This window comes from Nonomuraea sp. KM90, assembly GCF_052246675.1.
GTDB lineage: Bacteria > Actinomycetota > Actinomycetes > Streptosporangiales > Streptosporangiaceae > Nonomuraea.
Genome location: NZ_JBQQCB010000007.1, coordinates 56,173 through 112,719 on the forward strand (window position 1 = coordinate 56,173; position 56,547 = coordinate 112,719).

General features: G+C 72.2%; 48 protein-coding genes (1 of these 48 only partly in view). 21 read left to right on the plus strand and 27 right to left on the minus strand.

The window, feature by feature from the left end; genetic code table 11:
* A protein-coding gene (locus ACTWPW_RS10680) for an MFS transporter (protein ID WP_375116885.1) crosses the window boundary here: on the minus strand, nt 1–1,076 show its 5' portion. It extends 181 nt beyond the left edge of the window; only the first 1,076 of its 1,257 coding nucleotides appear in the window; the start codon lies at nt 1,074–1,076; the stop codon falls past the left edge of the window.
* Between the two features lie 186 nt (nt 1,077–1,262).
* Here ACTWPW_RS10680 and ACTWPW_RS10685 point away from each other — a divergent pair, with 186 nt between their 5' ends.
* From ACTWPW_RS10685 to ACTWPW_RS10705, 5 genes are read left to right on the plus strand one after another with little or no spacing between them, the layout of a single operon-like run.
* Nucleotides 1,263–2,957, plus strand: a complete 1,695-nt coding sequence (locus tag ACTWPW_RS10685) for a fatty acyl-AMP ligase (protein ID WP_443168577.1) — start codon at nt 1,263–1,265, stop codon at nt 2,955–2,957.
* Nucleotides 2,950–5,625 carry an MMPL family transporter gene (locus ACTWPW_RS10690; RefSeq protein WP_443168578.1) on the plus strand — a complete coding sequence of 892 codons (2,676 nt, stop codon included), beginning with the start codon at nt 2,950–2,952 and terminating at the stop codon, nt 5,623–5,625. Before ACTWPW_RS10685 ends, ACTWPW_RS10690 begins: the two co-directional genes overlap by 8 nt.
* On the plus strand, nt 5,622–6,983 hold the full coding sequence (locus ACTWPW_RS10695) for an MFS transporter (protein ID WP_375116882.1): 1,362 nt from the start codon (nt 5,622–5,624) through the stop codon (nt 6,981–6,983). The genes ACTWPW_RS10690 and ACTWPW_RS10695 overlap by 4 nt, the downstream gene beginning before the upstream one ends.
* A gap of 37 nt (nt 6,984–7,020) precedes the next feature.
* On the plus strand, nt 7,021–8,247 hold the full coding sequence (locus tag ACTWPW_RS10700) for a glycosyltransferase (protein WP_443168579.1): 1,227 nt from the start codon (nt 7,021–7,023) through the stop codon (nt 8,245–8,247).
* A gap of 53 nt (nt 8,248–8,300) precedes the next feature.
* Nucleotides 8,301–9,593 (plus strand): hypothetical protein, encoded by a 1,293-nt coding sequence (locus ACTWPW_RS10705; protein ID WP_364116932.1) that lies wholly within the window; start codon nt 8,301–8,303, stop codon nt 9,591–9,593.
* A gap of 89 nt (nt 9,594–9,682) precedes the next feature.
* Here ACTWPW_RS10705 and ACTWPW_RS10710 read toward each other — a convergent pair whose 3' ends face one another.
* From ACTWPW_RS10710 to ACTWPW_RS10725, 4 genes are read right to left on the minus strand one after another with little or no spacing between them, the layout of a single operon-like run.
* Nucleotides 9,683–11,026 (minus strand): ABC transporter substrate-binding protein, encoded by a 1,344-nt coding sequence (locus tag ACTWPW_RS10710; protein WP_443168580.1) that lies wholly within the window; start codon nt 11,024–11,026, stop codon nt 9,683–9,685.
* A gap of 33 nt (nt 11,027–11,059) precedes the next feature.
* Nucleotides 11,060–11,938, minus strand: coding sequence for a carbohydrate ABC transporter permease (locus ACTWPW_RS10715; protein ID WP_375116878.1), 879 nt, complete (start codon nt 11,936–11,938; stop codon nt 11,060–11,062).
* Nucleotides 11,938–12,888, minus strand: a complete 951-nt coding sequence (locus tag ACTWPW_RS10720; RefSeq protein ID WP_375116877.1) for a carbohydrate ABC transporter permease — start codon at nt 12,886–12,888, stop codon at nt 11,938–11,940. Before ACTWPW_RS10720 ends, ACTWPW_RS10715 begins: the two co-directional genes overlap by 1 nt.
* 29 nt (nt 12,889–12,917) lie before the next feature.
* On the minus strand, nt 12,918–14,069 hold the full coding sequence (locus ACTWPW_RS10725) for an ROK family protein (protein WP_375116876.1): 1,152 nt from the start codon (nt 14,067–14,069) through the stop codon (nt 12,918–12,920).
* 155 nt (nt 14,070–14,224) lie between these two features.
* On the opposite strand from ACTWPW_RS10725, the gene ACTWPW_RS10730 reads away from it, so the two are divergent.
* Nucleotides 14,225–16,348 carry an alpha-galactosidase gene (locus ACTWPW_RS10730; RefSeq protein WP_375116875.1) on the plus strand — a complete coding sequence of 708 codons (2,124 nt, stop codon included), beginning with the start codon at nt 14,225–14,227 and terminating at the stop codon, nt 16,346–16,348.
* A gap of 8 nt (nt 16,349–16,356) precedes the next feature.
* Nucleotides 16,357–16,689 carry a hypothetical protein gene (locus ACTWPW_RS10735; protein WP_443168581.1) on the plus strand — a complete coding sequence of 111 codons (333 nt, stop codon included), beginning with the start codon at nt 16,357–16,359 and terminating at the stop codon, nt 16,687–16,689.
* 7 nt (nt 16,690–16,696) lie between these two features.
* On the opposite strand, the gene ACTWPW_RS10740 is transcribed toward ACTWPW_RS10735, so the two are convergent.
* Complete coding sequence (locus tag ACTWPW_RS10740; RefSeq protein WP_443168582.1) at nt 16,697–17,764, minus strand: alpha/beta hydrolase; 1,068 nt, start codon at nt 17,762–17,764, stop codon at nt 16,697–16,699.
* 219 nt (nt 17,765–17,983) lie between these two features.
* Between ACTWPW_RS10740 and ACTWPW_RS10745 the strand changes: the two genes are divergently transcribed.
* The 4 genes from ACTWPW_RS10745 (at nt 17,984) to ACTWPW_RS10760 (ending at nt 27,962) form a co-directional block, all read left to right on the plus strand.
* Nucleotides 17,984–23,893: a beta-ketoacyl synthase N-terminal-like domain-containing protein gene (locus ACTWPW_RS10745; RefSeq protein ID WP_443168583.1), complete on the plus strand. Its 5,910-nt coding sequence runs from the start codon at nt 17,984–17,986 to the stop codon at nt 23,891–23,893.
* A complete protein-coding gene (gene ccrA, locus ACTWPW_RS10750; RefSeq protein ID WP_443168584.1) occupies nt 23,890–25,188 on the plus strand; it encodes a crotonyl-CoA carboxylase/reductase in 1,299 nt (432 codons plus the stop codon). Before ACTWPW_RS10745 ends, ccrA begins: the two co-directional genes overlap by 4 nt.
* Nucleotides 25,189–25,305: 117 nt before the next feature.
* The gene (locus tag ACTWPW_RS10755) at nt 25,306–26,778 is read left to right on the plus strand and encodes an AAA family ATPase (protein WP_443168585.1); all 1,473 of its coding nucleotides are present in this window, start codon (nt 25,306–25,308) and stop codon (nt 26,776–26,778) included.
* Nucleotides 26,775–27,962, plus strand: a complete 1,188-nt coding sequence (locus ACTWPW_RS10760; RefSeq protein ID WP_375116869.1) for a tetratricopeptide repeat protein — start codon at nt 26,775–26,777, stop codon at nt 27,960–27,962. Before ACTWPW_RS10755 ends, ACTWPW_RS10760 begins: the two co-directional genes overlap by 4 nt.
* A gap of 29 nt (nt 27,963–27,991) precedes the next feature.
* Here ACTWPW_RS10760 and ACTWPW_RS10765 read toward each other — a convergent pair whose 3' ends face one another.
* Complete coding sequence (locus ACTWPW_RS10765) at nt 27,992–28,972, minus strand: aldo/keto reductase (RefSeq protein ID WP_375116868.1); 981 nt, start codon at nt 28,970–28,972, stop codon at nt 27,992–27,994.
* A gap of 62 nt (nt 28,973–29,034) precedes the next feature.
* Between ACTWPW_RS10765 and ACTWPW_RS10770 the strand changes: the two genes are divergently transcribed.
* The 3 genes from ACTWPW_RS10770 to ACTWPW_RS10780 all read left to right on the plus strand — a co-directional run bounded on the left by ACTWPW_RS10770 (nt 29,035) and on the right by ACTWPW_RS10780 (nt 31,391).
* Nucleotides 29,035–29,913, plus strand: coding sequence for a LysR family transcriptional regulator (locus tag ACTWPW_RS10770; RefSeq protein WP_443168586.1), 879 nt, complete (start codon nt 29,035–29,037; stop codon nt 29,911–29,913).
* A gap of 31 nt (nt 29,914–29,944) precedes the next feature.
* Nucleotides 29,945–30,145: an EF-hand domain-containing protein gene (locus tag ACTWPW_RS10775; RefSeq protein WP_364116914.1), complete on the plus strand. Its 201-nt coding sequence runs from the start codon at nt 29,945–29,947 to the stop codon at nt 30,143–30,145.
* Nucleotides 30,146–30,209: 64 nt separating this feature from the next.
* Nucleotides 30,210–31,391 carry a helix-turn-helix domain-containing protein gene (locus tag ACTWPW_RS10780; protein ID WP_375116866.1) on the plus strand — a complete coding sequence of 394 codons (1,182 nt, stop codon included), beginning with the start codon at nt 30,210–30,212 and terminating at the stop codon, nt 31,389–31,391.
* On the opposite strand, the gene ACTWPW_RS10785 is transcribed toward ACTWPW_RS10780, so the two are convergent.
* Complete coding sequence (locus tag ACTWPW_RS10785; protein ID WP_443168587.1) at nt 31,375–31,803, minus strand: PPOX class F420-dependent oxidoreductase; 429 nt, start codon at nt 31,801–31,803, stop codon at nt 31,375–31,377. The two genes, ACTWPW_RS10780 and ACTWPW_RS10785, sit on opposite strands and share 17 nt — an antisense overlap.
* Before the next feature lie 89 nt (nt 31,804–31,892).
* Here ACTWPW_RS10785 and ACTWPW_RS10790 point away from each other — a divergent pair, with 89 nt between their 5' ends.
* From ACTWPW_RS10790 to ACTWPW_RS10800, 3 genes are all read left to right on the plus strand, one after another.
* Entirely contained in the window at nt 31,893–32,825 is a 933-nt protein-coding gene (locus ACTWPW_RS10790; protein ID WP_443168588.1) for a nucleoside hydrolase, read from the plus strand.
* Nucleotides 32,826–32,853: 28 nt separating this feature from the next.
* Complete coding sequence (locus tag ACTWPW_RS10795; RefSeq protein WP_375116863.1) at nt 32,854–34,515, plus strand: alpha-amylase family protein; 1,662 nt, start codon at nt 32,854–32,856, stop codon at nt 34,513–34,515.
* A gap of 182 nt (nt 34,516–34,697) precedes the next feature.
* Nucleotides 34,698–36,452 (plus strand): bifunctional metallophosphatase/5'-nucleotidase, encoded by a 1,755-nt coding sequence (locus ACTWPW_RS10800; RefSeq protein ID WP_443168589.1) that lies wholly within the window; start codon nt 34,698–34,700, stop codon nt 36,450–36,452.
* On the opposite strand, the gene ACTWPW_RS10805 is transcribed toward ACTWPW_RS10800, so the two are convergent.
* From ACTWPW_RS10805 to ACTWPW_RS10820, 4 genes are all read right to left on the minus strand, one after another.
* On the minus strand, nt 36,453–37,193 hold the full coding sequence (locus tag ACTWPW_RS10805) for a cytochrome d ubiquinol oxidase subunit II (protein ID WP_375116861.1): 741 nt from the start codon (nt 37,191–37,193) through the stop codon (nt 36,453–36,455).
* 12 nt (nt 37,194–37,205) lie between these two features.
* On the minus strand, nt 37,206–38,456 hold the full coding sequence (locus ACTWPW_RS10810) for a cytochrome ubiquinol oxidase subunit I (RefSeq protein WP_443168590.1): 1,251 nt from the start codon (nt 38,454–38,456) through the stop codon (nt 37,206–37,208).
* A 97-nt stretch (nt 38,457–38,553) separates the two neighbouring features.
* Entirely contained in the window at nt 38,554–39,222 is a 669-nt protein-coding gene (locus ACTWPW_RS10815; RefSeq protein WP_364116896.1) for a response regulator transcription factor, read from the minus strand.
* A complete protein-coding gene (locus ACTWPW_RS10820; protein ID WP_443168591.1) occupies nt 39,219–40,355 on the minus strand; it encodes a sensor histidine kinase in 1,137 nt (378 codons plus the stop codon). Before ACTWPW_RS10820 ends, ACTWPW_RS10815 begins: the two co-directional genes overlap by 4 nt.
* Nucleotides 40,356–40,424: 69 nt before the next feature.
* Between ACTWPW_RS10820 and ACTWPW_RS10825 the strand changes: the two genes are divergently transcribed.
* Nucleotides 40,425–40,646 (plus strand): hypothetical protein, encoded by a 222-nt coding sequence (locus ACTWPW_RS10825; protein ID WP_364116892.1) that lies wholly within the window; start codon nt 40,425–40,427, stop codon nt 40,644–40,646.
* Between the two features lie 79 nt (nt 40,647–40,725).
* Here the strand turns inward: ACTWPW_RS10825 and ACTWPW_RS10830 are convergent, their stop codons facing one another.
* Together ACTWPW_RS10830 and ACTWPW_RS10835 are read right to left on the minus strand one after the other, a co-directional pair.
* Nucleotides 40,726–41,631 (minus strand): fatty acid desaturase family protein, encoded by a 906-nt coding sequence (locus tag ACTWPW_RS10830; protein WP_375116858.1) that lies wholly within the window; start codon nt 41,629–41,631, stop codon nt 40,726–40,728.
* 442 nt (nt 41,632–42,073) lie between these two features.
* Nucleotides 42,074–42,970, minus strand: a complete 897-nt coding sequence (locus ACTWPW_RS10835; RefSeq protein WP_443168592.1) for a hypothetical protein — start codon at nt 42,968–42,970, stop codon at nt 42,074–42,076.
* 60 nt (nt 42,971–43,030) lie between these two features.
* Between ACTWPW_RS10835 and ACTWPW_RS10840 the strand changes: the two genes are divergently transcribed.
* On the plus strand, nt 43,031–44,086 hold the full coding sequence (locus ACTWPW_RS10840) for an NAD-dependent epimerase/dehydratase family protein (protein ID WP_443168593.1): 1,056 nt from the start codon (nt 43,031–43,033) through the stop codon (nt 44,084–44,086).
* Between the two features lie 184 nt (nt 44,087–44,270).
* The gene (locus ACTWPW_RS10845) at nt 44,271–44,951 is read left to right on the plus strand and encodes a glycosyltransferase family 2 protein (RefSeq protein ID WP_375116855.1); all 681 of its coding nucleotides are present in this window, start codon (nt 44,271–44,273) and stop codon (nt 44,949–44,951) included.
* Here the strand turns inward: ACTWPW_RS10845 and ACTWPW_RS10850 are convergent.
* Nucleotides 44,921–45,859 carry a beta-ketoacyl-ACP synthase III gene (locus ACTWPW_RS10850; protein ID WP_375116854.1) on the minus strand — a complete coding sequence of 313 codons (939 nt, stop codon included), beginning with the start codon at nt 45,857–45,859 and terminating at the stop codon, nt 44,921–44,923. The genes ACTWPW_RS10845 and ACTWPW_RS10850 overlap by 31 nt on opposite strands.
* A gap of 78 nt (nt 45,860–45,937) precedes the next feature.
* On the opposite strand from ACTWPW_RS10850, the gene ACTWPW_RS10855 reads away from it, so the two are divergent.
* The gene (locus tag ACTWPW_RS10855) at nt 45,938–46,546 is read left to right on the plus strand and encodes a TetR/AcrR family transcriptional regulator (RefSeq protein ID WP_375116853.1); all 609 of its coding nucleotides are present in this window, start codon (nt 45,938–45,940) and stop codon (nt 46,544–46,546) included.
* A 29-nt stretch (nt 46,547–46,575) separates the two neighbouring features.
* Here the strand turns inward: ACTWPW_RS10855 and ACTWPW_RS10860 are convergent, their stop codons facing one another.
* The 12 genes from ACTWPW_RS10860 to ACTWPW_RS10915 form a co-directional block, all read right to left on the minus strand.
* Complete coding sequence (locus ACTWPW_RS10860) at nt 46,576–46,788, minus strand: hypothetical protein (protein WP_364116879.1); 213 nt, start codon at nt 46,786–46,788, stop codon at nt 46,576–46,578.
* A 37-nt stretch (nt 46,789–46,825) separates the two neighbouring features.
* Entirely contained in the window at nt 46,826–47,176 is a 351-nt protein-coding gene (locus ACTWPW_RS10865; RefSeq protein ID WP_375116852.1) for a nuclear transport factor 2 family protein, read from the minus strand.
* Between the two features lie 4 nt (nt 47,177–47,180).
* A complete protein-coding gene (locus ACTWPW_RS10870; RefSeq protein ID WP_364116875.1) occupies nt 47,181–47,498 on the minus strand; it encodes a DUF3140 domain-containing protein in 318 nt (105 codons plus the stop codon).
* 45 nt (nt 47,499–47,543) lie between these two features.
* On the minus strand, nt 47,544–47,990 hold the full coding sequence (locus ACTWPW_RS10875; RefSeq protein WP_443168594.1) for a YdeI/OmpD-associated family protein: 447 nt from the start codon (nt 47,988–47,990) through the stop codon (nt 47,544–47,546).
* A gap of 354 nt (nt 47,991–48,344) precedes the next feature.
* Nucleotides 48,345–49,361: a LacI family DNA-binding transcriptional regulator gene (locus tag ACTWPW_RS10880; protein ID WP_375116850.1), complete on the minus strand. Its 1,017-nt coding sequence runs from the start codon at nt 49,359–49,361 to the stop codon at nt 48,345–48,347.
* Nucleotides 49,362–49,378: 17 nt separating this feature from the next.
* Nucleotides 49,379–49,648, minus strand: a complete 270-nt coding sequence (locus ACTWPW_RS10885) for a sulfurtransferase TusA family protein (protein ID WP_443168595.1) — start codon at nt 49,646–49,648, stop codon at nt 49,379–49,381.
* Nucleotides 49,649–49,660: 12 nt separating this feature from the next.
* Nucleotides 49,661–50,485 (minus strand): carbohydrate ABC transporter permease, encoded by an 825-nt coding sequence (locus tag ACTWPW_RS10890; protein ID WP_375116848.1) that lies wholly within the window; start codon nt 50,483–50,485, stop codon nt 49,661–49,663.
* The gene (locus tag ACTWPW_RS10895) at nt 50,475–51,413 is read right to left on the minus strand and encodes a carbohydrate ABC transporter permease (RefSeq protein WP_443168678.1); all 939 of its coding nucleotides are present in this window, start codon (nt 51,411–51,413) and stop codon (nt 50,475–50,477) included. The genes ACTWPW_RS10890 and ACTWPW_RS10895 overlap by 11 nt, the downstream gene beginning before the upstream one ends.
* A complete protein-coding gene (locus tag ACTWPW_RS10900) occupies nt 51,413–52,651 on the minus strand; it encodes an ABC transporter substrate-binding protein (protein WP_443168596.1) in 1,239 nt (412 codons plus the stop codon). Before ACTWPW_RS10900 ends, ACTWPW_RS10895 begins: the two co-directional genes overlap by 1 nt.
* 20 nt (nt 52,652–52,671) lie before the next feature.
* A complete protein-coding gene (locus tag ACTWPW_RS10905; RefSeq protein ID WP_443168597.1) occupies nt 52,672–54,279 on the minus strand; it encodes an FAD-dependent oxidoreductase in 1,608 nt (535 codons plus the stop codon).
* Between the two features lie 11 nt (nt 54,280–54,290).
* On the minus strand, nt 54,291–55,307 hold the full coding sequence (locus tag ACTWPW_RS10910; protein WP_375116844.1) for a LacI family DNA-binding transcriptional regulator: 1,017 nt from the start codon (nt 55,305–55,307) through the stop codon (nt 54,291–54,293).
* A gap of 157 nt (nt 55,308–55,464) precedes the next feature.
* Entirely contained in the window at nt 55,465–56,478 is a 1,014-nt protein-coding gene (locus ACTWPW_RS10915; protein WP_375116843.1) for a LacI family DNA-binding transcriptional regulator, read from the minus strand.
* Between the last annotated feature and the right edge of the window lie 69 nt (nt 56,479–56,547).

The following is a 56,547-nucleotide window of genomic DNA, read 5'->3' on the forward strand; positions in this document are numbered from 1 at the left end:
ATGAGCGACCCGAGCACGTCGTACGAGCTGACCCGCGACAGCGACTCGGCCGGGACCTCGCGCTGCATCGTCGTCTGCCACAGCACGCCGAACACGTCGAAGCACACGCCGAGCACGAAGGCCCCGGCCACGATCGCCCAGAGCGGCGAGTCGAGCCCGAGCAGCACGTACGGCAGCGCGGTCGGCAGGCAGAGCAGCACCGCCACCAGGATCGGCCGGCGCGGGCGCAGCCGCAGCGCCACCAGCACGCCGGCGATCGTCCCGACGGCCTCGCCCACCAGGAACGCCGACCAGGCCATCGGGCCGCCCAGCGACTCCTTCGCCAGCAGCGGGCCGAGCACGCCGTGCCCGGCCTGGATGGCCATGACCATCAGCGAGAACTGCGCGACCACCACCCAGATCCACTGCCGCGAGCTGAACTCCCGCCAGCCGTCCCGCAGGTCGCCCAGCACCGAGTGGGCCTCGCCACGGGGGCGCTCGCCCGGCTGCAGGCGCAACCGCGCGATCAGCACGCCCGCCACGGCGAACATCGCGCCGCTCACGACCAGCGCCCAGCCCCCGCCGAACAGCACCACCGTGCCGCCGCCCAGCACCGCGCCCGCCACGCGCGAGGCGTTGGCACCTAGGCCGAGCAGCGCGTTGCCGGTCTGCAGCCGCTCGGCGGGGACCACCTCGGGGATGATCCCGGTGAGCGCCGGGAACGTGATCGCCGTGGCCACCCCGGCCAGCGCCGCCGCCGCGACCAGCGCGGGCAGCGGGGTCCAGCCGCTGAGCAGCATCGCCGCCAGCGCGAAGAACGCGGCCGCCATGAGGAACTCGCCGGTCATCATCACCCGCTGGCGCGGCAGCCGGTCCGCGATCACCCCGCCGACCAGCATGAACAGGATCATGGGCAGCGACTCGGCGGTGAGCACCACGGACAGCGTCGAGGCGGTGGCCCCGGGCATGTCGAGGATGGCGAACGCCAGCGCCACGGGGGCGAACGCGCTGCCCAGCATGGAGATCGTCCGTGCTGACAGCAGGAGTGCGAAGCGCCGGTCCCGGAGCAGCTCGAGATCGCTGACAAAACTATGCACCGGCGCAAACCCCCTGAAAAACGGCCAAACCCCACCATCCTGCCGTAATGTGCGGCCGTTGTCGTGTGCTTATTTATTGTCACGCGGCCAACAAGACCGATCGCGGAATGTGCCGGTGTTTGGCAAGAATCGCGACTGCTTCTCCCGTAATTTGCTAGGTCCCTGCTGACGGCGAGGGGACCAGGCATGCGCGACATGTTGATCGCCCGGGTGGCCCGGTGGGCACGGGAGATCCCGGAAGCGCCCGCGTACACGTTCGTCGACCACCTCGGGGACGGCTCCCGCCGGACGCTCACCTGGGGCGGCGCGGACCTCAGGGCCAGGGCTCTGGCCGTGCGGCTGCGCGAGCTGGCCGGGCCCGGCGACCGGGCGGCGGTGCTCGCGCCGCAGGGGCTCGACTACGTCGTGGCGATGCTCGGTGTGATGTACGCGCGGCTGGTCGCGGTGCCGCTGTTCGCCCCCGGGCTGCCGGGGCACGCCGAGCGGCTGGCCGGGGCGTACGCCGACGCCGGCCCCCTTGTCGTGCTGACCACCACGGCCGCGCTGCCCGGCGTCACCGACTTCCTGGCCACCGCCCCGGCGCCGAAGCACGTGCTCTGCGTGGACACCGTCTCCGACCTGCTCGCCGACGAGTGGGAGGGCGAGCCGGCCGGGCCCGGCGACCTGGCCTACCTGCAGTACACCTCCGGCTCGACCCGCGCGCCGGCCGGGGTCGAGATCACCCACGCGAACCTCACGGCCAACGCCACCCAGCTCTGGGAGGTGTTCCGGGCGCGGCCCAGGACCTCCGTGGCGGCGCTGTGGCTGCCGCTCTTCCACGACATGGGGCTGGTCGCCACCGTGGCGATGCCGATGATGGGCGGGAACCAGGCGGCGTTCATGGATCCGGTGGCGTTCGTCATGCGGCCGGTGCGCTGGCTGCGGCTGCTGTCGGAGTTCGGCGACGTGTTCACCGGCGGGCCCAACTTCGCCTACGAGTACACCGCCGCCCGCGTCAGCCCCCAGGAGAAGGAGGGGCTGGACCTGTCCGGGGTACGGGTCATGCTGAACGGGGCGGAGCCGGTGCGGCCGGGCGCTATCGAGGCGTTCGACACGGCGTTCGCCGGGTGCGGGCTGCGGCCGGAGGCGCACACGCCCGCGTACGGGCTGGCCGAGGCGACCGTCTTCGTGACTGCGACCGGACGGGACGAGCGGCCCGTGGTGACCGCGTTCGACCGGGACGCGCTGCGCGACGGGCGGGCGGTGCCTTCCTCGGGCCCGGGGCCGCGCACCATGCTCGTCTCCTGCGGCCGTCCCCACGGCCAGGTGGTACGCGTCGTCGGCCCGGACGGGCGGGCGCGGCCCGACGGGGAGGTGGGCGAGGTTTGGGTGCAGGGGCCGAACGTGGCCCGCGCCTACTGGCGGGATCCCGGCCGCAGCGCGGAGGTGTTCGGGGCGGTGCTGGAGGACGCGGACGGGACCTGGCTGCGCACCGGCGACCTCGGCGTGCTGCACGACGGCCGGCTGTACGTCACCGGCCGGATCAAGGACCTGGTCATCGTGGACGGGCGCAACCACTATCCCCAGGACATCGAGGCCACGGTGCAGGAGGCGCACCCGGCGGTGCGGCGGGACCGGGTCGCGGCCTTCGCGGTGTCCGGGGAGCCGCCCGGAGAGCCGCCCGGGGAGCGGCTGGTGGTGGTGGCCGAGCGGTCGCGGCTCGGGCTGGACGCGGACGCCGGTGAGGTGGGCCGGGCGGTGCGCGCGGCGGTCTGGAAATATCACGAACTATCGGTGCATGACTTCGTGCTGACCGGCGCCGGGGCCGTGCCGAGGACGTCCAGCGGGAAGATCGCCCGGCGGGCGTGCCTGCGGGCGTACCTGGAGGGCGCCCTTGTTTGAGCGGGCCGGTCGCCTGGTCTACCGCGGCAGGTGGACGCTGCTGGTGCTGACGCTGGCGGCGGCCCTCCTGGTGGCGCCGCTGGGGCTGGAGCTGTTCGGGCGGATGGCGGACGGCGGCTTCGAGGACCCGCGCGCCGACTCCACGACCGCCGCGCGCTGGAACGACCAGTGGTACGGCGGTCACGCCCCCGACGTGGTCGTCCTCTACCGGCACCCCTCGGTCGAGGTGCGCGACCCCCGGTACAAGCGGGCCGTGCACGACTCGCTGCGCCGGTTGCCGGCCGAGCACGTGCGCCGGATGGTCACGTACTGGACGACCGGGGCGAAGGAGATGGTGTCCCGGGACGGGCATTCGACGTACGCGCTGGTCACGCTGAAGGGGGACGAGCAGCGCGCGTACGCGGCCATAGCCGCGCGGCTCAGGACCGTCGAGAACCTGTACGTGTCCGTCGGCGGCGCGGTGCCGCTGCTGAAGGAGCTCAACGACCAGACCGCCGCCGACCTCGCCCGCGCCGAGGCCATCTCCATGCCGGTGCTGCTCGTGCTGCTCGTCGTGGTGTTCGGCAGCCTGGTGGCGGCCGGGCTGCCGCTGCTCGTGGGGCTGCTCGCGGTGCTCGGCGCCCTGGTGCTGTTACGGCTGCTCACCGAGGTCACCGAGGTCTCCGTCTTCTCCCTGAACGTCGTCACCATGCTCGGGCTCGGCCTGGCCATCGACTACTCGCTGTTCGTGCTCAAGGCGTTCAGGGAGGAGATCGGGCGCGGGGCCTCGAACGAGCAGGCCGTGGTGCGCACGATGGCCACCGCCGGGCGCACCGTGGCCTTCTCCGGGCTGACGGTGGCCACGGCGCTGCTGGGGCTGCTGCTGTTCCCGCAGATGTTCCTGCGCTCGATCGGGCTCGGGGCGGCGGCCGTGGTGCTGGTCACGATGGGCGCCGCGCTGGTCGTGCTGCCCGCCGTCCTGGGGATACTCGGGCCGCGCGTGAACGCCCTGCGCCTGACGCCCGACTTCGGGCGGCGGGAGGGCGGCGGGGTGTGGCACGCCGTCGCCTCCAGCGTGATGCGGCGGCCGCTGCTGTACCTCGTGGTGGTGACCGTGGTGCTGGTCTCGCTGGCGGTGCCCTTCCTGCACGTCAAGTTCGGGAACGTGGACCACCGGGTGCTGCCCGCCGCCTCCGAGGGCCGCCGGGTGGCCGAGACGCTCGATCGGGACTTCGCCAGGAACGCCATGTCGCCGATCGACGTACACGTCCTGGTCGAACGCACCTTCACCGGCGAGCCCGCCGTCCCCGGGCCGCTCGGGCAGGGCCACACGCCGATCAGCGCCGTCACGCCGGTGAGCCCCGTGGACGTCCGGCCCCTGGTGACCCGGCTGAAGCGGCTGCCCCACGTCACGGGGGTCGACGTGGCCGGGCTCGCGCAGGACGGCGGCGCGGTGCGGCTGTCCGTGCGCTACGACCGGGATCCCATGTCGGACGAGGCCCGCTCGCTCGTACGGTCGATCCGGGCGATGACGCCGGAGCCGAACGTGCGCCGGGTGGTGGTCGGCGGGGCCACCGCCGCGCAGCTGGACCTCCAGGACAGCCTGCTCGCGACCCTGCCGTGGATGGCGCTGGTGGTGTGCGCGGTGACGTGGGTGCTGCTGTTCGCCGCGTTCGGGTCGCTGGTGCTGCCCGTGAAGGCGCTGCTGATGAACGTCCTGTCGATCGGCGCCTCGTTCGGGGTGATCGTGTGGGCCTTCCAGGACGGTCACCTGGCCTCCGCGCTCCGGTTCACCTCCACCGGGTCCATCGAGGCGACCGTGACCGTGCTCATCCTGGCCGTGGTGTTCGGGCTGTCGATGGACTACGAGCTGTTCCTGCTGTCGCGGGTGCGGGCGGAGTGGCTGCGCACCGGGGACAACACGGCGGCCGTGGCGGCGGGGCTGCAGCAGACGGGCGGGGTGATCACCAGCGCGGCGTTGCTGCTGCTGGTGGTGATCGGTGCGTTCTCCACGGCGGGGATCACGATCGTGAAGCTGCTGGGGGTGGGGATGTTCGTGGCGATCGTGGTGGACGCCACGCTGGTGCGGGGGCTGCTGGTGCCGGCGTCGATGCGGTTGCTGGGCGGGGCGAACTGGTGGCTGCCCCGATCGTGGCGCCGCCTCCACCACCACATCGACCTCCACCCCCCGTCCCACCCCCCGTCCCACTCCCCGTCCGGGCACCCGCCCTCGCCACCACGCGCGGCGCTGCCTGCGCCGGGGCCGCCTGGCGCCACCGCATCGCGGAGCGCGGCGTCGCGTGCAAGCGCCCCGCCCCAGGACGGTCCGCCGCCTGCGTCGGTGCCGCTTTCGTCGGTGCCGCTTTCGTCCGAGGCGCGGTCAGGGCCCGGGCAGTCCCGTCCCGACCGGTTGCCGCGCCCCGCTCGGCCGCAGGGCCCGGCGCCGTCTGAGGGGGCGGTGCCGGGTGCTGCCGGGTTGCCGGGTGGGGCGTCGCCGGTGGTGACCTTCAAGGGGCGGCCGGCCGTCTTCGGGGCGGACACCGATCCCGTACCCCTGCCCACCGATCCACGGGAGGCCGTCGAGCCGGCCGGGGAGCGGCCCGGGTGGGTGCGGGTGGGGCGGGGGCGTACGAGGGTGGTGCGGGCCCGGCCCGGTGGCGGGTGGACCTGGGCGGAGGTGGACGAGTGAGCCTGGCCGTCACCCGGGTGCGGCGGCCCGCCGGGGTCTGGCCGCTGTTCGTCGTCACCGGCCTGGCCGGGTTCATGACGACGCTGGACAACACGGTCGTCACCGTCGCGCTCCCCAGCATCCAGCGCGACCTCGGCGCCCGGCTGACCGCCCTGGAGTGGGTCGCCACCGGGTACATCCTGACCTTCGCGGGCCTCATGCTCGCCGGCGGGAGGCTGGCCGACGTCCACGGGCATCGGCGGGTCCTGCTGGCGGGGCTGGGCACGTTCACGGTGGCCTCGCTCGGCGCGGGGCTCGCCGGGTCGATCCAGGTGCTGATCGCCGCCCGCCTCGTCCAGGGGGCCGGGGCGGCGCTGGTCCTGCCGGCGACGCTGGCCATGCTGGCCGGGCGGGAGGAGCGGCAGCGGTCCATGGGGGTGGCCGTGTGGATGGCCTCCGGGGCGGCGGCGCTGGCGCTGGGGCCCGTGGTGGGCGGGCTGCTCAGCCAGCACGTGCACTGGAGCTGGGTGTTCCTGGTCAACGTGCCGATGGGGGCGGTGGTCATGGGGCTGGCCACCGTGGCTGTTCCGGCGGGGGCGGGTGGTCCCGAGGCGGGCCGGGGGGTGGATCGGGCCGGGACGGCGGGGTCGGTGGCGTTCCTGGCGGCGGGGACGTTCGTGTTGATCCACGGCGGTGAGTACGGGTGGGGGTCGCCGGTCGTCGTGGGCGGGCTGGTCGCCTGTGCGGGGGGCGGGGTGGTGTTCGCGGTGGCCGAGCGGCGGGCCCGCGAGCCGATGGTGGATCTGGGGCTGTTCGCGGTGCGGAGTTTCGCCGGCGGGGTGGTCGCCCAGGTGCTCTGGGGGCTCGGCGTGAACGGGGTGTTCTTCTACACCGCGATCTTCCTGCAGGGCGTGCTGGGGTTCACGCCCACGGCCTCCGGGATGGCGTTCGTGCCGCTGGCGCTGCTGGTGGTGCTGGTCACGCCGCTGGCGCCGGCGGTGGAGCGGCGGCTGGGGGCCGGGCGGACGGTGGCGGCCGGGCTGGTGCTCGTGGCCTTGGGCATGGCCCTGGCCGCCACGCTGCAGGCCGGGGACGGGTGGGGGCGGCTGCTGCCCGCCGTGTGCGCGATCGGGGTCGGGTCGGCGCTGACCATGCCGCTGGGGTCGGCGGTCCTGGGTGCCGTGCCGGAGTCGAGGGCCGGGGTGGCGGGCGGCATCTTCTCGGTGAGTCGTGAAATTTCGGGACTGTTCGGGATTGCTGCGGTCGGGGTGGTCGTGCAGGCCGGGGGCGGGTTCGCCGCCGGGTACACGGCCGGGCTGCTGGTGGCGGCCGGGTTGGTGCTGGTCGGGGCGTTGGTCAGCCTGGTGGCCCTGCCATGAGGGGTGCCGTGGCCCTTCCCGTGAGGCCGGTGGCGCCGTGAGGGTCGCCGTGCTCGGCATCGGGTCGCGGGGGGACGTGCAGCCTTGCGCGGCGCTGGCCCGGGGGCTGGCGGGGCGGGGGCATGAGGTGACGCTCGTCGCCGCCGGGCGGTACGCGGGGCTGGCCGGGCCCGGTGTGACGTTCGCCCCCATGAGCGTGGATCCCCTGGCGGTGACGGAGAGCGAGGCGGGGCGGCGGTGGCTGGCGAGCGGCCCCCTGGGATTCGTACGGGGCTTCCGGACGGTCGTCGAACCGCTGGCCGTCATCCTGGTCAAGGAGGTGGACGCCGCCTGCGCCGATGCGGACCTGGTCCTCGCCCCCGCCCTGGGCGCCTTCGGCAGGCATCTCCACGAACGGTACGGAATGCCGTACCGGATCCTGCATTTCCAGCCCAGCGAGCCGACCCGCGAGTTCCCGAACCCCCTGGTGCCCCGGGCGAGCCTGGGCCCGCTGGGGAACCGGGCCAGCTACGCCCTGGTCGAGCGGCTCGGCTGGATGGTGCTCGGCCGCATGGTGAACCGGTTGCGGGCGGGCGTTCTGGGGCTGGGGCCGATGCGCGGCAGCCCGTTCGCGGCCGACCGGCGGGCGCGGGTGCCGGTGTTGTGCGGGGTCAGCCCTCTGGTGGTGCCCCGGCCCGCCGACTGGCCCCGGCACGTGCACATGACCGGTTACTGGCGTCTGAGCGGCCGGGCCACGGCTACCGGTGGGCCGGGGTGGCTCGGTGGGATCGAGGATTTTCTGGAGGCGGGGCCGCCGCCCGTGTTCGTCGGGTTCGGGAGCATGGTGCCAGGGGAGCCCGAGCGGGTGGCCGATGAGGTGGTGGCCGCCCTGCGGAAGGCGCGGATGCGGGGGGTCGTCCAGGGGCTGCCCGTGACGGAGAACGATGACGTCCGGGTGGTGGGTGAGGTGGCGCACGATCTTTTGTTCGCCGAAATGGCGGCCGTTGTTCATCATGGCGGCGCGGGGACCACTGGAACAGGGCTTGCATCGGGTGTGCCCAACATTGTTTGCCCGTTCTTCTCCGATCAGCCGTTCTGGGGGCGCAGGGTGGCGGCGCTCGGGGCGGGGCCGGCGCCGTTGCCGATCAGGGCGCTGAGCAGGGACGGGCTGGCCGCGCGGCTGCTGGCCGTGTCGAAATATCAAGAAAATTCGGCTCAACTGGGGCGGCTACTTCGCGTCGAGGACGGCGTGAAGAGCGCCATGGATCTCATTGAACGTTGTTGATCGTCCAGATATTGTGCGATATGCCCGCGATCACCCCCTGGAAGTAAGGTGCCATGAGACGGCGGCTACGGCAGGTCTTCATCATCGGACTCACCCTCTCGCTCCTCGGCATCGGCGTTCCCGCCTGGTCGGAGGACGACGACAGGAGCTGCAACGACCTGATGTCGGCCGACACCCCGGCGTACGTCGTCTGCCGCTGGATGGCCACGCCCGAAGAGGCCCTGGACATCGCCAAGTTCTGGCTCGAGAACGACGGCCAGCACATGATCGAGGCCGGCCCGCAGAACCCGATCACGGTGGACTGCAGCGAGCCGGGCAACGAGTGCCCCACCGACTCCGAGGGTGACGGCGAGATGCACGACGTCGGCGAGCCCGACGTGCCCGGCGCCGAGGACGGCGGCACGCCGGAGTGCCAGAACGGCGAGCAGTGCTACGTCGACCCGAGCGAGATCACCGCCGCCGAGAAGACCGCGGCCAAGGAGACGCCGGCCGGCCAGGCCGCGCAGGCCGTCGCCCAGACGACCATGCGCGTCTGGATCGAGACCGAGCTCGCCGACGACTACAAGGACGGCAAGCTCGCCGAGGCCGCCAAGAAGATCGCCGCGCTGGCCGCCGCGCAGCCCGGCGTCGTGGGCGTTAGGTTCACCTCGCAGCTCGGCTACAACCAGACCTTCGCCACGGCCGAGGAGCTGGAGAAGTTCGTCGTCGAGACCACGACCGCGCTGCGCGCGCTGCTGCCGGGCAAGAAGTTGTCCGCGCACACGGTGGTGCCGCTGCTCGGCTGTGGTGCGAATGACGCCTGCAAGGCCGAGATGACCAAGAAGTACCCGCTGCTCGACCCCGAGCGCATCGGCGCCTGGCTGAACAAGGGGTACATCGACCAGCTCGCGCTCGACAACGGCCACCTGGCCACCGAGTACGCCACCTGGAAGATCGACGCCGCCGAGGCGCAGCGCAACCAGTGGATCCAGGTCCGCGCCCGCTCCTGGGACGCCTACGCGCAGATCGCCGCCGAGGACGCCTCCTTCGCCGCCACCGGGGCCGCCAAGCTCAACGAGGAGCAGGCCACCAAGGCGATCACCGAGCGCATCGCCACCCCGCTGCAGAACGACGCCGCCGAGACGGTCACGCTGTGGAGCCGCTGGCAGACCGACCAGGGGCAGGTCAACCGGGTGTACGGCGAGAAGTGGGCGGCGAACGTCACCTGGGACCAGCTCAAGAAGCTCGGCTCGATCCGTGCGCGCCTGGCCACCATCTACGACCCGGCCAACCCCGAGGTGGACATGGCCACTGACCTGAAGAACCTGTCAGAGGTGTTCGGCCAGGTCTACCTGCACACCTCCTGAACCCGGACTGCCCGGAAGGGGCCGGATACCGCTTGAGCGGCGGTGTCCGGCCCCTTTCGCGTGTCCCGCCGTACCCCGGCGCGGGCGGGTCAGCCGAAGAGGCCGTTGACGGTGGCGTTGGCCTGGTCGAGGGCGTTGACGTCGCTCTTGAAGGAGAAGATCGAGTCCATGGTCTCCGTCATGGTGGCCGTGACGTCGGCCCAGTGGTCGGCGATCGGCGCCAGGTGCGTGGTGCCTTCCTGGACGTGCATGGTGAACGGCTTGACGTCGATGCCCGCGGCGGCGAACGCCTGCTCGGCCTTGGCCGTAGCGGTCTTGATGGCCGGGAACACGGTCGCCTCCTTGGCCACGATCTCCTCCTGGCAGGCCGGTGAGCCGAGGAACTTGACCCACGCCCACGCCGCCTCGGGGTTGTCCGTGGTCGCCGAGATGTTGTCGGCCAGGCCGTTGAACAGGCTCGCCCGCTTACCGATGGGCCCGACCGGGGTCGGGGCGAGGGCCGACTTCACGTCCTTGAGCGCCCAGTAGCTCTTGGTGTTCCAGCTGCCCTCGGTGACCATCGCGTACTTGCCCGCCCCGTACGCGTCGATCTGCCCGACGCCCGAGTTGACGATGTCCATGCTGGGCATGTAGCCCTTCTCGATGAGCGAGGTGAACCACTTGATGGTCTCCTTGAACTTCGGGTCGGAGTAGTTGAACCGGGTGGGCCACGGGTTCTGGTCGGCGTACTGCCAGCCGTTGCTCATCGTGTACATGCTCCACTCGGTCTGCCCGAAGCCGGCGCCGCTGCCGTTGGAGCCGATGCCGTAGGTGGCCACGTTCTTCTTGTCGAAGCCGGGCTCGTCGCCGCGCTTGCCGTTCTTGTCCACGGTGAGGCGGGCGATGGCCTTCTCGTACGTGCCGCCGTCCCGGGGGTTCCAGGTCAGCTCCGCCATCTCCTCCGGCTTGAGCCCGGCCTCCTTGACCTTCTCGGTGTTGTAGATCACCGCCACGGTGTCGAAGTCCTTCGGCAGCCCGTAGCGCTGCCCGTCCTTGGTCACCCACAGGTCGGCCAGGCCGTCCTGGTAGATCGACAGGTCCACCTTGTCCTTCGCGACCTGCTCGTTGATCGGCAGGAGCTGGCCCTGGGCGGCGAACTGCGGGTAGCGCGACAGGTGGCTGATGAAGACGTCGGGGGCGGTGCCGGAGACGAACGCGGTCGTCAGCGTCGTCCAGTAGTCGTCCCAGCCGTACTGGGTGATCTTCACGGTGTACTGGGGGTTCGCCTTGTGGAAGGCGTCGGCGCAGGCCTGGTACTGGGGCTGCTGGGCGACGTCCCAGAGCCAGTAGTCGATCGTGGCGGGACCGCCGGCGGCGGCGCCGCCCTCGGGCTCGGCGGCGCAGCCGGTCAGCAGCAGCACCGCCGCGCCGGCGACGGCAAGACAACGCTTCACAACATCAACCTTCCGTGGTGGGGGGAACGGCGCTCACTTGACGCCGGTGTAGCCGATGGAGTCGATGACGCGGCGGCCGAGCACGGCGAACAGCACCATGATCGGAAGTGCCGCGAAGAGGGTGGCGGCCATGAGCCCGGCCCAGTCGGGGCTGCCCTGCGGGGTCTGGGAGCGGAAGATGCCCAGGGCGACCGTGAGCACCCGTACGTTCTCCGCCTTGCCGACCAGCAGCGGCCAGAAGTAGTCGTTCCAGCTCGTGATGTAGGTGAGGATGGCCAGCGTGGCGATCGGGGCCCGGCTCATGGGCAGGACGATGCGGAAGAACGTGCGTACGTGCCCGGCCCCGTCGATGCGCGCGGCCTCCTCCACGCTGGCGTTGATCCCGAGGAAGAACTGCCGCAGGAAGAACACCGCGAACGGCGTCATGAGCAGGTGCGGCAGGATGATCCCGAGATAGGTGTTGAGCAGCCCCAGATCCTTGATCAGCACGAAGTTGGGCAGCGTGGTGAAGATCGGCGGCACCATGAGCGCGGTGACGAAGAGCGTGAAGACGGCGTTCCTGCCGGGCCAGCGCATCCGCGCGAAGGCGTAGGCGGCCATCGAGCCGAAGAAGACCTGCCCGGCCGTGGTCGTGGTGGACACGACGATCGAGTTGCGCAGGTAGAGCCAGAAGTTCACGGTGCCGCTCGACCCGCCCTCGGCCACCGCCTCCGCCGTGGTCGACAGGCCCAGCACGCGGCGGTAGGCGCCGAGCGTGAAGTCCACGGGCAGTAGGTCCGTGGCTCCGCCGGCCAGCGCGCGGGTGCTGGAGAAGGACGTACGCAACATCCAGTAGAACGGGAACAGCGTCACCGCCATGACCACGACGAGCACGGCCCAGCCCGCCACCCGTCCCCAGCGGATCGAGGCCATCACGACCCCCTCAGATCGGACTCGCCGGCCCGGGACAGGCGCATCTGCAGGTACGCGACCCCGGCGAGCAGCACGAACAGCACGGACGACAGCGCGGCGGCGTAGCCGAAGTTGAACCGGTTGAACGCCAGGTCGTAGATGTAGAAGTAGATGACCCGGGTGGCGTTGATGGGCCCGCCGGCCGTGGTGACGGCGATGGTGTCGAACACCTGGAACGACCCGATGACGCTCAGCACCATGACCAGCGCCATGACGGGGCGCAGCAGCGGCAGCGTGACCCGCCAGAACGTCCGCCACTCCGAGGCGCCGTCGATGGCGGCGGCCTCGTACACGCTGGGCGGGATCATCTGCAGCCCGGCGAAGATGAGCAGCGCGGTGTAGCCCATGTGCCGCCAGGTGTTGATGCCCGCGATGGTGGGGATGGCCCAGTCCGAGCCGAAGAACGCCACCCGGTCGAAGCCCAGCCACTCGATCAGGTTGTTGACCACGCCGAGCTGGAAGTCGAGCATCCAGAACCACACGAGGGCCACGACCACGTTGGCGACGAGATAGGGCAGCAGCACGATCCCGCGCACGATCATCGACCTGGTCAGCCGGTACATCAGGACGGCCAGCAGCATGGAGACCACGGTCTGGGTGCCGATGTTGATCACCACGTACTCGGCGGTGACCTTCAGCGCGTTCCAGAACAGGCGGTCGCCGAACAGCCGCTCGTAGTTCTCCAGGCCGATGAAGCGGGGCGGGGTGAGGACGTTGTACCTGGTCAGGCTCAGATACACGCCGCGGATGGCGGGCCAGAGGTAGAAGAGGGCGAAGCCGACGGCCGCCGGGAGGACGAACAGGACCGCGACCGGCAGGTCGCCCAGGCGGCGTCGGAGGGGAGGGGGAGGGGGTTTGGGCACTGTCCCGGGCGTGAGGCGGGGGGCGGCGCGGACGGTATCACTGGTCATCAGACCTCCTAGTGCCCGCCGGCGGTTGATCAGCGGTGCAACAGCAGATGCTGGAGAGCGGTGACGGCCGCTCCCCTGGCCCACTCGTTGAAGGCGAAGGGCTTGACGGCCACCCGTACGGGGGTGGCCGTCCAGTGCGTGTGACGGGCGAGCGCGGTGTGGAACGCCTGCCCGCACACGTCGTACATGTGGACCGACTCGCCGGACAGGACGACGAGCTCGGGCCCGGTGATGTTGGCGACGGTGGCGACCACCTGGCCCAGGGCGGCCCCGGCCTCGTCCAGCACGCGGCGCGCGACGGGGTGGCCGTCGGCGGCCAGGGCCAGGCAGTCGTCGAAGGTGAGCTCGGGCCGGTCGAGCGTGGTGGCGATCGAGCGGCGGATGGCGGGGGAGGTGGCGTACGCGCGGGCGCAGCCGCGGTGGCCCCGCTCGCACACGGGGCCGCGGTCGTCGATCTGCAGGTGGCCGACGAGCCCGGTGGCGCCCGACTGCCCGGTGACCAGGCGGTCGCCGATGACGAGCCCGCAGCCGAGCCCGGCCCCGACCGTGACCAGCGCGAACGACGAGTGCCCGACGCCCTCGCCGAACCACTGCTGCACGGCCGTCAGCGCCCGTACGTCGTTGTCCAGCACCGTGGGCACCGACACGGCCTCCTCGACCAGGTCCGCCAGCGGTAGCTGGCTCCAGCCGAGGAAGGGCGAGGTGTGCACGACGGGATCGCCCGGCGTGGCCGTGCCGGCCAGGCTGATGCCCACGGCCGACAGGGGCCGGCCCGGCACGGTCAGCTCCTCGACCGCCTCGACGATCCGGCCGAGCACGTGGTCGATCGCGTGGTCCGCGAGCGGCCTGGAGGTCTCCATCCGGACGGTGGCCGCCAGGTCGGTGCGTACGGCGAACAGCTCGTCGGCGGTGAGCTTGATCCCGGCGAACGACATGCGCGAGGCGTCCACCTGCAGGGGTTGCGAGGGACGCCCGACGGTCGCCGGACCATCGCCGGCCGCTTCCAGCAGATAGCCCGACTCGATGAACGGTCTGGTCAGCTTGGTCAGCGCGGACGGCGACAGGGCGAGCCGCCGGGCCACCTCGGCCCTGGACAGGGGGCCGTGCACGAGCAGCTCGACGAACACCGAACGCATGGCGTCCGTGAGCCGCACATTTCCGGTGGCGGTGTGTGAGAACACGGGCCAATGGTTGAGCCCGTTTGTTCATGTTGTCAAGTAATCCCGTGGTGTGGATCACAAGCAGCGGTATCCGGGTGCGGTCTTTCATTGACCTGGTGCACTAAAGCCGGTTAGTCTCCAGCCGCCTGATCGATCCAGCAGCTCGGGGGACGCCGATGCCTGTAATCCCGCTAGACGATCGCTACTGGGCGATCACCACCCCCGCCTCCACGTACGTCATAGGCGTGGAGACGGACCCGCTCACCGGGGAGGCCGCGCCGCGGCAGACCTACTGGGGCCCGCGGCTCACGCCGGAGGCCGCCCGCCAGGTCACCGGCCTGCCCCGGCGGCACGTCTCCAGCTTCTCCACGCCCTCCGAGATCGAGGAACTGCTGCCGGTCGACGGTGGCACGCGGTGGGGCGCGCCCTCACTGCAGGTCACGTTCGGTCACGAGCGCTCGGTGGAGCTGCGGTTCACCGGGTCGGAGATCCACGACGAGGGCGGCGGCGCGCAGCGGCTGGACCTCGTGCTGGCCGACGCGCACCACCCGTTCGAGGTGGTCCTGTCCGTACGCGTGCGCGAGGACACCGACGTCATCGAGCGCTGGACCACCGTCAGGGCCGGCGCGGAAGCCGCGGTCACCCGGCTCGACTCCGGCAACTGGTTCATCCCCGACGCCGCGGCCTACCGCTACAGCGGCGTCTTCGGCGCGTGGGCCGAGGAGCTGCAGCTCCAGCGCGGGCCGTTGCCGGTCGGCGAGCTGGTCTTCACCAGCCGCCAGGGCATCACCAGCCACACGGCGAACCCGTGGGTGATGATCGACGCGGGCGCGGCCACCGAGGAGCACGGCGAGGTCTGGGGCGTCGCCCTGGCCTGGAGCGGGAGCTGGCGCCTGACCACCACGCAGCGGCCGGAAGGCGGGGTCTGCGTCTCCGGCGGCTTCGGCCACGACGGGGTGCGCTGGACGCTCGCGCCGGGCGAGGAGCTCGTCGCGCCGTCCGCGCTGGGGCTCTACTCCGGCGGCGGGTTCGGCGCCGCCAGCCGGGCCTGGCACGAGTACGCCCGCCGGCACGTGCTGCCCACGCCCTTCGAGGAGCGGCCGGTGCTGTACAACTCGTGGGAGGCGACCACGTTCGCCGTCACCGAGGCGCAGCAGCTGGAGCTGGCCAAGACGGCCGCCGCCATCGGCGTCGAGCTGTACGTGATCGACGACGGCTGGTTCGGCCGGCGCGACGACGACACCACGTCGCTGGGCGACTGGTGGCCGCACCGCGAGCGCTTCCCCGAGGGGCTGCGCGGCATGCTCGACGGGATCCGCGACCTGGGGATGAGCGTCGGGCTGTGGGTGGAGCCCGAGGGGCTCAGCAAGGAGAGCGAGCTCTACCGCGAGCATCCGGACTGGGCCCTGCACCTGGAGCACCGGCGGCGCGACGAGAAGCGCGGCCAGCTCGTGCTCAACTTCGCCCGCGACGACGTACGCGAGTGGGCGCTCGGCTGGCTCGACCGGCTGGTCACCGACCTCGGCCTCGACTACCTCAAGTGGGACATGAACCGCCCCTTCACCCAGGCGGGCTGGCCGGAACAGGGCGCGGCGCAGGACCGGGTGTGGATCGAGCACACGCGCGGCGTCTACCGGGTGATGGAGCTGCTCCGCGAGCGCCACCCCGGGCTGCGGATCGAGTCCTGCGCGGGCGGCGGCGGCCGGATCGACCTCGGGATCATGCGCTACACCGACGAGGTCTGGCCGTCGGACAACACCGACGCGCGCGACCGGCAGACCGTGCAGCACGGGTTCTCCCAGCTCTACCCCGCCAGTGCCATGTCGGCCTGGGTCACCGACTCGCCCAACCCGACCACCAGGCGCGCGATGCCGCTGCGCTACCGCTTCCACGTGGCCATGGCGGGCGTGCTGGGGATCGGCGGCGACCTGTCGGAGTGGACCTCCGGCGAGCTGGATGCGGCGGCCGAGCTGATCGCCCAGTACAAGCGGGTGCGGGCGACCGTGCAGCACGGGCGGCAGTACCGCCTGGCGGGCACGCCGGGGCAGGAGCGCTCGGCGGTGCAGTACGTGCTCGGCGACCAGGTCGTGGTGCTCGTGTACAACCCGCTCGGCAACGCCAAGCGCGGCCCGCGCCGGCTGCGGCTGGCCGGTCTCGACCCAGAGGCGCTGTACGAGCTGGAAGGCGACGGCGCCCGCTGGTACGGTGCCACCCTCATGGCGAGCGGTCTGCGGCCCGCCGCCTGGGAGCCGATCGGCGCGGACCATCGCAGCGAGCTGCTGGTGCTCAGGAAGGTCTGATCGTCACCATGTCAGAAGACTCCACCCACCCACCGCCGCCCTCCTCCGTGCGGCCGGTCGACTTCGAGGAGGCGCGGGTCGTCCCCGGTGTCGCGCCCGACTCGTTCATCCTGATCGTCAGCGGGACCAAGCCCTACCTCAACATGAAGGTGGAGCTGTCCCCGCTGGTCTACGTCAGGCAGCCGGAACACTGGGGGATCGAGGTCACCGGCTCGCTGCCGGGCGTCGGTCTCCCGGCCACGGCCCCCTACACGGTGTCGCTGCCGCTCGACGGCGTCCTCGGCACCGAGGGGATCGAGGTCATCGGGGCGCGGAACCGCAGGACGTTCGACGTCCCGTAGGTCGCGCTCAGACCCGCAGGGCCTCGCGGATCATCGGATACGAGTTCTTGAACTCGCGGATCCAGTACGGCCAGGTGTGCGTGCCGTTGCCGTACAGGTGCAGCGTGTGCGGGATGCCGAGCTGCTTGAGCCGCTTGCTCAGGGCCTTTCCCGTGTACGCCGAGACGGGCTCGCCCAGGTGCGCCGGATGCCACGGCGACCCGGGCGGGTCCAGCGGCCCGTTGAAGCTGTTGGTCCCGCTGGAGAGGTAGAGGCGCACGCCCTTCAGGTTCGCGGCGAGGGCGATGGGGTCGTTCGCGGCCCAGACGCGTTTGTCGCGCTTGGGGTGGCCCCACAGCGCCAGCGGGTCCTGCTTCTCGCCGGCCTGCGCGTTCATGATGATCGCCGGGATGCCGGGCAGCCGGGTGGCCAGGATGCCGCTGTACGCGCCGGCGAAGCGGAACATGCCGGGGTTGCGGGCGGCGTACTTGACGGCCCCGTACGCGCCCATCGACAGGCCCGCGATCGCGCGGCGGGTTCCGGCGCGGTAGCCGATCTCCAGCAGGCGGCGCACCTCGTAGGTGTGGAACGTGGCCCAGGCCGGCGGGCCGCCCCTGCCGCCGTTGTGCCAGTCCGAGTAGTTGCCGGCGCGGCCGGCCTCCGGCATGACGACGATGGCGTCCAGGTCCTTGGTGAAGGTGGATATGTCGGTCATGCGGGTCCACGAGGTGTAGTCGTCCGCGCCGCCGTGCAGCAGGTAGAGGACCGGCCACGTCCGCTTGGCGGTCTTCGACCAGCCCCGGGGGAGGAGCAGGCGGACCGGGAGCAGGCGGCCGACCGACGGCGAGGAGACGAGCACGTCCAGCGTACGGGCGTCGAGGCGGCGCTCGCGCACCACGCGGGCGGTCCCGGGCAGCGCCTTCTGCCAGGGGAGGTGGCCGGTGTCCCGGGCGGGCGGCGAGGCCGCCGGCGGTCCCGTGGGGGACGGCTCCCCGTCGGGGACGATGGACCAGTCGGGGTCGGCTCGGGCGGGGGAGACCCCGGGGCCGGACAGGACGAGCAGCAGCGTCGTCGCCAGTGCCAGCAAGCCACGCATGGTCGGATGCCCTTCGCTGTGGGTGCAGGCGAGGGTAGGCGGTGCGGCGGCGGGCGGGCTATGAGCTCCGGCAACGAAACCCGGCGCTTGTTGCGCGCTGCCGGATAAATCATCACGCCGGTGACAAAACCCGGCCGAGGAATGTTCCGTTCGGGCCTGCCTCTCGCCCCGGACGGGTGGGTAGGTTGGCCGATCACCCCGGATGCATGGGAGTGATCCATGGACGTACCCGGCGCGGACGAGATCCGTCGCTTCCTCGTGGAGCGGCTCGGCGAGCACGTGGATCCCGATCGGCCGCTGGGCGAGTACGGGCTCTCCTCGCGCGAGGCGGTGGCGGTGGCCGGCGAGCTGGCCGGGCTGCTGGGCAGGGAGCTGAGCCCGACGCTCCTGTGGGAGCACCCGACGATCAACCGCCTGGCCCGGGTGCTGGCCCCCGAGGATCCCCCGGCACCGGCCGCTCCCGCTCCCGGCGAGCCCGTCGCCGTGGTCGGACTCGGCTGCCGGTTCCCCGGCGCGCACGGGCCCCGGGCGTACTGGGAGCTGCTGATCGAGGGGCGCGACGCGGTCGGCGAGGTGCCGGCGGGGCGGTGGGAGGCGTTCGACGACGGGTCTGCGCGCACCGGGGCGGTGCTGGCGGGCACCACCAGGCACGGAGGGTTCCTGGACGACGTGGCCGGGTTCGACGCGGAGTTCTTCGGCATCGCGCCGGGCGAGGCGGCGGCCATGGACCCGCAGCAGCGGCTGCTCCTGGAGACGGCCTGGGAGGCGCTCGAACACGGCGGCATCGCGCCCAGGTCGCTGGCCGGGACGCGTACCGGGGTGTTCACCGGCATCTCCGGCAACGAGTACGCGTACCTGACCGCCTCCGACCTGGCCTCCGTGGACGCCTGGACGGCCACCGGCGCCTCCCCCGGCATCGCCCCGAACCGCCTGTCCTACCTCCTCGACCTGCGCGGCCCCTCCCTGGCCGTGGACACCGCCTGCTCCTCCTCGCTCGTCGCCACCCACCTGGCCGCATCGAGCCTGCGGGCCGGCGAATGCGACCTGGCGCTGGCCGCCGGGGTGAACCTGCTGCTGTCGCCCGTGGTCACGGTGGCCTTCGACCGGGGCGGCGGCACGGCCCCGGACGGGCGTTGCAAGGCGTTCGACGCCTCGGCCGACGGCATGGTGCGGGCCGAGGGGTGCGGGGTGGTGGTGCTCAAGCGGCTGGCGGACGCCGTCCGCGACGGGGACCGGGTGCTGGCGCTGCTCGGCGCGACCGCCGTCAACCAGGACGGTCGCTCCAACGGCCTCGTCGCGCCCAACCCCGAGGCGCAGGAGGCGCTACTCAGGCAGGTGTACGCGGATCGTGGGCCGGACTACGTCGAGGCCCACGGGACCGGCACGTTCCTCGGCGACCCGATCGAGGCCCGCGCCATCGCCGCCGCCGTCCGCACGCCGGTGCTGCTCGGCTCGGCGAAGACGAACCTCGGCCACCTGGAGGCCGCCGCCGGGATCGCCGGACTCATCAAGACCGTGCTCGCCCTGCACCACGGGGTGATCCCGCCCAGCCTGCACTTCCGCCGCCCGAACCCGCACATCCCGTGGGACACGCTCCAGGTCGTCACCGAGCCGACGCCCTGGCCCAGGCCCGACGCGCGGGCGGGGGTGTCGGCGTTCGGGTTCGGCGGCACGAACGCGCACGTGGTCGCGTACGGCCTGCCCGTCGCCGCACCGAGCCCCGGCGCCGTCACTGCCACAGCCGCTGTCACAGCCACTGCCACAGCCACCGCCAAGCACGTCTTCCTGCTCACCGACACCACCGAGGCCAGGGTCCGCCACCATGCCCGCGTGCTCGCGGACGCCACCGAGGCCGGGGCCCGCGCGCTCGGCGGCCGGCCTCCCGGGGCGAGCCTCCGGGATGTCGCGCACACCCTGGCCAGGCGGGCGGGACGGGGCCGGGTGGCCGCCGCCGTGGTGGCCGCGAGCCCGGAGGAGCTGGCCGAGCGGCTGCGCGACCTCCGGCCCGGGCTACGGCCCTTGGAGGGGGTGGCGAAGGGCCCGGTATGGGTGTTCGGCGGCTACAGCCCCCGCCCGCCCGCATTCGACCTCTACGACACCGAGCCCGCCTACCGGCGCACGATCGACACCCTGGCACCGCTGCTGGCGGCCGAGTCCGGGACGGACCTCCACGACCCGGCCCCCGAGGGCGTCGCCGCGATCCAGCCGATCACCTTCGCCGCGCAGCTCGCCCTGGCGAACCTGTGGCGGGCCTACGGCTTCGAGCCGGCCGCCGTGATCGGGCACTCCATGGGAGAGGTGGCGGCGGCCGTGGTGGCGGGCGGGCTCCCGCTGCGGGACGCGGTCAAGGTCATCTGCACGCGGGCCCGCCTCCTCGGCGGCCTGGGCGGGGGCGGCGCGATGGCCGTGGTGGCGGTGGGGGCGGACGAGGTGCCCGCCGACCTGCACGTGGCCGTGTACTCGGCGCCGCGCCAGAGCGTGGTCACGGGGGATCCGGGGCGGGTGGCGGAGTTCGCGGCGGAGGTGGCGGGGCGGGGGCTGTTCGCCAGGACGCTCACCGCCGAGGGCGCGGGGCACTCGCCGCAGGTCAGGCCGCTGCTGCCGGTGCTCAGGGAGGAGCTGGCCACGGTCGCCGGGGAGAAGCCCGGCCTGCCGTACTATTCGACGGTCTTCGAGGATCCCCGGGAGGCGCCGGCGTTCGAGGCCGCGTACTGGGCCGCCGGGGTGCGCCGCCCCGTACGCCTGATGCAGGCCGTGCGCGCGGCGGCCGAGGACGGTTTCACGCTCTTCACCGAGCTGAGCCCCCGCCCCCTGCTGACCGGCGCGCTCCGCGAGACCCTCCCCCCGGCCGCGCTGCTCACCACGGGCGACTTCCACACCCAGGTGGCGACCGCCGCCACCGCCGTCCCGCCGCGTACCAGCGGGCGCGTCGTGGACGTGCCGCACTCGCCCTGGCACCACGTACGCCACTGGGCGGCCGCCGCTCCCCGTCGCCGGCACGTGGAGACACCGACCGGCCACGCCTGGACGACCACCGTCGAGGGCGGGCCGCTGCTCCGGGTCGAGGCGCTGGCCGGGCTCCTCCACTCGCTGGCCGGGGAGGTGCGCGAGGAGGCGGAGCTGCACGACGTCACGCTGCACGCGCTGCTCCCGCTCCCCGCCCAGGTGACGATCACCCTGACGGGTACGGCCCTCTCGCTCTCGGCGAAGAACGCGGCCGGGGTCTGGCACGTGTACGGCACGGCCGGGCTCACCCCTGCCGCCGCCCCCGGCCCCGCCGGGCTGGAGCGGATCCGGCACGTGGCCGTGAGCGGGGCCTTCTCAGGTGCCGAGACCGCGAACTTGCCCCAGGCCGCGGTCCCGGCCACGCTGGACGCCAAGCTGGTCGTACGCGCCTGGGCTCCGCAGCCACCCCGGGGGGCGGGCTCGTCCCGCGCATGGCTCATCCTGGCCGATGAGGGGGATGCGCGGGCGGCCCGCCTCCACTCCCTGCTCACCGTCCGGCCCGGAGCGGAGTCGGTGCTCGTGCTGCCTCCCCGGGGCCTCGACCCGGCCGGGGCGCGGCGGGTGCTGCTGGAGGTCGCCCGGCTGGTCGCCCGGGGTGCGCGGGTCACGATCGCGACCGAGCGGGCGCAGGCCGTGCTGGAGGGGGAGCGGCCCGATCCCGGTCCGGCGGCGCTGCGCGGGCTGGTCAGGGTCCTCGCCCTGGAACGTCCCGAGGCCCGCGTCACGCTCGTGGACTTCGACGACCTCACCGACCTGGCGGCGGAGCTGTCCCGCGACACCTCGGGCGGCACAGGGGGCGGCACAGGGGGCGGCACAGCGGGCGGTACAGGGGACGGCGCGGCGGGCGGCACAGCGGGCGGTACAGGGGACGGCGCGGCGGGCGACGAGGTGGCCTGGCGTGGCGGGCTCCGCTACTCGGCCCGCCTGCGCCGCGCCCCGCTCCCACCTGCCCGCCCGGACCCGGTCGTCGGCCCGGGAGCGTACGTGATCACCGGCGGGACCGGTCACCTCGGCCGGCTCGCCGCCCGCTGGCTGGCCGGACGCGGCGCCACCCGCGTCATCCTGAACGCCCGCTCCGGCTCGCCCGCCGACGGGGTCATGCGGGTGGTGACGGGTGATCTCGCCCGGCCCGGTACGGCGGAGCGGCTGGTGGTGGCGGCGACGGCCGGAGGGGTACGGCTGCGCGGCGTGATCCACGCGGCCGGGGTCCTGGACGATCGGCTGATCGACGACCTGGATCCGGAGAGCCTCCACCGTGTGTGGGCCGCCAAGGTCGACGGCGGCCGGCGGCTGCACGAGGCCACCAGGGAGCTGGACCTGGACTGGTGGGTGGCGTTCTCGTCGGCGGCCGGGCTGCTCGGGTCCCCGGGGCAGGCGGCGTACGCGGCGGCGAACGCCTGGCTGGACGGGCTGTGCGAGCTGCGCAGGGCCGAAGGGTTGCCGGGGATCAGCATCGCGTGGGGGCCGTGGGCGGGGACGGCGGCCGGGGCGCTGCCCGCCGTGGCGCCGCTGACGGCGGAGGAGGGGATCGAGGCGCTGGAGGCGCTGATCCAGCGGGGGTTGTCGGCGGGGGTGGTGAAGGTCGATGCGGGGCAGGCGGCTGCCGTCTTTCCCGAAATATCCCGCATACCGTATTTCTCCGACTTCACCGCCGCAGCCGAGGAGCCCGGGAAGTCCGGCCGCGCCCGGGGTCTCGCCCCTGCCCGGGGTCTCGCCCCTGCCCGGAATCTCGTCTCTGCCCGGGGTCTCGCGGCGCCGGCTCCCGGGGAGGTGCCGGCCGCCGTCAAGGAGCGGGTGGCGGTCGTGCTGGGGGTGGCGGCGGAGCGGCTGGGCGAGGAGACGGTGCTGACCGACCTGGGCCTGGACTCCCTGGCCGCGACCCGGTTGCGCGGCATGATCGAGCACGACCTCGGCGTCACCGTGCCGACCGCGCCGCTGCTCACGGGCGCCACCGTGGGCACCCTCGTGCGAACGGTCGAGACCGGCCTGAAACCGGCGGTGCCGGGCCGGGAGGGTGCCGCGACGGCGGCGGATGCGCCGGCTCGGAACGGCGGCGGGACGGCCCCGGACGGGGTGCCGGACGTCCGGGCGGCGGACGTCCGGGCGGTGGGCGTCGGGGCGAGGGACGCGGCGGAGCGGCAGGTGGTGCGGGTGCTGGCCGGGCTCCTCGGGCGCGAGCCGTCCGTCACGGAGCCCGTCGCGCCCGGCGTCGTGACCCGGGCTCTCGACCACCTGGGCCGCGAGCTGGGCAGGCCGATCCCGCCGCCCGAGCCGGGTCCGGTCAGCGCGGCGGGGCTCGCGGACGTCGTACGGGCTCTCGACGAGGCGGAGGCCGGGCGGGAGAGCCCGCGCCCCCTGAACGCGGTCACCACCGGACGGCCGCTCTTCCTCGCCCACCCCGCCGGCGGCACCACCGGTGTGTACGCGCTGCTCGCCGACCGGCTCCCCGTCCCGGTCCTCGGCCTCGAACGCCTGGACGGCGCCGGTGACATCCACGAGCGCGCGGACCGCTACGTGGCGGCGATCAGCGGCACGGGGCCGGGACCGTACCGGGTCGGCGGGTGGTCGTTCGGCGGCGTCCTGGCGTTCGAGATCGCCGGCCGGCTGGGCGACGAGGTCGAGCTGGTGGCCATGATCGACGCGGGGCTGCCGGAGCCGGTGCCGGAGGCGGCCAGGCGCGGGATCGAGGCCCGGCGTTACGCGGACTTCGCGGCCTACCTCCGCAAGACGTACGGCGTGGCCGTGCACCTCGACCCGGCCGAGCTCGCGGACCTGGACGAGCCGGCCCGGACGGACCTCGTCCGCGCCAGGCTGTCGGCGGCCCTCGACGTGCTGCCCGCGCCCATCCTCCGCCACCAGCTCACCTCCCACGAGGACACCAGGGCCCTCGAACGCCACCGCCCGGCCCCGTACGACGGCCGGGTCGTCCTCTACCGCTCCACGGAGCCCACCCCTTGGGCCGTACGGGACCCCCGCTACGCCCACGACGGCGACCCGGCCAGGGGCTTCGCCCCGTACAGCGCGAACCTGGAGATCATCGAGGTCCCCGGGTCGCACCACCTCGACCTGCTCGATCCCCCGCACATCGAGGTCATCGCCGAGCACCTGAGAGGACTGCTATGACGCTGGCAGAGGCAGTGGTCGCGGGCGCGGCGCCCGCCGAGCTGGAGCGCCTGGACGTGCCCACGACCTACCGGGCGGCGCACCTGCGCAAGGACGAGGTGGGCATGTTCGAGCAGGGCGCCACCGACAAGGACGTGCGCAGGACGTTGCACGTCGGCGAGGTGCCCATGCCGGAGCTGGCCGCGGACGAGGTCCTGGTGGCGGTGATGGCCGGCGCGATCAACTTCAACACCGTGTGGTCGGCGATGTTCGAGCCGATCCCGACCTTCGCGTTCCTGGAGCGGCTGGGGCGCACGGACCCGAGGCACGACCTGCCGACGCACGTGCTCGGCTCGGACGCGGCGGGCGTGATCGTCCGGACCGGCGCGGCGGTACGCAGGTGGCGCCCCGGCGACCGGGTGGTCACCAGCCCCGCCTACGTGGACCCCGAGGATCCGGTCGTCCAGCACGACGGCATGCTGGCGGCCGACCTGCGGGCCTGGGGCTTCGAGACGAACTTCGGCGGCCTGGCCGACTTCGCCGTGGTCAAGGCCACCCAGCTGCTCGCCAAGCCCCGGCACCTGAGCTGGGAGGAGGCGGCCTGCAACATGTTGTGCGCCTCGACGGCGTACCGGATGCTGGTCGGCGAGCGCGGCGCGCGGATGAAGCAGGGCGACGTGGTGCTGCTGTGGGGCGCGACGGGCGGCCTCGGCGGGTACGGCGTGCAGCTCGTCCGCAACGGCGGCGGCATCCCCGTCGGAGTCGTGAGCTCGCCGGAGAAGGCCGAGCTGCTGCGCCGGATGGGCTGCCCGCACGTCGTGGACCGCTCGCAGTTCGAGGACCTGGGCGACGAGAAGGCGTGGCGGCGGCTGGGAGCCGAGGTCAGGCGGCTGGTGGGGGAGGACCCGGCCATCGTGTTCGAGCACACGGGCCGGGAGACGTTCGGCGCCTCGGTCTATGTCGCCCGGAGGGGCGGCGCGGTGGTGACGTGCGGGTCGTCCACCGGGTACGCCCACGAGTACGACAACCGCCACCTGTGGATGAAGCTCAAGCGGATCATCGGCTCCCACGGAGCGAACTACCAGGAGTGCCACGAGGTCAACCGGCTCATCTCGCTCGGCCTGGTCCACCCCACGCTCTCCACCGTCTACCCGCTGACCGAGGCGGCGGACGCGACCCGCGCCGTGCAGCTCAACCGGCACGTGGGCAAGGTCGGCGTGCTGGCCCTGGCCCCGGAGGAGGGCCTCGGCATCGAGGACCACGAGCTGCGCGCGCGGATCGGCGAGGACCGCCTGCGGCTGTTCCGGACCGGCTGAAAACCCGCCGGACTTGTGTCGGAGCGGAATGCTCCATTACGCCCGACACGAGCATCGCCAATTTCGGTATCTTGCGTAGTTCGAGATGACCGAAACTGCGACAGAAGGGAACGGCACGTGTCAGACGATGCCGGCCTTCAGGCGCTCCGCGAGGCGGCGCGTCTATCTCCGGACAACCTCCCCCTGCGCCAGCACCTCGCCGGCCTGCTCCTGGCCAAGGGCTACCTGGCCGACGCCGAGGCCGAGTTCCGCGCCGCACTCGTGCTCGCGCCCAAGAACCCGGACCTCACGGCCGGGCTGGCGGAGGCGTTCGTCCGGCAGAGCGCCTACGGACCGGCGCTGGCGGCGCTCGAACCGCTGCTGGCCGAGCCCGGCTACCCGCCCCGGCTCGGCATCCTGGCGGCCAGGGCGCTGATCGGCGAGGGCGACATGGGCCGGGCGGCCTACCGGTACTTCGAGGCGATCAACCGGGACGCCTCCCTGGTCGACGCCGAGCTGGCCACCCGGCTGACCCCGGGCGGGCCCGCCTCTCCGTGGCCGACCCCTGCGGCACCTCCTGCGGCCTCCCCGCCCCCGGCCGCCCCGCCACCCCCTTCCGCGCCGCCCCCTGCGGCACCTCCTGCGCCACCACCTGCGGCACCTCCGCTGTACGCGGCGCCCGCGATGGCCGGGCAGCAGCCCGTCGCGGGCGGGCCCGCCACGCGTGAGAGCACCAGCGAGGTGGAGCGCGCCGGGCTGACGTTCGCCGACGTGGCGGGCATGGAGGCGGTCAAGGAGGCGCTGCGGATGAAGCTGCTGCTGCCCATCCAGCAGCCGGACCTGTTCGCCGCGTACGGCAAGCGGGCCGGCGGCGGCGTGCTCCTCTACGGCCCGCCGGGAGCGGGCAAGACCCACCTGGCCAGGGCCGCCGCCGGCGAGCTCGGCGCGGCGTTCGTCAACGTGGGCCTGGCCGACATCCTGGACATGTACGTCGGCTCCAGCGAGCGCAACCTGCACGCCACCTTCGACCTGGCCCGCCGCAACCGCCCCTGCGTGCTGTTCTTCGACGAGGTCGACGCGCTGGCCGGGCGCCGCTCGGACATGCGCCAGGCGCACACCCGGCAGCTCGTCAACCAGTTCCTGGCCGAGCTCGACGGCGTCGACCAGAGCGCCAACGAGGGCGTGCTGGTGCTGGCCGCCACGAACGCCCCCTGGTACGTGGACGGCGCCTTCCGCCGCCCCGGCCGCCTCGACCAGCCGGTGTTCGTGCCGCCGCCGGACCAGGCGGCGCGCGCGGCCATCCTGCGCATCCTGTGCCGCGACAAGCCCCTGGCGGAGATGGACTTCGACGCGGTGGCGCGGGTGACCGAGCACTTCGTCGGCGCCGACCTCAAGGGCGTCGTGGACCGGGCGGTGGAGGCCAAGCTCCAGCAGTCGATCAGCGCGGGCCGCCCCATCCCGCTGGCCACGCCCGACCTGCTGGCGGCCGCCCGCACCGTACGGCCCACGGCGGTCAGGGAGTGGATGGCCACCGCGCGCAACTACGTGATGCACGCCAACGACTCCGGCGCCTGGGACGAGCTGATGCCCTGGGTCAAGGGCAAGTGGTGAAGGTCGCCGACCCGATCCAACGGGCGCGCACGCTCCTGCAGCTGCGCCGCCCGGCCGACGCCGAGCGGGAGCTGCGCGGCCTGCTCGCCCAGGAGCCGCAGAGCGTCACCGGCCACGCCCTCCTGGCGCTCGCCCTGATCCAGCAGCGCCAGGTGGCCGAGGCCGTCGAGGAGGCCCACGAGGCGGTACGCCTCGCGCCCGACCAGTGGTTCCCCCACTACGCCGCCGCCCAGGTGCACTACCGCGCCCGCCGGCCCGAGGAGGCCATGGCCGCCATCCACACGGCCCTGGACCTCCAGCCCGAGTACGCCCCGACCTGGGAGCTGCTGGCCCGCACGCACATGATCAAGGGCGAGTGGACCGGGATGGCGGACGCCGCCCGGCGCGGCCTGCGGATCGATCCGCAGGACTCCGACCTGGTGAGCCTGCTGGCGCTGGCCTGCACGAACCTCGGCGACGCCGGGCAGGCCCAGGCCGCCGCCGCGCACGCCGTACAGCTCGATCCGGAGAGCCCCACCGCGCACTTCGTCCACGGCCGCGTGGCGCTGAGGTTCGGCGATCCCCGGCGGGCGGCGGAGGCGTTCCGCGAGGTGCTCCGCCTGGACCCGGGCTTCGGGCAGGCCAGGGACCTGCTCGTGGCGGCGCTCAAGCAGCGCAACCCGCTCTACCGGCGGCTCTCGCGGCTGCGGGGCAGGTTCCCCGGCGGCTGGCGGCTGATCTTCCTGTTGCCCGCCGTCCCGCCCGTCATCGCGGTCTTCGTCATCCTCGCGGTGCTGCACTGGGTGGCGTGGGTGGCCGAGTCGTGGACCACGTTGCGGCTGGCCCGGGCCAGGACCACCCGGCTGCTGTTCGAGGGGGTCGAGGCGCGGGTGGCCGTGCTGTGCTGCGGCCTGGTGGTGGCGGGCGCGGCCCTGCTCGGTCTGGGTCTCGCGGTCGGCCAGGACGCGGTCGCCACCGCCGGCGCGGCGGTCATGGCCCTGGTCACCCCGGCCCAGGAGGCCGCGCACACCGGCTCGGCGCGCCGCCGGGCGGTCCTGTACGGGTGGGCGGGCCTGCTCGCGGTGGCCGTCGCCGTCTCGGTGGCCGCCTCCGCTCCGGCCGTGGCGCTGCTCGGCATGTACGCCGCGCTGGCCACGGTCTGGCTGGCGACCGCCGTCCGGGGCCGGCTCCCCACCGGGATCTAGAGCCGATCCAGAGCCGACCTAGAGCCGACCTAGAGCAGGGTCCCGCCGCTCACCTCGAATCTGGCCAGGGCCTCGTCGATCCGGGCCAGGGTGTCCGGGTGGAGAGTGAGGTCGGCGGCGGCCAGGTTCTCCTCGATGTGGGCCGGGGTGCGGCTGCCGGGGATCGTCACCACGTGCTCGTCCTGGTGCAGGAGCCAGGCGAGGGCGAGCTGGGCCGGGGAGATGCCGAGCTGCGCGGCCAGCGCCCTGATCGGGGCGTAACGGTCGTTGTTGCCCGCCAGGTTCTCGGCCGAGAAGCGGGGCGCGTTGTGCCGGAAGTCGCCCTCCCCGAGCGCCTGCACCGTGCCGGTCAGGAAGCCGTTGCCCAGCGGGCTCCAGGCCACGATCCCGACGCCGAGCTCCCGCGCGGTGGCCAGCAGGCCGGCGTCCACCGGGCGCCACATCGACCACTCGTTCTGCACGGCCGCCACCGGGTGGACCGCGTGCGCCGCCCTCAGCTGGGCGGCCGTCACGTTGGACAACCCGATGTGCCTGACCAGCCCGTCGCGCACCAGCTCGGCCATCGCGCCGGCGGTCTCCTCGATGGGGACGCCCGGGTCGGGATAGTGGGCGTAGTAGAGGTCGATCACGTCGGTGTCCAGGTTGCGCAGGCTGCTCTCGGCGTAGCGGCGCACCAGGCGGGGCTCCGCGTTCACCCGGAGCTCGCCGAAGGCGTACCCGACCGGGTGCGAGCGGCTCGGCTCGCCCTCCGGGACCGCCAGGCCGAACTTGGTGGCCACCACGACCTCGTCCCTGCGGCCCTTGATCGCGCGGCCCACCAGGCGCTCGTTGTGCCCGTTCGGGCCGTACGCGTCGCTGGTGTCCACATGGGTGCCGCCCGCGTCGAGCGCCGACTTCAGCGCCGCCTCGGCCCGGGCGTCGTCCACCTCGCCGTACACGCCGGGCGACAACACCATGGCGCCGAAACCGATGGCGGGAACCTGCAAGCTGCCGAGTGTGCGTGTCTTCATGCGTGCGATCCTGCCGCGCGACCCGGCGCCGGGTCCAAGACCCTTTGCTATAACCAGTGGCTATGGACGTGCATCTGCGTGAGTTGCGGTATTTCGTGGCGGTGGCCGAGGAGCTGAACGTGACGCGGGCCGCCGAGCGGTTGTTCGTCTCCCAGCCCGCGCTGTCGAAGCAGCTCAGGGTGCTGGAGCGGCAGCTCGGGTTCCCGCTCTTCGAGCGGGTGCCCAGCGGGGTGGTGCTCACCAGGCAGGGCGCGGTGCTGCTGCCGGTCGCCCGTGACCTGCTCGAACGGTGGAACGCCGGGGTCGAGGGCGCGCGGGCGGCGGCGCCCACCGGCACGCTGGTGATCGGGATGCAGACGGCCGTGGGCCGGGGGTTGCAGCAGGAGGCGCTGCGGCGGTTCCGGGCGGCGATGCCGGGGTGGGAGGTGTCGCTGCGGCTGGTCGGCTGGGACGACCCCAGTGGCGGGCTGGCCGACGGGTCCTCCGACGTGGCGTTCATCTGGCTGCCGGTGCCGCCGGGGCTGCGGACGTACGTGCTGGCGACCGAGCGGCGCGGGGTCGCGCTGCCCGCCGACCACCCGCTGGCCGAACTGGCGGAGATCCCGTTCGCGGCGCTGCGCGACGAGCCGTTCATCGCGCTGCCCCCGGCGGCGGGGCCGCTGCGCGACTTCTGGCTCGGGCTCGACGCGCGGGAGGACGCGCCGGTCGTCGGGGTCACCGCCAACACGCCCGAGGAGGTGTTCGAGGCCGTGACCAGCGGGCTCGGGGTGGTGCTGGTGGCGGAGGGGAACGCCATGCTGTACAAGAGACCGGGTATGGCGTACCGGCCGGTTACCGGGCTGCCTCCGGGGGAACTGGCCATTGCCTGGCGCGAAGGGGATGTGAGCCCACAAGTCATGGCATTCATCGACGCGCTACGACATGTCACCACTAAGGTCTGACGCGATATCAGATCACGCGGAAGGGCGACCCATGAGCGATTACGCGACCACCTTCAACCTGATCGACGCCGACAAGGACGGCCGCATCTCCGCCGTCGAGCTCGTCCGGCTGATGGAGGTGCTCGGCCAGCCCGTGACGCTGGAGGCCGCGCAGGAAGGGGTGCTCAAGCTCGACAAGGACGGCGACGGCCTGATCGACGTCGAGGAGTTCGCCGCCTTCCTCCAGAAGTGATAAAAAACAAGCACTTGCTACACATTCTTCTGTTGCCTGGGTCACAATGGCGGCAGGAGGGACGATGGCCAACAAGAGTGACAACAGCGAAAGCCGTACACCCGCGGACATCGTACGAACGCTCAGGTCGGGCATCGGCCGGGTCTCCGAAGAGGTGATCGAGGAGATCCAGGCCCGCATCCCCGAATACGCCCGGCCATCGGACGAGATCTACATCAAGGTCGTGCGGATGGCGGTCGAGCAGGCCATCGAGGGCTTTCTCGACCGCATCGAGCGCCCGGACGCCCCCTGGGACCCCGAGCCGTTCCGCATGATCGGCAAGGGGGAGGCGGCCGAGGGCCGCAACCTGGAGCCGCTGCAGGCCGCGATGCGGCTCGGCGCCCGGGTCGGCTGGCGGCGGCTGACGGAGATCGCCGAACCGCTCGGGCTGTCCCCCCAATCCCTGTACGAGCTGGGCGAGGACATCTTCGTCTACCTCGACCAGCTCGCCGACGCCGCCGCCGAGGGCTTCGAGGAGGCCAGGGCGCACGTCGCCGGCGAGATCGAGCGCCGCCGGGGCCGCCTGCTCGACCTGCTGCTCAGCCGGCCGCCCGCGAGCGCGGAGGCCGTCGCCGACCTGGCCAAGGCGGCCGGCTGGCGGCTGCCCAGGACCGTCGCCTGCGTGGTCCTCGACGACCAGCACGGCCCCTGCCGCGTGCCCCCGCTGCCGCCCGACGTCCTCGCGGGCGCCGACCGGACCGTGCCCTGCCTCCTGGTGCCCGACCCGGCCGGGCCCGGCCAGGCCCAGATGCTGGAGCACGCCCTGCGCGGCCACCGCGCGGCCATCGGCCCCGCCGTTCCGCTGGCCTCGGCCGGGACGTCGCTGCGGTGGGCCGGGGAGGCACTCGACCTGTCGCGGCGCGGCGTGCTGCCCAGAGGGCTGCTGCGGTGCGAGGACCACATGGCCACGCTGGTGGTGTTCAAGGACGAGGAGCTGGTCAGCGCGCTGGCCGAGGTGCGCCTGGCGCCCCTGGCCCACCTGCGGCCCACGCAGCAGGACCGGCTGGCCGAGACGCTGCTGGCCTGGCTCCGGCACGGCAGGGGCGCCGGTGAGGTGGCCGCCAAGCTGCACGTTCACCCGCAGACCGTGCGTTACCGGCTGCGGCAGCTCGAAGAGCTGTACGGTGACCAGCTCGCCGACCCCGACGTGCGCTTCGAGCTGGAGATCGCGCTGCGGGCCAGGCAGGCGGTCATGTCCGGCCGCTGAGCTGGTGCACGGCGCGCCTCGTCTCGTACCAGTCGTCGCCGACCGGCTCCCCGGCCATGTTCCAGCTCCACGAGACGGTCGGCGTGACCCGCGCGTACACGCCCGGCCCGACCAGGCCGACCCGCTCCACCGGGCCCTCGGCCACGCCGTAGACGCGCACCCCGCGCGCGATGAACGGGTCGAACGACACCATGTCGTCCACGACCAGCGCCACCTTGACGTTGCCCGCCCCGATGTTGCGGAACTTCCTGGTGGCGAGCACCTGCTCGCCGGCGCCGCCGATCCAGAAGTGAGTCCCGTCGAACTCGAAGGCCAGCGGTACCACGTCCGGCTGGCCGTCGCCGGACAGCGTTGCCACCCGGGCGAGCGGTTGCGAGCGGAGGTAGGCGATCTCTTCGTCGGTGAACGGCATGCGAGGGTGTCTCCTTCCACGAACAGGGTCGTTTCTGTCTACACGAACGGTTTCCGCCTGGATCGACAGCCGATCTATAGCATGGTCGGATGCCGAAACCGGTGATCCTCGACTGCGACCCCGGACACGACGACGCCTTCGCGATCTGGCTGGCGGCCGGCGATCCCGAGATCGACCTGCGCGCCATCACCACCGTCGGCGGCAACGGCACGCTGACCCACACCACCTACAACGCCAGGGTGGTGACCGGGCTGGCCGGGATCGCGGGGGTGCCGATCTCGCCCGGCGCCGACAGCCCGATGGTGCGGCTGCTGTCGCCGGCCGAGGGGATCCACGGTGCCAACGCGCTGGGCGGCCCCGAGCTGCCGGCGCCCACCGTGGCGGCCGACCCGCGCACGGCGGTCGAGCTCATCAGGGACACCCTCGACGGGGCCGGGGAGGAGGTGACGATCGTGGCCACCGGGCCGCTGACGAACATCGCCATGTTCGTCCGCACCTATCCCGACCGGCTCTCCCGGATCAAGGAGGTGGTCTGGATGGGCGGGTCCACGGGGCGGGGGAACATCACCCCGTACGCGGAGTTCAACTGCTGGACCGACCCCGAGGCCGCCGCGATCGTGCTCGGCTCGGGGCTGCCGTTCACCATGATCGGCCTGAACGTCACCCACCAGGTGCTCATCACGCCCGAGGTGGTCGCCCGGATCGGCGCCGTCGGCAACCGCACGGCCGCCTTCGGCGTCGAGCTGCTCAACTACTTCAACTCCACGTACGAGACCGACCAGGGCATGCCGGAAGGCCCGCTGCACGACCCCGTGGCGGTGGCGCTGGTGGCCCGGCCCGGCCTGGTGACCACCGTCCGGACCAGGCTCGACATCGAGCTGCACGGCACCGAGACGGCCGGGGCGACCAGCGTCGACCTGCTCGGCAAGCTCAGGCGGCCGCCCAACGCGAGCGTGGCCACCGGCGTCGACGTCGAGGGGTTCTGGCGGCTGCTGGAAGACGCCATCCGCGCGCTGTCATGACCGGGGCCGCCCTGGGTAGCGGGAGCGGATGCGACTGACGTACACCTCCGACGTCTGGTGGAAGAACGCCGTCGTCTACTGCCTTGACGTGGAGACGTTCAAGGACGGCAACGACGACGGCGTGGGCGACTTCCGCGGCCTGACGCAGCAGATCGACTATCTCGCGGGGCTCGGCGTGACCTGCCTGTGGCTCATGCCGTTCTTCCCGACTCCCAACAGGGACGACGGCTACGACATCACCGACTTCTACAGCGTCGACCCGCGGCTGGGGACGCTGGGCGACTTCGTGGAGTTCATGCGCACCGCCCACGACCGCGGCCTGCGGGTGATCGCGGACCTGGTCGTCAACCACACCTCCGACCAGCACCCCTGGTTCACGGAGGCACGGTCGGGCCGGGACTCGCCGCGCCGCGACTGGTACGTCTGGTCCGACACCCCCGAACCGGACAACCCCGAGCAGATCGTCTTCCCCGACAAGGAGACCAGCATCTGGGAGTACGACGAGGTCTCCGGCCAGTACTACCTGCACAGCTTCTACCGGCACCAGCCGGACCTGAACGTGGGCAACCCCGAGGTCAGGGACGAGATCGCGCGCATTCTCGGGTTCTGGATGGAGCTGGGGCTGTCGGGGTTCCGGGTGGACGCCGTGCCGTTCCTCATCGAGAACGTCAATCCGAAGCTGGCCGAGCCGCACGAGTTCCTGGCGGACCTGCGGGCGTTCATGACGCGGCGCATGGGCGGGTCGATCCTGCTCGGCGAGGTGAACGTCCCGTATGACGACTTAATTGGATATTTCGGTGATGGCCTGGGTGACCAGATCACCATGTGCTTCGACTTCATCGGCATGCAGAACGCCTGGTTGTCGATGGCCCGCAGCGACGCCGCCCCGCTCGCCAAGGCCCTCCGCGCGCGGCCCCAGCCGCCCAAGGACTGCCAGTGGGCCATGTTCCTGCGCAACCACGACGAGCTGACCCTCGACAAGCTGACGGAGAGCGAGCGGGAGGAGATCTTCCAGGCGTTCGGGCCGAGCAAGGACATGCAGATCTTCGGCCGCGGGCTGCGCCGCCGCCTGCCGACCATGTTCGGCGGCGATCTGCGGCGCATCAAGATGGCCTACAGCCTGCTGTTCTCCCTGCCCGGCACGCCCGTGATCTTCTACGGCGAGGAGATCGGGATGGGGGAGAACCTGGAGGAGGAGGGCCGCATGGCGGTCCGCATCCCGATGCAGTGGTCGGACGACGGCGGCTTCACCCGGGCCGACCCTGTCCGCGAGATCCCGGAGGGCTCCTTCGCCCCCGACCGGGTCAACGTGGCCGACCAGAAGCGGGACACGGACTCGCTGCTGCGCTGGTTCCAGCTGCTGATCGAGCGTTACCGGGAGTGCCCCGAGCTGGCGTGGGGCGAGTACACGGTGCTGGACACGGGCCATCCGGCGGTCTTCGCGCACCGCTGCGACGCCGACGGGGCCACGGTGGTGGTCGTGCACAACCTCTGCGACACGGCGCAGGACGTGCAGCTGCGGCTGGCCGGGCTCGACCGGTGCCTGCTCACCGACCTGCTGGTGGACGGGGCGCTGGAGGTGTCGGGCGAGGGCGTCGTACGCGTGCCGCTGGACCCGCACGGCTGCCGCTGGCTGCGCGCCTCGCCGCCGGAGCTGGCCCCGGAGGACGCCTCGGTCAAGGCCCGGTGACCGGCCAGGCGGACATGGCGAGGGCGGTCCTGCCGCCACGTCGCCGTCGATCCGCCGCTGCAGCGAGTACGCCGAGCTGGACAGCGGCCACGTGGTCGTGCACGAGCGCCCGGCCGAGCTTATGGCGCTGATTAGGGCATTCGTAACCAACGAGTAATTTGTCCTGATTACTCTCCAGCCTCATGCAGACCAAGAAGCTCGCCCTCACCGGGGCCGCCGCGCTGTGCGTGCTGGCCCTGGCGGCGCCCCCCGCGCAGGCCGACCGGCCGGCCAAGACGGTCACGGTCACCGTGATGGGCACGTCCGACCTCCACAGCAACGCCCTGAACTGGGACTACTTCAAGGACGCCGGCTACTCCGACAGCCAGGGCAACAGCGTCGGTCTGGCGAAGGTGTCCTCGCTGGTCAACCGGATCAGGACCGAGCGCGGAGCGGATCACACGCTGCTGTTCGACTCGGGTGACACCATCCAGGGCACCCCGCTGGCGTACTACTACGCCAAGGTCGAGCCGGTGAACGAGACCGGGCAGATCCACCCGATGGCCAAGGCCATGAACGCCATCGGGTACGACGCCGTGACGCTGGGCAACCACGAGTTCAACTACGGTCTGCCGCTGCTGGCCACGTGGGTCGACCAGATGAAGGCTCCCGTGCTCGGCGCGAACGCGGTCCACGAGAAGTCGGGGCGGCCCGCGTACAAGCCGTTCGTGATCAAGACCATGAAGGTCAAGGGCGAGCAGCCGATCAGGGTGGGCGTGCTCGGCCTGACCAACCCGGGCGTGGCCATCTGGGACAAGGCGAACGTCGAGGGCAAGTTGCGCTTCACCGACCTGGTCGAGTCGGCGAAGAAGTGGGTGCCGGTCATCCGCGGTCTCGGCGCGGACGTGGTCGTCGTGACCGCGCACGCGGGCGACAACGGCATGTCGTCCTACGGCGGCGACCTGCCGGTCGAGAACGCCTCCGCGATGGTGGCCGAGCAGGTGCCGGGCATCGACGCGGTGCTGTTCGGGCACGCGCACAACGAGGTCGCCCAGAAGTTCGTGACGAACAAGGCGACCGGGCAGCAGGTGCTGCTGACCGAGCCGGGCAAGTGGGGCCAGCGCCTGTCGGTCCTGGACTTCCAGCTCGCCAAGCAGCGCGGCAAGTGGGTCGTCACCGGCAAGTCCTCGACCACGCTCAACACGAACACGGTCCAGGAGGACCCGAAGATCGTCGAGCTGATGAAGCCGCAGCACGACACCACGGTCGGCTACGTCAACAAGGTCGTGGCCAAGTCGGCGCAGCAGCTGTCGGCGGCCGAGTCGCCGTACAAGGACACGCCGATCCTCGACTACATCCAGCACGTGCAGGAGGAGACGGTCAAGCAGGCGCTGCCGGACAACACGCTGCCGGTGCTGTCGATCGCGGCGCCGTTCAGCCGCAGCGCCGTCTTCCCCGCCGGCGACATCCGGGTCAGGGACGTGGCCGGCCTGTACGTCTACGACAACACGCTCCAGGCGGTCAAGCTGACCGGTGCGCAGATCAAGGACTACCTGGAGTACTCCGCCAGGTACTTCAACCAGCTCGCCCCCGGCGCCCCCGTCGACGTCACCAAGCTGACGAACGCGAACAACACCCCCGACTACAACTACGACCAGCTCTCCGGGGTGTCGTACGACATCGACGTGGCCAAGCCGGCCGGCCAGCGCATCGCCAACCTGACCTACGAGGGCGCGCCGATCCCGGCCGGCAAGGAGTTCCTGGTCGCGATCAACAACTACCGCCAGTCGGGCGGCGGCGGCTTCCCGCACGTCACCGGCGCTCCCGTCGTCTACAACGCGCAGGTGGAGATCAGGCAGGCGCTGATCGAGTACGCCACCGCGCAGGGCACCATCGACCCGTCGGACTTCGCGGTGTCCAACTGGAGGCTGACCCGCGACGGGGTCCCGCTCTTCTAGTCAGAGGTAGGAGGGCCCGGTCACCCGGTGCCTGAACGTCCACCACACCCACGCCTGGGACGCCACCAGCAGCGGGGTCACGGCCAGGACGATCGGCACCAGCACCGGCCCCGACGTGCCGGGCTCCAGCGGCAGCCGGAGCCCGGCCAGCACCCCGACGACCACCATCGCCGCCGAGGTCAGCGCGTACGTGCGGACCTCGCCGGCCCCTCCCGACAGCACGGCCGCCCGCTCGCGCAGCGTCCCCCGCAGCCGCAGCGCCGCGAACGCCAGCCCGTGCGTGAGGAACAGCGCGGCCAGCACCAGCGCGGGCAGCACCGCCACCGGCCCCTCGATCCCGAGCAGGATGCGGGCCAGCAGCAGGCCCCAGCTCAGCGCCAGCCCCCAGCTCCCGGCCACGATCGCGCCGTCCCAGAACGCCTGCCAGCGCGCCCCGGGCACGCGCCCGCGCAGCCACAGGCCCATGTCGCGGATCACCCACGCCAGCAGCAGCGTCACGACCACGGCGTGGTTGCCGTGCAGCAGCTCGCCCTCCAGCTGGGGGAACAGCCCCGCGAGCACGCCCGCCGTGGCCACCAGCCACACCTCGTTGCCCAGGAAGAACGGCGCGATCGCGGCGATCGCCTCGCGCCGCTCGCCCGCCGACCGCCCCAGGTACGGCAGTGCCATGCCCACCCCGATGTCGGCCCCGGCCAGCACCAGGTAGCCGAGCGCGAAGAAGGCCAGAATCAGGATCTCCATGGTCGGCTCCACTCAGAAGGAAGGGACGGGGACGGGGGCGTCGATCGGGCGGTCGCCCAGCGCCACCTCGGCGGGACCGCGCCGGGCGGCCCTGGCCAGCAGCCAGTAGTTGATCACGATCAGCACCGCGAACACGGTGGCGAAGGCGAACGAGGAGAAGCGCACCTGAGCCTCGGTCATCGGTGACATGGCCTCGGACGTCCGCAGCAGCCCGTACACGGCCCACGGCTGGCGCCCCATCTCGCGGAAGATCCAGCCGGACAACATGGCCACGAAGGGCACCGGGATCATCAGCGTCAGCAACCAGTGCCACAGCCGGAACCCGCGCACCACCGGCCGGAAGAACATGAGCAGGCAGCTCAGCCCGGCCACGAACATCATCAGCGCGAACAACGTCATCATCGTGATGCCGCTGGTCTGCACCCACGCCACGGGCGGCAGGTAGTCGCCGGGCCCGTGCCTGGCCACCATCTCGGCCTGCGCGGCGGCCAGCCGGCCGGCGTCGTTCACCCACGCCGCGACCTTGGTGGGCTGCATGGTCTCGAACCCGAGCCCGCCGAACGTCGCGGTGAAGAACGTGGCCGGCAACGCCACCCCCAACCCGATCCGCAGCGACTTGCGGAAGACGTCCTGCTCGGCGGTGCGCCTGCGCAGGTGGTACGCGCTCACCCCGGCCAGGAAGAACCCGCCCACGATCAGCGCGCCGCCCAGCACGTGCCAGAACGCCACCTGCGCCGCCGGGTTGGCCACCATCGCCCCGAAGTCCACCAGCCGCAGCCGGTCCCCGTCGGGCACGTGACCGACCGGGTTCTGCAGGAAGCCGTTGGAAACCATGATCCAGAACGCCGACGCGTACGCGGTCAGCGTCACCACCCAGATCGCCGCCAGGTGCGCCCACCGGTTCAGCTTGTTCCAGCCGAAGATCCACAAGCCCAGGAACGTGGACTCGACGAAGAAGGCCACCAGCGTCTCGATCGCCAGCGCCGAGCCGAACACGTCGCCCGCGTACTCCGTCAGCCCGCTCCACGACAGCCCGAGCTGGAACTCCATCACGAGCCCGGTGACGATGCCCATCGCGTAGTTGATGATGTAGAGCTGGCCCCAGAACCGCGTCATCCGCAGGTGCACGGGATCGCCGCCGAAGGTGGCCCGGGTCTGGATGACGGCCACCAGCGTCGCCAGGCCGAGCGTCAGCGCCACGAACAGGAAGTGCGCGCCCGCGGTGAGCGCGAACTGCAGGCGGGCGAGGTCCACGGTTTCCATGCCCCCGAGCTTCCGGGCACGGCACCGCCCGCCGCGTCATGCCGGGGCGTTCACCTGGCGTACATCCCGGGTCGCACGGGCCGCCCCGGCGTACCACTCAGGGTGTAAGCCAGCCCGGGGTGATGACACCGGCCTCGTAGGCGATGACGACGAGCTGCGCCCTGTCGCGGACGGACAGCTTGGTCATGATGCGGCTGACGTGCGTCTTCGCCGTGGCGGGGCTGAGCACGAGCCGGGCCGCGATCTCGTCGTTGGACAGCCCGGCGGCCACCAGCGTCATGACCTCGCGCTCGCGCTCGGTGAGCGCGTTGAGCTCGGGGCCCGGCTCCGGGCGCTTGACCCGGCCGGCGAACTCGGCGATCAGCCGCCGGGTGACCGACGGGGCGATGAGCGCGTCGCCCCTGGCCACGACCCGGACCGCGTGGATCAGCTCGGCCGGCTCGGTGTCCTTGACCAGGAAGCCGCCGGCGCCGGCCCGCAGCGCGCCGTAGACGTAGTCGTCCAGGTCGAACGTGGTCAGGATGATCACCTTGACGCCGTCGAGCGCCGGGTCGCCGGCGATGCGGCGGGTGGCCTCCAGGCCGTCGAGCTCGGGCATGCGGATGTCCATGAGGACGACGTCGGGCCGGTGCTCGCGCGCCTTGGAGATCGCCTCCGCGCCGTTGGCGGCCTCGGCCACCACCTCGATGTCGTCCTCGTCGCTGAGTATGGACCGGAACCCGGCGCGTACCAGGGTCTGGTCGTCGGCGAGCACTACGCGGATCATCGAGCCCCGTTCGTCGGCTGGGTGAGTGGCAGGCGGGCGGCGACGTGGAAGCCGCCCTCGGGGCGCGGGCCCGCCTCCAGGGTGCCGCCGAGCGCGGTGGCGCGCTCGCGCATGCCCTGCAGGCCGAAGCCGCTGCCCCCGTCGAAGGCGGCGCCCGGTCCGTCGTCCTCCACGCGGATGACGATGTTCCCGGACGCGTTGGTGATCGTCAACGTGGCCCTGTCGGTGCCGGAATGGCGGGAGACGTTCGTCAGCGCCTCCCGGACGATGCGGGCGCCGGCCAGGTCCACCTCGGTCGGCAGCGCGTCGAGCGGCCCCGACAGCTTCGTGCGGACGTCCAGCCCCGACGCCGCGACCAGCGCCTCCACCCGCGCCAGGCTGTCGGCGGGCGCGGTCGGCGCGTCCTCGTCCACCTGGCGCAGCACGCCCAGCGTGGTCCGCAGCTCGCGCAGCGTCTCCTTGCTGGTCTCCTTGATCGTCCGCAGCGCCGCCTCGGCCTCCTCGGGCCGCTTCTTCAGCCCGTGCAGCGCCGCGGCGGCCTGTACGTTGATCATGGAGATGTTGTGCCCGAGCACGTCGTGCAGCTCCCTGGCGATCCGCAGCCGCTCCTCGCCGGCCCGCCGCCTGGCCTCCTCCTCCTTGCTGTGCAGGGCGTCCAGGGCGTGCTGCCGGGCCTCCATGAGGTACGCGCGGCGGTTGCGGGTGACGCCGCCGAACGCGATGGCGGCCACCACCCACCCGGCGATCATGATGAACAGGCTGTCGTCCACGTGCCTGACCCCGCCGGTCTCGCCCACCCCCATGGCCAGCAGCGACAGCGCCCCCGTGGCGATGGCGGGCGCGAGGTGGCCCTGGTCGGCGGCGGTGTAGAGGGCGAGGAAGACCAGCACGATGATCGGCCCGTCGACCCCCGCCCACGGGTAGTAGGCCGCCACCGACACCGCGACGACGATCAGCGCCGCGACGGGATAACGCCGCCGCACCAGCAGCGCGCCGCACGCGATCAGCGGCAGCAGGACGTCCAGCGCGTTCAGCCGGCCGGGGCCGCGCAGGACATGGGTGAGCGCGGTGCCGGCCAGCACGACGACGATCGTCACGAGTGACACGATCGTGCTGGTGGAGGGCCTGCTCATGGCTCCCATTCTGCATGCCGCCCCGGGTGACGGGGTGATCGGCCGGGCGCATCTGGGTAGAGCCCGTGGATGAGCACTAAGGACGAACTCCGGCGGGTCGAAGAGGACCTGGTCCGGTTGCGGGCCGAGAACCAGGAAGTGCGCGACCAGATCCGCGACATGGGCGCGACCGATCAGGTCGAGATCTCAGCGGTGATCAGCCAGGCGGACGAGCAGGTGGAGCTGATCGCCCAGCTCGAACGCCGCCGCGACGGGCTGATCAAGCGGCTGGAAGAGGAGGGCGCCCAGTGACGGGCGCCCTACGGGTTCGACGGCGCAGGGGGACGCCTCAGCGGCGCAGGGGGACGCCTCAGCGGCGCAGAGGGGCGCCTCAGCGGCGCAGGGGGGCGCCGACGTCGTGCAGGTGGCTCAACGCCTGCCCGTACGACTCGACCAGGCCCGTCTGCAGGTAGTCGACGCCGATCTCCGCGCAGTAGCGCTCGACGATCGGCTGCGCCTTGCGCAGGTTCGGGGCCGGCATGTTGGGGAACAGGTGGTGCTCGATCTGGTAGTTGAGCTGGCCGAGCGCCACGTCGGTGAACAGGTTGCCGCGCACGTTGCGCGAGGTGAGCACCTGCTTGCGGAGGAAGTCCAGCTTGTCCTCCTTGGTCAGCACGGGCATGCCCTTGTGGTTCGGCGCGAACGTGCAGCCGAGGTAGAGCCCGAACAGACCCTGGTGGATGACCAGGAACAGCAGCGCCTTGCCGACCGGCAGAATGGTGAAGACCAGGCCGAAGTAGAGGGCGAAGTGCACCAGGAGCAGCGTCAGCTCCACGCCGCGCCGCTTGGTCGTGGGTGCGAGGAGTGCCTTGAAGCTGGCTATGTGGAGGTGCCAGGCCTCGAGGGTGAGCAGCGGAAAGAACCAGTAGGCCTGATATTTCGCGATAAACCGTGGCAATCCTGCGCTTTTAATGGCCTGATCCTGGGACCAGACGATCACGGCGGGGGACACGTCGGGGTCGTGGTCCTCGTGGTTCGGATTGGCGTGGTGGCGGTTGTGCTTGGTGGTCCACCAGCCCCAGCCGAGCCCGACGCCGAGGTTGCCGATGATCAGGCCCGCGATGTCGCTCGGCGAGCGGGTCCTGAACACCTGCCGGTGCCCCAGATCGTGGGCGAGGAAGCCGAGCTGGGTGAAGACCACTGCCATCAGGGCCGCGACGAGAAGCTGCAGCCACGAATCGCCCACCCAGGCGAACAACGCCCAGCAACCGAGGTAGACAATGGCGGCGATGCTCATCCGGATGGCGTAATAAACGGGACGCCGGTCGAGGAGACCGGCGTCAGAGATGTGATGGGCTAGTCGGGCGAAGTCACTGCCTCGAGTGTCGATCGTGCCGGGACTGGCCACAGGTCTCCTTACCTCGCGGTGCAAGTTGCCCTAACCTTGGCGCATCCATGGCAAAACCGGAAGCACGTAGTCAGGGGGAGTGAATTCACCGGCCCACGCTTGTTCCCGGGGGTCGCGACGCCGTGGTCGCGACCTGGGTGTCAGGGGGAGGCCATGCGCTTGACAGGCGGTCAGGAATCCTCCGCCCTAGCGTGGCGTGTGCTCAGCGTATACCCCACGGGGTCATGCAACGTCGCGCCGCGCTCCAGCGCCGCCCGGTAACCGCCGCCACCCAGGCCCGCGTCGGCCCCATCGCGGACACCAGCCCGGACGGACGGCTCGGCAACCGGGATCAGAGGCCGAGCCGCTCCTTCAGCAGCTCGACGGGCAGATGGGGCACCGTGGCCTCGCTGATCTCCGGCAGCCCCACGACCAGCTCCCCCTCGAAGACCCGCAACCCCGCCACCGCGCAGTAACCCCTCATGTGCCGCGGCTCGCCGTTGTAGTAGCCCCCCGAGCCGTAGTCGATCCGTACGCTCTCCAGCGCCGGCCGCGCGCTGGCCAGGCACGCCCCCATCGGCAGCCCCAGCTCCGTCGGCGAGGTGCACGTGTGGGCGTTGCCCGCCACGACGAGCGCGGGCTCGGCGTGCGCGGCCAGCACCTGCTCGGCCATCGAGGCGTCCCGCTGCGACCAGTCCCCGGTGAACGCCCCTCCGTCGAACAGCGTGACCGAGAGCCCCGGCACCGCCTTGAGCACCGCGAAGTGCCCCGCCGTGACGCGCCCGTCGCCGAGCCACCACAGCGGATGGTCGAGCCCCGTCCCGTCGGCCAGGTAGGCGTCGAGCTGCGGTTTCAGGGCCGCGGGCCATTCGAGGGCCAGATGGGTCAGCCCGAGGAGCCTCATGAGCCCGAGGATGACCAGCGGGTTCTCCCTGACCCCGTGGACCTCGCCGAGCAGCAGCAGCCCGGACTCCTCGATCGAGCGCCCGGCCCGGTCGACGGCGGCCCGCTCGGCCGGCAGCTCGTAGTCGTCCGTACGGAACTCGGCGACGGCCTGGAGCAGACCGTCCAGCGTGTCGACGCCTGGCATGCCTCCACCCTGTTCGCCCCGGTCGTCGCGCGCAAGCGCCGGGGGCCGGAGCACCTGCGCGCCCGTCAGGAGGCGGGCGAGCTCCCGGCCGACCGGGACCCGGACTCGCCCGAGTTCGCCGAGCACCACGCGCGGGAGGTCGCGAAGCCGGTGGGCCACCTGCGCGACGTTCCCGCTCCGTAAGATCCGCGCGGGCCGGGCGGGTGTTGGATCGGCGGCATGCGCGTCTTGCTCACCGGCTCGGCAGGTTTCATCGGCAGCCACATCGCGGAGGCCCTCCACGGCGGCGCGATCACCCCGGGCCGCCGCGACGGCGAGGTGGTCGCCCCCGGCTCCGGCGGCTGCGAGGTGGTCACCGCGGACCTCCGGGACGGCGTGGACATCCGCGACCCCGACGCCCTGGACCGCCTCCTGCCCGGCGTCGACGCCGTGATCCACCAGGCCGCCAAGGTCGGCCTCGGCGTGAACGTGGCCGACCTGCCCGACTACGCCTCCGTCAACGCGTACGGCACCGCGACCCTCCTCGCCGCGATGGCCCGGCACGGCGTCGGCCGGCTGGTCCTGGCCTCGTCCATGGTCGTGTACGGCGAGGGCGCCTACGACTGCGCCCGCCACGGCCGCGTCCGCCCGGGCCCCAGGCGGGCCGGCGACCTGGCGCGCGGCGTTTTCGACCCCCGCTGCCCGCGCTGCGACGACGTCCTGACCCCGACGGTCGTCCCGGAGGAGGCGGCCCCCGACCCCCGCAACGCCTACGCCACCACGAAGCTGGCCCAGGAACACCTGGCCGCCAACTGGGCCCGCGAGACCTCCGGCACCGTCGTGGCCCTGCGCTACCACAACGTCTACGGCCCCCGGATGCCCCGGGACACGCCCTATGCCGGGGTGGCCGCGATCTTCCTGTCGGCCCTGCTGGCGGGCCGGGCGCCCCGGGTGTTCGAGGACGGGGGGCAGCGGCGGGACTTCGTCCACGTACGGGATGTGGCCCGCGCCAACGTCCTGGCGCTCGGGGTGGGGACGGCCGGGGAGCCGGCGGCGTACAACATCGCCAGCGGCACCCCGCACACGGTGGGGGAGCTGGCGGCGGCCCTGGCGGCCCAGACGGGCGGCCCGGACCCGGTGACGACGGGCGAGTACCGCCTCGGGGACGTCCGCCACATCGTCGCCTCCCCGGCCCGAGCGGCCGCCGAGCTGGGCTTCACGGCACGGATCACCTTCGCGGACGGCATCAAGGAGTTCGCCGGCGCCGCACCGGACGCGGGCGCGACAGGATCGTGAGGTGGAGCGAGGCCGCCGAGCCAGGCGGCTCTGTGCCGAGCCGGAAGCCGCCGTCGACGCGGGGGAAGGGCATGAGCGAGCAGGCCGGTCGGCGGGAGCGGCGTGGACCCAGGACGGCCGGGCCGGGCGTGATGTCATCGGTCCGTAAGGGTTGGGCGGGGGTGGCCGTTCTAGCGTCGGGAGCGTGATCGATGTCGTGTTGCCCTGCCTCGACGAGGCCGAGGCGCTGCCCTGGGTTCTGGAGCGGATGCCGCCCGGCTACCGCCCCATCGTGGTCGACAACGGCTCCACCGACGGGTCCGACCTGGTGGCCGCCGAGCTGGGAGCGGTCGTCGTGTACGAGCCGCGCCGCGGGTTCGGGGCCGCCTGCCATGCCGGGCTCCTGGCCGCCTCCAGCGAGATCGTCTGCTTCATGGACGCCGACGCCTCACTCGACCCCGCCGAGCTGCCCCTCGTCACCGGACCGGTGGCCGCTGGCCGCTCGGAACTGGTGCTCGGGCGGCGGGTGCCGGCGCGACGGGGGGCCTGGCCGGTGCACGCGCGGCTCGGCAACGCCGTTCTGGCCCGCCGCCTGCGGCGTACGGCGGGGGTGCCGGTCCGGGACCTGGGGCCGATGCGGGCCTGCCGCCGCGTCCCGCTGCTGGGGCTGGAGCTGGCCGACCGGCGGTTCGGCTATCCGCTGGAGATGGTGCTGCGGGCCGCCGCGGCCGGGTGGCGGGTGGTCGAGGCCGACGTACGCTACCTGCCCAGGGCCGGGCGCTCCAAGGTGACGGGCACCGTACGGGGGACGTTGCGCGCCATCGGCGACATGCGGGCCGTCATGGCCGCCCACCGTCAGGGGCAGCGGACCACCATCCCGGCATAGGACAGGTTGCCCCCGAAGCCGAACAGCAGCATCGGCGCCCCCTTGGCCACCTCGTCCCGCTGCAGCAGCTTCGACAGCGCCAGCGGCACGCTCGCGGCCGAGGTGTTCCCCGACTCGACCACGTCCTTGGCGACGATGGCGTTGACCGCGCCGAGCTTCCTGGCGACGGGCTCGATGATGCGCAGGTTCGCCTGGTGCAGGACCACCGCCGCCAGGTCCTCCGGGCGTACGCCGCCACGCTCGCACGCCCGGCGGGCGATGTCCGGGAGCCGGGTGGTGGCCCAGCGGTACACGGTCTGGCCGTCCTGGGCGAAGCGGGTGGGGGTGCCCTCGATCCGTACGGCGGTGCCCAGCTCCGGCGCCGAGCCCCACACGACGGGCCCGATCTCCGCCTCGGGAGCGGCGCTCACCACGACCGCCCCGGCCCCGTCGCCCGTCAGCACGCACGTGGTCCGGTCGGTCCAGTCGGTCACCGCGGTCATCTTGTCCGCGCCCACGACCAGGGCGTTCGTGGCCGCGCCCGCGCGGATGGCGTGGTCGGCCTGGGCCAGGGCGTGGGTGAACCCCGAGCACGAGGCCCCGAGGTCCATCAGGGCGGCGTCGGGCACGCCGAGCCGGGCCGCGACGCGGGAGGCGACGTTGGGGGCGTGCTCGGTCTGCGTACAGGTGGCGACCAGGACGAGGTCGATGTCGGACGCGGCCAGGCCGCTTGCGGCCAGCGCCTTGGCGGCGGCCTGCGCGGCCAGGTCCGTGACGCTCTCGCCGTCGCCCGCCACATGCCTGGTACGGATGCCGACCCGCTTGCTGATCCACTCGTCGCTCGTGTCCACGATTGCCGCCAGATCATCATTTGTCAGGACTTTGGCGGGTTGATAGTGGCCTGTGGCGACAAGTCGTGATCCATTCATGCGGCGGACTATAGCAAGCGAACGTTCGGACGCTAATCTGGCCGGTATGAGCTCGCCCACGCCCGCCGGGGCATCCGCATGAGCCCGCGCCGGTCCGTCGCCGAGGCGCTCGGCACGCGTGCGTCCATCCTCGACCGCTCGGTCGCCATCGCCTCCATGGAGGGGCTCGAAGGGCTGACCATCGGCCGGCTCGCCATCGAGCTGAGCATGAGCAAGTCGGGCGTCCTCGGGCACTTCGGCACCAAGGAGGCCCTCCAGCTCGCCGTCCTGGACCGGGCCGGGGAGATCTTCCGCGCCGAGGTCTGGGAGCCCGCCCTGCCGGCCGCGCCCGGCCTGGACCGGCTGCGGGTGCTCTGCGAGGCGTGGATCTCCTACCTGGAACGGCGGGTCTTCCCGGGCGGCTGCTTCTTCGTGGCGGCGGCACACGAGTTCGACGGCCGGCCCGGTGCGGTCCGGGACGCCGTGGAGTCACGGTTCGGTGTGTGGCGGGCCCGGCTGGCCAAGGAGGCCCGCCGGGCCGTGGACGCGGGCGAGCTGCCCGCGGGGACCGATCCGGGGCGGCTGGTCTTCGAGCTCATGGGGATGGCCATGGCGCTCAACCACACCATCCAGCTCCACGGTGATCCGCACGCCGCCACGTACGCCCGCGAAGCCGTGAACGCCCGCCTCACCCCGCCTTCCGCCTGACCCGAGTTCCCCGGCGGAGGCCCCGAGGATCAGTCCGCCGACAGGCGGTCGAACAGAGCCAGAGCCGCCTGCCTGACCTCCTCCGGTGAGAGCCCGTCCAAGGTCTTCCTGGCGTCGGTGATGTCGCGGGTGGTGGCCAGCGTGATCGCCACGGACGAGGCCGCGGCACGGTCGATCGATCCCGTCGGGGCGGCGTCGGCCAGTTCCTGGGCGCTCGCGGCGAGGTCGAGGTTGTCTCTCAACGGATCTCCTCGGGTGAAGACGGTTCGGCCCATTGCATCACTTGGCATCGTGCCGCATCCACCATTCGGTGAATTCCCGGCAGCGCCCGTCGGGCTCGAACCGGATCACCCAGAGGTTGCTGTACGTTTTGTCCGGATATGTCGTGACTCCTTGGATGACGCTGACGTCCTCCGTCACGGACACCGGATGCCACTCGAATGTGGCCTCACCTGGTTTGTCCTGCCGCCCCAGCCACTGCGAGACGATGTCGTCACGACCCTGCCACGGCGAGCTGTACGGCTCGGTGTAGTAGACCGCGTTCTCGGTGAACAGGGCGGCGATGTCGTCGGGATCGTTGGAGTTCCATGCGCGCACGTACCCCTCGATCCACGGGTGCGGCTCGACCATCGGGCTATCCTCTCAGCGGGTCATGTCCCACGGTCATGAGCTCCCGCCGCGACTCGTCGTCCGTCCGGTCGCCCATGGTCTCGACGAGGTCCACGACCTGGCGCATCACCTCGATGTCCACCTTGGTGAGGTCGCCCTTCCGCTTGCTCAGGACGTGCAGCACGCCCCGCCCCAGCTCGTCGATCCCCATGTCCGGGTCGGGCGGGAAGCCCTCCTCGTCGGAGGCCTCGGCGAGCAGGTAGGACCGCAGTTCCTCGGAGTTCATGTTGACCATCCGGTGGAACTCGTTCCACAGCACGTCGGTGTCAAAACCCTCAGTCATGACGCCCGTCTACCCGCCACGCCCCGCGTTACGCACCCGTGCCACCTATCCCACGCCGTCGGCGAGCTTGGCGACGGTGTCGGTGACGCGCCGCGCCCGGGTCTCCGGCTTCTTGGCGCCCTCGATCCGCAGGACGTGGCGCATCTTGCGCGAGTAGGACAGGCTCTCGAAGAACTTCCTCGCCTCGGGCGCCTGGTCGAGCGCGGCGGCCAGGTCGTCGGGCACGCGCGCCTCGCGGGGCGCGGTGTCGAGCGCGACCTCCACCTCGACCTCGTCGCCCGCGGCCACGCCGGCGCCCTGCCGGTTCTCGGCGCTGAGCGGCAGCATGAACCGGCCGCCCATCGGGGCCACGGTGCTGCGGTAGGTGTGGGCGTTGATCGTGACGGTCACGGCGGGCCGCCTCCCGCTCCCGAGCCCCTCGACGACCTCGGCGGGGACCTCGAAACCCGTGGCGGTCTTGCTGCCCAGCTCGATCGTGCTGCGGAATCTCATCGGAAGAACCCCTCCAGTCCGGGCGCCGGGCTCGACGGAGACGACCTGGCTGTGTCGAGGGTAGCCGCCGACAAAAAAAGTGGTCGATCCAGCACCTGGTGCCCAGGTCACGATTTACCGGATTTCGGGTCTCGTTTAGGTATGGGGGTACTCAGGCCGGGTCCCCCGCACTCGGACAGTCTGGAGCCGTCTCAGCGCGGGGGACGCCGGGACGGCTCCAAGAGAGCCTGCCGCGGAGGAGGGGACGGCACGTGCCGCGGGCCGGGGAACGGGTGGTCTGCCAGCCACCCGGAGGCCCCGCGCCCGCGGCACGCGCCGGGGAGCTCCCGGAGTCGGGCCGGGGGAGGCGAAGGTCTACGTGCCGGAGCGAACGGGCCCGGTGCTGCCGCGCGGCGTGAGGACGGCCGCCTGGTCCTCGTAGGGAGGCACGCTCTCGCCCGAGATCAGGGCGAGCAGGCGCTGCGCGGCGTGGGCGCCGTAGGCCGGGATGTCGCGGGTGAGCGCGGTCAGCGGCGGGCGTACGACCTGGGCCAGCGGCGAGTCGTCCCACGCCACGACGGACAGGTCGCGCGGCACCTCCACGCGCATCTCCTGGGCCACCGACAGGCCCGCCACCGCCATGATGTCGTTGTCGTAGATGATGGCCGTGGGCCGGTCGGGCGAGCTGAGCAGCCGTCTGGTGGCCCGGGCGCCCTCCTCGCCGGTGTAGTCGGTGTGCACGATGACGTGCTCGGCCACGCCCTCGCACGCCTGGAGGAACGCCTGGTCGCGGACGGCGGTGTGGACCAGCCGGGGCAGCCCGGCCACCCGCGCGATGCGGCGGTGACCCAGGGCCACGAGATAGCCGACGGTCTCGCGCACGGCCTCGCCGTCGTCGGACCAGACGGCCGACAGCGAGCCCGACTCGGAGGGGTGCCCGATGACGACGACCGGCATGCCGAGCCGCTCCAGCTCGCTCACCCGGGAGTCCGCATAGTGCAGGTCCACGAGGAAGACGCCGTCGATGCGGCTCTCGCCCCACCAGTGCCGGTAGACCTGGCTCTCCTGCTCGTGGCTGGCGACGACCTGGAGCAGCAGGGCGTAGGAGCGGTCGGCGAGCACGCCCTCGATGCCGCTGATCAGCTCCATGAAGAACGGCTCGACGCCCAGGATGCGCGCGGGCCGGCACAGCGCGAGGCCGACGCAGTTGGCCCGGGCGCCGTTGAGGGCCCGCGCCGCGCTGTTGGGCCGCCAGCCGATCTCGTCGGCGATGGCGACGATCCTGGCCCGCGTCGCCTCCGACACTCCCGGTTGCCCGTTGAGCGCGTAGGAGACCGCCACCTTGGACACTCCCGCACGGGTGGCGATGTCGGCGATCGTCGGTCGTCTCACGGATAGATATTAACCGCTTAAGCCGCGTGCCAGGGCTTCGCGTCCTGCGTCTCCTTGGCGGCCCCGGCCACGCGCAGCGCGTACGTGGCCCGCTCGGCCCCCTCCACCGGCCCCAGGTAGGTGTGCCCGGTCAGGTGGCACCACGCGGGCAGGTCCACGGGTGCGGCGGGATCCGAGGCGATCAGATGGATCACGGCGCCCGGGCCGGCCGCGCGCACGTGGGCGCGCAGCTCGATGAGCAGCTGCACGCACAGCTTGTCGCCGCCGTCCACTACGAGATCAGGCATGCGTATAGGAAATCATCCCTTGAGTCCCGTATGCGCCAAGCCCTCCACGAACTGCTTCTGCGCCACCACGAACACCACGAGCACCGGCAGCGCGGTCAGCGAGGCGGCGGCCAGCTGCACGTTCCACATGGGCCCGCCGTAGGCGTCCACGAACTGGGTGAGCGCCTGCGGCAGCGTGAACCGCTCGGGCGTGGTGAGGAACACGATCGGCTCCAGGTAGAGGTTCCAGCTGTGCAGGAATGTGAAGATGGCCACCGCGCCCACGGCGGGCCTGGCCAGTGGCAGCCCGATCCGCCAGAACGTGGCGAACCGCCCCAGCCCGTCCACCGCCGCGGCCTCGTCCAGCTCCTTGGGCAGCGCGAGGAAGAACTGCCGCATGATGAACGTGGCCAGCACGCTCGGCGCGCCCAGCACCGGGATGAGGACCAGCGGCCAGTGCGTGTCGGTCAGCCCGAGGGAGTGGAAGATCCGGAAGAGCGGGACGATCGTGACCTCGCTGGGGATCAGCAGGCCGACGAGGATCACCAGGAACAGCGCGTTCGAGCCGCGGAAGCGGATGCGCGCGAACGCCCACCCCGCGAGCGCCGACACCGCGAGCGTGCCGAGGGTGACGACGGCGGCGACGTAGAGGCTGTTCCAGTACTGCTGCGCGAACGGCTGCAGCTCGAACACCTGCCGGTAGGCGTCCAGCCGGGGGTTGCCGGGCAGCAGCGACGGCGGGAAGGCGAAGATCTCGCTCACCGGCTTCAGCGAGGAGGTGACCATCCACCAGGTCGGGAAGACGAACGGCACGCACAACACGCAGAGCACGCCGTACAGGAGCGTCTTACGTCTCAAGGAACACCCACCTCCTGCGCATCCGCCACTGCAGCACGGTGAGGGCGAGCACGATCACGAAGAGCAGCACCGACAGCGTGGCGCCGTAGCCGAAGTGGTGGAACTGGAAGGCCTGCTGGTAGAGGTAGTAGACCAGCACGGTGGTGGAGGTGCCGGGCCCGCCCTGGGTGAGCACCGCGATCTGGGCGAACACCTGCAGCGACCCGGCCACCGTGATGATCGAGGTGAGCAGCACGGTCGGGCTGATCATCGGCAGCGTGATCCGGGCGAACCTGGTCCAGGCCCCCGCCCCGTCGATCCTGGCCGCCTCGTACAGCTCCTTGGGCACGCCCTGCAGCGCGGCGAGGAACAGCACCATGTTGAGCCCGACGTTCTTGAACACCTGGACGCAGATCACCGACACCATCGCGCCGGTCCCGGTACGCAGCCAGTTGGGGCCCTCGACTCCCACGCTCTGGAGCAGGGCGTTGACGCCGCCGTTCGACTGCAGCAGGAAGCCCCACACGATCGTCCACGCCACCAGCGAGACCACCACGGGGGAGAAGAACAGCGTCCGGAACACCACCGTGCCGCGCAGCCGCTGGTTGAGCAGCACCGCGAGCAGCATGGCCAGCGACAGGTTGAACACCACGAGGCCGACCGAGAACACGGCGGTCGCGGTCAGGACCTTGGGGACGTTCGGGTCGGCGAGGAGCTGACGGTAGTTGTCGCCGCCGACGAACTCGAAGGTGTCGGCGAGCACGTTCCACTCGTGCAGGCTGTAGTAGACGACCAGGCCCAGCGGCAGGAACACGAACAGCAGGCTGCCGACCAGTTGCGGGGCCACGAACGCGTACCCGATCAGGTGGTCCCGGCGGCCGGCCGTCCACCAGCCGGCCCGGCTCGCGCGAGCCGGGCCGGCGGCGGTGCCGCGCAGTTCGAGCGCCATCACTTGGCCAGCATCGGCTGGATCGCGGTGCACACCCCGGTCAGCGTCTTCGCCACGTCGGCGCCCGGCTGCCAGAGCTGGTCGAGGCCGGCCCGCACGGTCTGGGCCAGCTCGGCCTGCCCGGCGTGGCTGGGCTTGACCCGGCCGTTCGCGATGCCGTCGATGACGACCTGCTGCAGCTGCTCGGGCTTCAGCAGCGGGTTGCTCTTGGCCAGGCCATCGGCGGTGAGGAGCTGGGTACGGGGCGGCGGGAAGTACTGGCCGAGCTTGGCGGAGTTCTCCGGGTTGGACAGGAAGGACAGGAAGTCGGCGGCCTTGGCGGCGTTCGGGCTCTTCTTGATCACGCCGATGCCGGCCTGGCCGATGACGCTGTAGGCGCCCTTCGGGCCGGCGGGCAGCGGGATCAGGTCCCACTCGAAGGTCGCGTCCTTGAGCAGGGAGGCCCGGGAGATCTGGGTGACCGTCATCGCGGCCTCACCGGCGAAGAAGTCGGCCGTGGTGCCGGGGGCGGGCAGCGCCTTGTCCTCGAAGATGGCCTTGTGCAGGAACGTCATCGCCTCGACCATCTCGGGCTTGGCGAAGCCGCAGGTCCTGCCGTCCTCGCTCCACGCCTCCGCGCCCCAGCCGCCCCATATGGTGGCCAGGTTGTCCCAGCCCTTGTAGTCGAAGTCGCGCACCACCAGCCCGGCCTTGCCCGTCTTCGCGTTCACGGCGGCGGCCGCCTCGACGGCCTGCTCCCACGTCCAGCCGGCCTTCGGCGCCTTCTGCCCGGCCTCCTTCAGCAGGTCCCGGTTCACGAACACGCCGAAGGGCGAGGTGGAGAACGGGTAGGCGTACAACTTGCCGTCGCGCTGCCAGAGCTTCGTCGTCGAGGGCGCCAGCTCCTCCGGCTTGACCAGGCTCTCCAGCGGCGCGAGGGCGCCGGAGCCGACGAAGTCGGGCGCGGAGTTCTCCAGGATCCAGGCCAGGTCGGGGGCGTTGCCGCCGGCGATCTGCGTGGTGAGCGTCGTGGTGTAGTTCTCGATCGGCAACGTGTCGAACTTGATCGCCGCCACGTCCTTGTGCGTCTTGCGATATTCGTCGGCGATCGAGTTCAGCAGGTTGAGGTGCTCGGCGTTGCCGGTCCAGATCGTCATCCGCAGCGAGGCGGGTCCGGTGGCGGCGGGCTCCGAGCCCGAGCCGCAGGCGGTCAGTACGAGCAGTCCCGCGAGGCCGGTGGCGGCCATGGTGATGCGCATCGGGGCTCCTAAAGGGGGGATCAGTAACCGGACACGTCCGGCCAGTGGAGTTCGACGCCCTGCTCCTCCAGGCGCTCCTGGAAGGCGGCGAGCAGGGTGGGGTCGTTCCGCACGGCGTGCGGGGCGGCGGACCGGTCGAGGCAGAACGCGGCCAGCGCGCCGGCGGCCTCCCCGATGTTCCATTCGACCGGATGCAGGCGGTAACAGCCGTTGGTGATGTGGGTGGTGGCCAGGTTCTTGCCCGCGGGGAGCAGGTTGGCCACGCGGCGGGGCAGCAGCGCGCCGAGCGGGATCTCGAACGGGCTGCTCGGCACGTCGAGGTAGTTGTCGCCGCCCGTCGAGGGGTGCAGGTCGATCCGGTACATGCCGATGCCGACCGAGTCGGTGTAGCGCGCGGCGCCCTTGTCACCGCGCACGGCCATGGACAGGTCCTGCTCGACGATCGTGTACTCGCCCAGGATGCGGCGCGACTCCCGGATGTAGGGCGCCTGGGCCAGGCCGTCGGCCGAGCCCGTCACGTCGCCGCGCAGCCGCAGCCCCGGCCAGCCGGTGCCCCCGTCGGGGCGCGGCGCCTCGGTCTGCAGCCAGTAGAGCACCGACCTGGACAGCTCGCGGGCCGCCCGCAGGTGGTCGGCGGCGTCCGGCACGTCGATGACCGGACCCTCCAGGTAGTCGATCATCGGCCAGTTCACCAGCGTGATGTCGCTGGCGTAGGCCCCCGGGACGAACAGGTCCCGCGCGGCGATCCTGCGGAAGGTCCACAGGTTGCCGTCGCCGGGGTTGCGCCGCTGGTCGGCGCGGACCGCCAGCGGGTCGTCGCCGGGGTTGGGGGTGAAGGAGCGCTCGGAGATCTCCAGCGTGCGCGGGTTCGGGGTGCGCCAGCCCAGCATCGGCCCGCCCCAGAACTCCGGCTGGTACGCCCGCCAGAAGTCGTAGCGCTCCGGCCGGTCGATCGTGTGGTCGCCGTCCACGTGGTCGATCGCGAAGCACACGGAGACGGCCTGCATGTTCAGCGGCTGCGCGGTCGCCGGGGCGCTGGGCTCGCCGGTGTCGGACTGGGACTCGAAGCCGGTCACGTACTCGGTGCCGGTGAGCGGCAGCAGCTCGCCCGTCTCGGTGGCGTCCAGGACGTACGGCGCGCTGATCCAGATCGTCTCACCCGGGTCGTCGCGGTGTGCCAGCCGCACCGCCGTCACGCGGTCGCCGTCCACCTCCGCCTCCACCGGCCGGTACGGCTGCAGCACGGTCAGCAGCCCGCCGCCCCGGTAGGGGGCCAGCATGGAGTCGAGCACCGCGACCGCCACCCGGGGCTCGTGGCACAGGGGGCTCACGTGGCCCGCCCCCGGGTTCAGCTCCCGCCAGGCGCGGGCGCCCTCGGTCAGCGGGTAGTGGCGGCGGTAGTAGGCCCGGATGCCGTCGCGCAGCGCCCGGTAGCTCGCGGTCACACCGAACCGCTCCACCCAGGTGTGCTCGTCGGGCGGGACGGCCTGGCTGGTGAGCTGGCCGCCGAGCCAGTCGTACTCCTCGGTCAGCACCACCCTCCGGCCCGCCCGCAGGGCAGCGAGCGCCGCGGCCACCCCGCCGAGCCCACCACCCACGATCAGCACGTCTGTGCTCGACTCGCGCAAGTCCGATCCCTTCATTTGCGTGCGGGCGCCAGCGTGGCGCCCTCGGCGTACTCGCAGGGCAGCAGCCGCTGTACGGGCTCGCCGCCCTCGATCAGTTCGGTCAGGTCCTCCACGGCCTGGCGTCCCATCTCCCGCCGGGGGATGCGGAAGCCGGTGAAGTCGATGTCCGTGGGGGCGGGCCGTGTCGGGTCGCCCAGCGTGAGGACCGACAGGTCGCCGGGGACGGAGACGCCGCGCTTGCCCAGCAGGTCGGTCAGGGCGACGCCGTCGGCGTACTCCTCGGCCAGCACCGCCGTCACGCCCGCGGCCAGTACCCGCTCGACCATGTCGGCGGGCTCGCCGGGGGGCAGCCGCAGCGGCTCGGGCACCGACTCGGCGAAGCCGCGGAAGCGGTCGGCGTACGACTCGGGGCTCGAGCCGTGGCCCAGGTACGCGAGGCGCTCGTGGCCCATGGCCCGGGTGCGCGCGACCAGTTCGCGGACGGCGGACTGGTAGTCGGCGCCGACGTACGGCACCGTGCCGCCCGCGTCGTCGCGGCGGCCGACCGACACGAACGGGTAGCGCTCGGCCACCAGCCTGGTCAGATCCTCGCGGTCCAGCTCGCGCCCCAGCAGCACGCAGCCGTCGGCCAGCCTGAGCCGGTGGTCCTGGTGGTAGACCCGCTTGCGGCCGGCCACGGTCGGAGCGCTGGTGAACAGCAGCAGGTCGCAGCCGCAGTGCTCGGCGCACTCCTCGATGCCGACGAGGAACGGGTGGAAGAAGTCACCGGTCGCGCTGGGGAAGACGGGCTCGTAGGTGAAGACGCCCAGGATCCGGTTGCGCCCGGCGGCCAGCCGGCGGGCGGCGGGGTCGGCCACGTAGCCGGTCTCCCTGATCACCCGCATGACGCGGTCCCTGGTCTCGGCCGGGATGCGGGAATCGGCGTCGGCGCGGTTGTTGAGCACCAGGGAGACGGTGGTCTGGCTGACGCCTGCCAGGCGGGCGATGTCGCGCTGCGTCAGGCGGCGTGCGGGGTCGGGGGGAGGCATGCGGAAGTCCTCAGCTAATGCGCATTAGCGCGTGGCGATGCCTGGAATTGTTCGCCGCGCGCCACTGGCGTGTCAAGGGTTTCCGCAGTGCTAATCCGGATTACCGGGATATGACGTCCGTGACGGACATGCCCCGCACAGACGCCGCCTCAGGGTGTCAGGAGACGCCGGGAGGGGAGGTCGAGTCGCGGATCACGAGCTGGCACGGCAGGGTGTGCACCCCGGGGGTGGCCTTGCCGTCGATGGCCGCGAACAGGTGCTGCGCCGCCGTCCTGCCCAGCAGTTCCAGGTTCATGTCCACCGTGGTCAGCGCCGGCCGGGTCTCGGTCGAGAGCACCTCCCAGTTGTCGTAACCCACCACCGCGATGTCGTCGGGCACCCGCCGCCCGCGCTCCCGCGCCGCCTCCACGAAGCCCGCCGCGATCTGGTCGCTGCCGCAGAACACCGCGTCGATCTCCGGCTCGGCCATCAGCAACATCTCGGCCGCGTGCCGGCCCCACCGCTGCGACCACACGCCGGACAGCGTCTGCCCGGCCTGCTCGACCCCCGCCTCGTTGAGAGCCCGGCGGACGCCCTCCTCGCGGTCGCGGGCCGCCTTGTAGTGGGCCGGGCCCGTGATGTGCGCGATCCGCCGCCGGCCCAGGGCCAGCAGGTGGTTGACGGCCATCGCCGCCGCCCCCACGTCGTCGGGGACGAAGGACACGTCGTCGGGGTCCTCGGAGGGGCCGTACGCGTACACGACGGGGACCGGCAGGTCCTTGCTCACCGAGGGCCGCGGGTTGGTGCTCTCGCCCACCACGATCAGCCCGTCCACCCGGCGCGACAGCAGCGCGCGCAGGTGGTGCTGCTCCCTGATCGCGTCGCCCCGCGCGTCGCACAGCAGCACCGCCATCTCCCCGGCCCCGAACGCGTCCTCCGCGCCGAGCAGCACCGGGATGCCGAACCGGCCGACGCTGTCGGAGGTCAGCAGCCCCACCGTCCGCGTCTGCCCCGAGAGCAGCCCCCTGGCCAGGGCGTTCGGCTGGAAGGAGAGCTCCGCCGCGGCGGCGAGCACGCGCTCGCGCGTAGCCGCCCGCACGTCCTGGCGCCCGTTGAGCGCCTTGGAGGCCGTGGCGATCGATACCCCCGCCAGCGAGGCCACATCGTTGATGGTCGCCCGCTTACCCGCCATACTTCGAAACCCTTTTCGGTGAATTGTGAACTGCTTAGCACCTTAGCACCCATTGACATGGGCTCATGT

What these genes read in the sequence shown, in the direction of transcription:
- ACTWPW_RS10785 (WP_443168587.1), bottom strand. Translation starts at nt 31,803, where the DNA reads ATGCCGTTCACCGACGAAGAGATCGCCTACCTCCGCTCGCAACCGCTC.
- ACTWPW_RS10715 (WP_375116878.1), bottom strand. Translation starts at nt 11,938, where the DNA reads ATGGCCTCGATCCGCTGGGGACGGGTGGCGGGCTGGGCCGTGCTCGTC.
- ACTWPW_RS10775 (WP_364116914.1), top strand. Translation starts at nt 29,945, where the DNA reads ATGAGCGATTACGCGACCACCTTCAACCTGATCGACGCCGACAAGGAC.
- ACTWPW_RS10895 (WP_443168678.1), bottom strand. Translation starts at nt 51,413, where the DNA reads ATGGCGCTCGAACTGCGCGGCACCGCCGCCGGCCCGGCTCGCGCGAGC.
- ACTWPW_RS10730 (WP_375116875.1), top strand. Translation starts at nt 14,225, where the DNA reads ATGCCTGTAATCCCGCTAGACGATCGCTACTGGGCGATCACCACCCCC.
- ACTWPW_RS10820 (WP_443168591.1), bottom strand. Translation starts at nt 40,355, where the DNA reads ATGAGCAGGCCCTCCACCAGCACGATCGTGTCACTCGTGACGATCGTC.
- ACTWPW_RS10915 (WP_375116843.1), bottom strand. Translation starts at nt 56,478, where the DNA reads ATGGCGGGTAAGCGGGCGACCATCAACGATGTGGCCTCGCTGGCGGGG.
- ACTWPW_RS10800 (WP_443168589.1), top strand. Translation starts at nt 34,698, where the DNA reads ATGCAGACCAAGAAGCTCGCCCTCACCGGGGCCGCCGCGCTGTGCGTG.
- ACTWPW_RS10790 (WP_443168588.1), top strand. Translation starts at nt 31,893, where the DNA reads ATGCCGAAACCGGTGATCCTCGACTGCGACCCCGGACACGACGACGCC.
- ACTWPW_RS10850 (WP_375116854.1), bottom strand. Translation starts at nt 45,859, where the DNA reads ATGAATGGATCACGACTTGTCGCCACAGGCCACTATCAACCCGCCAAA.
- ACTWPW_RS10770 (WP_443168586.1), top strand. Translation starts at nt 29,035, where the DNA reads ATGGACGTGCATCTGCGTGAGTTGCGGTATTTCGTGGCGGTGGCCGAG.
- ACTWPW_RS10720 (WP_375116877.1), bottom strand. Translation starts at nt 12,888, where the DNA reads ATGACCAGTGATACCGTCCGCGCCGCCCCCCGCCTCACGCCCGGGACA.
- ACTWPW_RS10795 (WP_375116863.1), top strand. Translation starts at nt 32,854, where the DNA reads ATGCGACTGACGTACACCTCCGACGTCTGGTGGAAGAACGCCGTCGTC.
- ACTWPW_RS10875 (WP_443168594.1), bottom strand. Translation starts at nt 47,990, where the DNA reads ATGAGATTCCGCAGCACGATCGAGCTGGGCAGCAAGACCGCCACGGGT.
- ACTWPW_RS10685 (WP_443168577.1), top strand. Translation starts at nt 1,263, where the DNA reads ATGCGCGACATGTTGATCGCCCGGGTGGCCCGGTGGGCACGGGAGATC.
- ACTWPW_RS10855 (WP_375116853.1), top strand. Translation starts at nt 45,938, where the DNA reads ATGAGCCCGCGCCGGTCCGTCGCCGAGGCGCTCGGCACGCGTGCGTCC.
- ACTWPW_RS10865 (WP_375116852.1), bottom strand. Translation starts at nt 47,176, where the DNA reads ATGGTCGAGCCGCACCCGTGGATCGAGGGGTACGTGCGCGCATGGAAC.
- ccrA (WP_443168584.1), top strand. Translation starts at nt 23,890, where the DNA reads ATGACGCTGGCAGAGGCAGTGGTCGCGGGCGCGGCGCCCGCCGAGCTG.
- ACTWPW_RS10825 (WP_364116892.1), top strand. Translation starts at nt 40,425, where the DNA reads ATGAGCACTAAGGACGAACTCCGGCGGGTCGAAGAGGACCTGGTCCGG.
- ACTWPW_RS10705 (WP_364116932.1), top strand. Translation starts at nt 8,301, where the DNA reads ATGAGACGGCGGCTACGGCAGGTCTTCATCATCGGACTCACCCTCTCG.
- ACTWPW_RS10910 (WP_375116844.1), bottom strand. Translation starts at nt 55,307, where the DNA reads ATGCCTCCCCCCGACCCCGCACGCCGCCTGACGCAGCGCGACATCGCC.
- ACTWPW_RS10735 (WP_443168581.1), top strand. Translation starts at nt 16,357, where the DNA reads ATGTCAGAAGACTCCACCCACCCACCGCCGCCCTCCTCCGTGCGGCCG.
- ACTWPW_RS10745 (WP_443168583.1), top strand. Translation starts at nt 17,984, where the DNA reads ATGGACGTACCCGGCGCGGACGAGATCCGTCGCTTCCTCGTGGAGCGG.
- ACTWPW_RS10900 (WP_443168596.1), bottom strand. Translation starts at nt 52,651, where the DNA reads ATGCGCATCACCATGGCCGCCACCGGCCTCGCGGGACTGCTCGTACTG.
- ACTWPW_RS10840 (WP_443168593.1), top strand. Translation starts at nt 43,031, where the DNA reads ATGCGCGTCTTGCTCACCGGCTCGGCAGGTTTCATCGGCAGCCACATC.
- ACTWPW_RS10870 (WP_364116875.1), bottom strand. Translation starts at nt 47,498, where the DNA reads ATGACTGAGGGTTTTGACACCGACGTGCTGTGGAACGAGTTCCACCGG.
- ACTWPW_RS10815 (WP_364116896.1), bottom strand. Translation starts at nt 39,222, where the DNA reads ATGATCCGCGTAGTGCTCGCCGACGACCAGACCCTGGTACGCGCCGGG.
- ACTWPW_RS10885 (WP_443168595.1), bottom strand. Translation starts at nt 49,648, where the DNA reads ATGCCTGATCTCGTAGTGGACGGCGGCGACAAGCTGTGCGTGCAGCTG.
- ACTWPW_RS10780 (WP_375116866.1), top strand. Translation starts at nt 30,210, where the DNA reads ATGGCCAACAAGAGTGACAACAGCGAAAGCCGTACACCCGCGGACATC.
- ACTWPW_RS10765 (WP_375116868.1), bottom strand. Translation starts at nt 28,972, where the DNA reads ATGAAGACACGCACACTCGGCAGCTTGCAGGTTCCCGCCATCGGTTTC.
- ACTWPW_RS10740 (WP_443168582.1), bottom strand. Translation starts at nt 17,764, where the DNA reads ATGCGTGGCTTGCTGGCACTGGCGACGACGCTGCTGCTCGTCCTGTCC.
- ACTWPW_RS10830 (WP_375116858.1), bottom strand. Translation starts at nt 41,631, where the DNA reads ATGAGCATCGCCGCCATTGTCTACCTCGGTTGCTGGGCGTTGTTCGCC.
- ACTWPW_RS10810 (WP_443168590.1), bottom strand. Translation starts at nt 38,456, where the DNA reads ATGGAAACCGTGGACCTCGCCCGCCTGCAGTTCGCGCTCACCGCGGGC.
- ACTWPW_RS10805 (WP_375116861.1), bottom strand. Translation starts at nt 37,193, where the DNA reads ATGGAGATCCTGATTCTGGCCTTCTTCGCGCTCGGCTACCTGGTGCTG.